General features: G+C 59.4%; 45 protein-coding genes, 3 pseudogenes and 1 riboswitch (1 of these 49 running past the window's edge). Of the genes and pseudogenes, 25 read left to right on the top strand and 23 right to left on the bottom strand.

Annotated elements, in window-relative coordinates:
* Positions 1 to 601, top strand: a 601-nt coding sequence (locus VIL80_RS14065; protein WP_332036725.1) for a M20/M25/M40 family metallo-hydrolase, incomplete at its 5' end; no start/stop codon positions are given.
* A 149-nt stretch (positions 602 to 750) separates the two neighbouring features.
* On the top strand, positions 751 to 2736 hold the full coding sequence (locus VIL80_RS14070; protein ID WP_332036726.1) for an alpha/beta hydrolase family protein: 1986 nt from the start codon (positions 751 to 753) through the stop codon (positions 2734 to 2736).
* Between the two features lie 127 nt (positions 2737 to 2863).
* Here the strand turns inward: VIL80_RS14070 and VIL80_RS14075 are convergent, their stop codons facing one another.
* The 3 genes from VIL80_RS14075 to VIL80_RS14085 form a co-directional block, all read right to left on the bottom strand.
* Entirely contained in the window at positions 2864 to 3241 is a 378-nt protein-coding gene (locus VIL80_RS14075) for a hypothetical protein (protein WP_332036727.1), read from the bottom strand.
* 7 nt (positions 3242 to 3248) lie between these two features.
* The gene (locus VIL80_RS14080) at positions 3249 to 3800 is read right to left on the bottom strand and encodes a flavodoxin (RefSeq protein WP_332036728.1); all 552 of its coding nucleotides are present in this window, start codon (positions 3798 to 3800) and stop codon (positions 3249 to 3251) included.
* 290 nt (positions 3801 to 4090) lie between these two features.
* On the bottom strand, positions 4091 to 4585 hold the full coding sequence (locus VIL80_RS14085) for a Spy/CpxP family protein refolding chaperone (RefSeq protein WP_332036729.1): 495 nt from the start codon (positions 4583 to 4585) through the stop codon (positions 4091 to 4093).
* Between the two features lie 246 nt (positions 4586 to 4831).
* Here VIL80_RS14085 and VIL80_RS14090 point away from each other — a divergent pair, with 246 nt between their 5' ends.
* The 3 genes from VIL80_RS14090 (at position 4832) to VIL80_RS14100 (ending at position 7814) form a co-directional block, all read left to right on the top strand.
* Positions 4832 to 5536, top strand: a complete 705-nt coding sequence (locus VIL80_RS14090) for a response regulator (RefSeq protein ID WP_332036730.1) — start codon at positions 4832 to 4834, stop codon at positions 5534 to 5536.
* 4 nt (positions 5537 to 5540) lie between these two features.
* Positions 5541 to 6914, top strand: a complete 1374-nt coding sequence (locus VIL80_RS14095) for an ATP-binding protein (RefSeq protein WP_332036731.1) — start codon at positions 5541 to 5543, stop codon at positions 6912 to 6914.
* A gap of 198 nt (positions 6915 to 7112) precedes the next feature.
* Positions 7113 to 7814, top strand: coding sequence for an SRPBCC family protein (locus tag VIL80_RS14100; protein ID WP_332036732.1), 702 nt, complete (start codon positions 7113 to 7115; stop codon positions 7812 to 7814).
* 295 nt (positions 7815 to 8109) lie between these two features.
* On the opposite strand, the pseudogene rluB reads toward VIL80_RS14100, so the two are convergent.
* The 5 genes and pseudogenes from rluB to VIL80_RS14125 all read right to left on the bottom strand — a co-directional run.
* A pseudogene (gene rluB / locus VIL80_RS14105) lies at positions 8110 to 8955 on the bottom strand (23S rRNA pseudouridine(2605) synthase RluB); the annotation flags it as partial.
* Positions 8952 to 9914, bottom strand: a complete 963-nt coding sequence (scpB, locus tag VIL80_RS14110) for an SMC-Scp complex subunit ScpB (protein WP_332036733.1) — start codon at positions 9912 to 9914, stop codon at positions 8952 to 8954. The pseudogene rluB and the gene scpB, both read right to left, overlap by 4 nt.
* A gap of 305 nt (positions 9915 to 10219) precedes the next feature.
* Positions 10220 to 11083 (bottom strand): annotated as a pseudogene (locus VIL80_RS14115) (segregation and condensation protein A); the annotation flags it as partial.
* A gap of 165 nt (positions 11084 to 11248) precedes the next feature.
* Positions 11249 to 11872, bottom strand: a complete 624-nt coding sequence (locus VIL80_RS14120; RefSeq protein WP_332036734.1) for an L-threonylcarbamoyladenylate synthase — start codon at positions 11870 to 11872, stop codon at positions 11249 to 11251.
* A gap of 23 nt (positions 11873 to 11895) precedes the next feature.
* Positions 11896 to 12807 (bottom strand): PHP domain-containing protein, encoded by a 912-nt coding sequence (locus VIL80_RS14125; protein ID WP_332036735.1) that lies wholly within the window; start codon positions 12805 to 12807, stop codon positions 11896 to 11898.
* Between the two features lie 310 nt (positions 12808 to 13117).
* Here VIL80_RS14125 and VIL80_RS14130 point away from each other — a divergent pair, with 310 nt between their 5' ends.
* The 8 genes from VIL80_RS14130 to VIL80_RS14165 all read left to right on the top strand — a co-directional run bounded on the left by VIL80_RS14130 (position 13118) and on the right by VIL80_RS14165 (position 19647).
* Positions 13118 to 13882, top strand: a complete 765-nt coding sequence (locus VIL80_RS14130) for a VC0807 family protein (RefSeq protein WP_332036736.1) — start codon at positions 13118 to 13120, stop codon at positions 13880 to 13882.
* Between the two features lie 56 nt (positions 13883 to 13938).
* Positions 13939 to 14238 (top strand): YciI family protein, encoded by a 300-nt coding sequence (locus VIL80_RS14135; RefSeq protein ID WP_332036737.1) that lies wholly within the window; start codon positions 13939 to 13941, stop codon positions 14236 to 14238.
* Positions 14239 to 14336: 98 nt separating this feature from the next.
* On the top strand, positions 14337 to 15020 hold the full coding sequence (locus tag VIL80_RS14140; RefSeq protein WP_332036738.1) for a TIGR04211 family SH3 domain-containing protein: 684 nt from the start codon (positions 14337 to 14339) through the stop codon (positions 15018 to 15020).
* 147 nt (positions 15021 to 15167) lie between these two features.
* Positions 15168 to 15803 (top strand): peptidylprolyl isomerase, encoded by a 636-nt coding sequence (locus VIL80_RS14145; RefSeq protein WP_414684567.1) that lies wholly within the window; start codon positions 15168 to 15170, stop codon positions 15801 to 15803.
* Positions 15800 to 16555, top strand: a complete 756-nt coding sequence (locus VIL80_RS14150) for a pyridoxine 5'-phosphate synthase (protein ID WP_332036739.1) — start codon at positions 15800 to 15802, stop codon at positions 16553 to 16555. Before VIL80_RS14145 ends, VIL80_RS14150 begins: the two co-directional genes overlap by 4 nt.
* On the top strand, positions 16556 to 17470 hold the full coding sequence (locus VIL80_RS14155; protein WP_332036740.1) for a Rossmann-like and DUF2520 domain-containing protein: 915 nt from the start codon (positions 16556 to 16558) through the stop codon (positions 17468 to 17470).
* Positions 17467 to 18237, top strand: coding sequence for a TrmH family RNA methyltransferase (locus VIL80_RS14160; RefSeq protein ID WP_332036741.1), 771 nt, complete (start codon positions 17467 to 17469; stop codon positions 18235 to 18237). Before VIL80_RS14155 ends, VIL80_RS14160 begins: the two co-directional genes overlap by 4 nt.
* A gap of 303 nt (positions 18238 to 18540) precedes the next feature.
* Complete coding sequence (locus VIL80_RS14165) at positions 18541 to 19647, top strand: OmpA family protein (protein WP_332036742.1); 1107 nt, start codon at positions 18541 to 18543, stop codon at positions 19645 to 19647.
* A 599-nt stretch (positions 19648 to 20246) separates the two neighbouring features.
* On the opposite strand, the gene VIL80_RS14170 is transcribed toward VIL80_RS14165, so the two are convergent.
* The 4 genes from VIL80_RS14170 to VIL80_RS14185 are packed head-to-tail and all read right to left on the bottom strand — an operon-like array spanning position 20247 to position 24719.
* On the bottom strand, positions 20247 to 21260 hold the full coding sequence (locus VIL80_RS14170; RefSeq protein WP_332036743.1) for an ABC transporter ATP-binding protein: 1014 nt from the start codon (positions 21258 to 21260) through the stop codon (positions 20247 to 20249).
* The gene (locus VIL80_RS14175) at positions 21260 to 22795 is read right to left on the bottom strand and encodes an ABC transporter permease (protein WP_332036744.1); all 1536 of its coding nucleotides are present in this window, start codon (positions 22793 to 22795) and stop codon (positions 21260 to 21262) included. The genes VIL80_RS14170 and VIL80_RS14175 overlap by 1 nt, the downstream gene beginning before the upstream one ends.
* Positions 22792 to 23841, bottom strand: coding sequence for a substrate-binding domain-containing protein (locus VIL80_RS14180; RefSeq protein WP_332036745.1), 1050 nt, complete (start codon positions 23839 to 23841; stop codon positions 22792 to 22794). Before VIL80_RS14180 ends, VIL80_RS14175 begins: the two co-directional genes overlap by 4 nt.
* 59 nt (positions 23842 to 23900) lie before the next feature.
* A complete protein-coding gene (locus VIL80_RS14185) occupies positions 23901 to 24719 on the bottom strand; it encodes a hypothetical protein (RefSeq protein ID WP_332036746.1) in 819 nt (272 codons plus the stop codon).
* A gap of 551 nt (positions 24720 to 25270) precedes the next feature.
* On the opposite strand from VIL80_RS14185, the gene VIL80_RS14190 reads away from it, so the two are divergent.
* Together VIL80_RS14190 and VIL80_RS14195 are read left to right on the top strand one after the other, a co-directional pair.
* On the top strand, positions 25271 to 26737 hold the full coding sequence (locus tag VIL80_RS14190) for an adenylate/guanylate cyclase domain-containing protein (protein WP_332036747.1): 1467 nt from the start codon (positions 25271 to 25273) through the stop codon (positions 26735 to 26737).
* Complete coding sequence (locus VIL80_RS14195) at positions 26730 to 27824, top strand: tetratricopeptide repeat protein (protein WP_332036748.1); 1095 nt, start codon at positions 26730 to 26732, stop codon at positions 27822 to 27824. Before VIL80_RS14190 ends, VIL80_RS14195 begins: the two co-directional genes overlap by 8 nt.
* A 19-nt stretch (positions 27825 to 27843) precedes the next feature.
* Here the strand turns inward: VIL80_RS14195 and VIL80_RS14200 are convergent, their stop codons facing one another.
* The 5 genes from VIL80_RS14200 to guaB all read right to left on the bottom strand — a co-directional run bounded on the left by VIL80_RS14200 (position 27844) and on the right by guaB (position 35269).
* Complete coding sequence (locus tag VIL80_RS14200) at positions 27844 to 30084, bottom strand: Orn/Lys/Arg family decarboxylase (RefSeq protein ID WP_332036749.1); 2241 nt, start codon at positions 30082 to 30084, stop codon at positions 27844 to 27846.
* Between the two features lie 206 nt (positions 30085 to 30290).
* A complete protein-coding gene (efp, locus tag VIL80_RS14205) occupies positions 30291 to 30866 on the bottom strand; it encodes an elongation factor P (protein WP_332036750.1) in 576 nt (191 codons plus the stop codon).
* A gap of 46 nt (positions 30867 to 30912) precedes the next feature.
* Positions 30913 to 32052 (bottom strand): elongation factor P maturation arginine rhamnosyltransferase EarP, encoded by a 1140-nt coding sequence (gene earP, locus VIL80_RS14210; RefSeq protein WP_332036751.1) that lies wholly within the window; start codon positions 32050 to 32052, stop codon positions 30913 to 30915.
* A gap of 34 nt (positions 32053 to 32086) precedes the next feature.
* Complete coding sequence (guaA, locus tag VIL80_RS14215; RefSeq protein WP_332036752.1) at positions 32087 to 33664, bottom strand: glutamine-hydrolyzing GMP synthase; 1578 nt, start codon at positions 33662 to 33664, stop codon at positions 32087 to 32089.
* A gap of 120 nt (positions 33665 to 33784) precedes the next feature.
* Positions 33785 to 35269 carry an IMP dehydrogenase gene (guaB, locus tag VIL80_RS14220; protein WP_332036753.1) on the bottom strand — a complete coding sequence of 495 codons (1485 nt, stop codon included), beginning with the start codon at positions 35267 to 35269 and terminating at the stop codon, positions 33785 to 33787.
* A 161-nt stretch (positions 35270 to 35430) separates the two neighbouring features.
* Here guaB and xseA point away from each other — a divergent pair, with 161 nt between their 5' ends.
* Together xseA and VIL80_RS14230 are read left to right on the top strand one after the other, a co-directional pair.
* The gene (gene xseA / locus VIL80_RS14225) at positions 35431 to 36807 is read left to right on the top strand and encodes an exodeoxyribonuclease VII large subunit (protein WP_332036754.1); all 1377 of its coding nucleotides are present in this window, start codon (positions 35431 to 35433) and stop codon (positions 36805 to 36807) included.
* Between the two features lie 397 nt (positions 36808 to 37204).
* Positions 37205 to 38875: pseudogene (locus tag VIL80_RS14230) on the top strand (transporter substrate-binding domain-containing protein); the annotation flags it as partial.
* A gap of 259 nt (positions 38876 to 39134) precedes the next feature.
* On the opposite strand, the gene VIL80_RS14235 reads toward VIL80_RS14230, so the two are convergent.
* Both VIL80_RS14235 and VIL80_RS14240 read right to left on the bottom strand, forming a co-directional pair.
* Entirely contained in the window at positions 39135 to 40112 is a 978-nt protein-coding gene (locus tag VIL80_RS14235) for an NAD(P)H-quinone oxidoreductase (RefSeq protein WP_332036755.1), read from the bottom strand.
* Between the two features lie 101 nt (positions 40113 to 40213).
* The gene (locus VIL80_RS14240) at positions 40214 to 42541 is read right to left on the bottom strand and encodes a TonB-dependent receptor (protein ID WP_332036756.1); all 2328 of its coding nucleotides are present in this window, start codon (positions 42539 to 42541) and stop codon (positions 40214 to 40216) included.
* A 664-nt stretch (positions 42542 to 43205) separates the two neighbouring features.
* On the opposite strand from VIL80_RS14240, the gene VIL80_RS14245 reads away from it, so the two are divergent.
* The gene (locus tag VIL80_RS14245) at positions 43206 to 44405 is read left to right on the top strand and encodes an acyl-CoA dehydrogenase family protein (protein WP_332036757.1); all 1200 of its coding nucleotides are present in this window, start codon (positions 43206 to 43208) and stop codon (positions 44403 to 44405) included.
* 15 nt (positions 44406 to 44420) lie between these two features.
* A complete protein-coding gene (locus VIL80_RS14250; RefSeq protein WP_332036758.1) occupies positions 44421 to 45530 on the top strand; it encodes an acyl-CoA dehydrogenase family protein in 1110 nt (369 codons plus the stop codon).
* 39 nt (positions 45531 to 45569) lie between these two features.
* On the opposite strand, the gene pdxH is transcribed toward VIL80_RS14250, so the two are convergent.
* On the bottom strand, positions 45570 to 46208 hold the full coding sequence (gene pdxH / locus VIL80_RS14255; protein WP_332036770.1) for a pyridoxamine 5'-phosphate oxidase: 639 nt from the start codon (positions 46206 to 46208) through the stop codon (positions 45570 to 45572).
* Between the two features lie 234 nt (positions 46209 to 46442).
* Between pdxH and VIL80_RS14260 the strand changes: the two genes are divergently transcribed.
* The 5 genes from VIL80_RS14260 to tdh all read left to right on the top strand — a co-directional run bounded on the left by VIL80_RS14260 (position 46443) and on the right by tdh (position 52384).
* On the top strand, positions 46443 to 48068 hold the full coding sequence (locus tag VIL80_RS14260; protein ID WP_332036759.1) for a 5-guanidino-2-oxopentanoate decarboxylase: 1626 nt from the start codon (positions 46443 to 46445) through the stop codon (positions 48066 to 48068).
* 50 nt (positions 48069 to 48118) lie between these two features.
* Positions 48119 to 49552: an aldehyde dehydrogenase family protein gene (locus VIL80_RS14265; RefSeq protein ID WP_332036760.1), complete on the top strand. Its 1434-nt coding sequence runs from the start codon at positions 48119 to 48121 to the stop codon at positions 49550 to 49552.
* A 65-nt stretch (positions 49553 to 49617) separates the two neighbouring features.
* Positions 49618 to 49752: riboswitch (SAM-I-IV-variant riboswitch) on the top strand.
* An 89-nt stretch (positions 49753 to 49841) separates the two neighbouring features.
* Positions 49842 to 50057, top strand: coding sequence for a hypothetical protein (locus VIL80_RS14270; RefSeq protein WP_332036761.1), 216 nt, complete (start codon positions 49842 to 49844; stop codon positions 50055 to 50057).
* A 92-nt stretch (positions 50058 to 50149) separates the two neighbouring features.
* On the top strand, positions 50150 to 51349 hold the full coding sequence (gene kbl / locus VIL80_RS14275) for a glycine C-acetyltransferase (RefSeq protein ID WP_332036762.1): 1200 nt from the start codon (positions 50150 to 50152) through the stop codon (positions 51347 to 51349).
* A 9-nt stretch (positions 51350 to 51358) separates the two neighbouring features.
* A complete protein-coding gene (tdh, locus tag VIL80_RS14280; protein WP_332036763.1) occupies positions 51359 to 52384 on the top strand; it encodes an L-threonine 3-dehydrogenase, zinc-binding type in 1026 nt (341 codons plus the stop codon).
* A gap of 530 nt (positions 52385 to 52914) precedes the next feature.
* On the opposite strand, the gene VIL80_RS14285 is transcribed toward tdh, so the two are convergent.
* Complete coding sequence (locus VIL80_RS14285; protein WP_332036764.1) at positions 52915 to 54156, bottom strand: cation:proton antiporter; 1242 nt, start codon at positions 54154 to 54156, stop codon at positions 52915 to 52917.
* A 16-nt stretch (positions 54157 to 54172) separates the two neighbouring features.
* Entirely contained in the window at positions 54173 to 55717 is a 1545-nt protein-coding gene (locus VIL80_RS14290) for an FMN-binding glutamate synthase family protein (protein WP_332036765.1), read from the bottom strand.
* A gap of 146 nt (positions 55718 to 55863) precedes the next feature.
* Here VIL80_RS14290 and VIL80_RS14295 point away from each other — a divergent pair, with 146 nt between their 5' ends.
* Positions 55864 to 56952: a PA0069 family radical SAM protein gene (locus tag VIL80_RS14295; RefSeq protein WP_332036766.1), complete on the top strand. Its 1089-nt coding sequence runs from the start codon at positions 55864 to 55866 to the stop codon at positions 56950 to 56952.
* Positions 56953 to 56955: 3 nt separating this feature from the next.
* Here VIL80_RS14295 and arsH read toward each other — a convergent pair whose 3' ends face one another.
* On the bottom strand, positions 56956 to 57671 hold the 3' portion of the coding sequence (gene arsH / locus VIL80_RS14300) for an arsenical resistance protein ArsH (protein ID WP_332036767.1). The gene runs 1 nt beyond the window's last position; only the last 716 of its 717 coding nucleotides appear in the window; the start codon is cut by the window's right edge — 2 of its three bases fall inside, at positions 57670 to 57671; the stop codon is at positions 56956 to 56958.

Consider the following 57671-nt stretch of genomic DNA (forward strand, 5'->3'; position numbering starts at 1 on the left):
CCGCGGTTCCCTCGGCCTGGAACTCACCGTGTTCGGAATTCAGGGCCATGTGGCCTACCCGCACCTGGCGGAAAACCCGGTACACAAACTTGCGCCGGCGCTCGCGGAACTGGCGGCGGAAGAATGGGATCAGGGCAACGACTTTTTCCCGGCCACCAGCTTCCAGGTTTCCAATATCAACGGCGGCACCGGTGCCACCAATGTGATTCCCGGGGACGTGAAAGTCGTGTGCAACTGGCGCTTCTCCACCGAGACCACCGCCGAAGATCTGGAGCGCCGCGCGCGCGCCATTTTTGACAAGCACGGACTCAAGTACGAAGCCGACTTCAATCTTTCCGGCCAGCCTTTCCTTACCGCAGAAGGCCCGCTGGTAGAGTCCGCCCAGGCCGCGATCCGCAAGATTACCGGCCGCGAAACCGAACTCTCCACCGCCGGCGGCACCTCCGACGGTCGCTTTATCGCACCCACCGGCGCCCAAGTCGTGGAGCTCGGCCCGGTAAACGCTACCATCCACAAGGTGGATGAGTGCGTGAAAGCCGAGGATTTGGATCTGGTGAAAGATATGTACCGGGAAATCCTTACCGCTCTGCTAGCAAAGTAAATTTCTCAGATATGTGATGCACATCACACCCTCGCCGATCTACCTCAACTTCAATAGATAAAGGGCCGGCGGGGGCTTCCCCTTACGCCTACGCGGACTCGCAGTACCTCGCCTCCAGAAAGGAATAAATCGCAGAACATGGAGTTTTTATGCGTTTGGCAACCCAATTTTTAGCCCGTTTAATCCTACTCATCCCGACAGCTCTGATTCTGCCGTCTTATGCCGCACCACTACCGTTAGATGACTTGATTCGCCCCCCAGAGGTGCATCAGGTGAAGCTTTCCCCCAATGGGTCGCACATCGCAGTTCTGCGTATGCATGAAGGAGAGCGCGTACTGGTATTCATGAGTATTTCCCCACTAAAAGTTACAGGCTCGCTGCGCCTCCGCGGGAAAGAAGAAGTCGGTGGATTTTTTTGGGCCAATGACGAACGAGTTATTGTAAGTACAATCAACAGCCAAGTGGCAGCCGACGCACCTGTTAATTATGGATCATGGTTCGCTGTCAACGCCGATGGCTCGAAGGGCGAGAATATCCTCGCTTTTTCCGGCGGAATGCAGCTAGGCACGCGAATCAAAAGGCGGGCTGGATATGTCCACGCCGAAATCATTGATCCACTAGTAGACAATGAAAAAGAAATTTTGATTTCCACTTATACGTGGGCACGGGATCGGGCATCCCGAGGCGATGTATATCGCGTGAACATATATACCGGAGTTCGCCAATCAATTTCGGATTTGCCAGTACCCGGCGGGCGCGCATATACCGATGAGCGCGGTGAACTGATATTTGCCAATGGCACTAATCGCAACAACGATTATGAACTCTATACCAAGACGGACAGAGGCTGGGAGCAAGTCACCCACCCGATTCTGCGCAATGCTACACCGGTGGGCTACGACCATGATCGCAAACTTTCCTATCTGGTTTTAAACACGCCAGACCAGACTCAAACTCTGATCAGCTGGGACTCGAAAAACCAGAAGCTAGAAAAAATAATACAGAACGACATCGTGGACATCAGCAGTGTCATTAAACATCCACGAACCAGCAAACCAATCGGGGTTCATTTAAATCCAGATTACCCCACGGTGGAATTTTTTGACGAAGGTGATGGATTTGCACCGCTGTATCGTGGCATGAAAAAAGCATTCGAGGGCTCCAACATCCACTTCACCAGTTTCAGTAGAGACGGAAAGAAAGGCTTACTAGAAGTTTCCGGTGACCGCATGCCTGGTGACTTTTTCCTGGTGGATTTGGAAACGAAGAAAGTCGATTTCCTGCTTTCGTCCGCAGATTGGTTGCAACCCGATGATCTAAATCCTATGCATGCAGGGCACTTCGTATCTTCAGATGGACTGCGCATCAGCACTTACCTCACCTTCCCCAAAGGCACCGAAAAAACCGGTAAGTTGCCGATGGTAGTCATACCTCACAGCGCCCCCCAAGCGCGGGATTTCTGGGGCTACTCCACCGAAGCGCAGATCCTTTCGCAGAACGGATACCTGGTTCTACAGGTAAATTTCCGCGGATCCACCGGTTACGGCGATCGCTTTTACGATGCCGGAAAAAACCAATGGGGCGACAATGTCCAGCGAGATATCGCTGAGGGGGTGCAATGGGCCATAGATCAGGGATATGCCGATGCTGACCGCGTGTGTATCTACGGCGCTAGCTTTGGCGGCTATTCGGCACTGATGAATCCCATCCGCAATCCGGATCTTTACAAGTGTGCAGCGGTCTATGGGGGCGTATATGATCTGGAACTCCTGTACCCAGGGGGCCATGTTCACCACGGGGGGCAAGGCACAAACTATTTGAGCCCCTCAATTGATCTGGACAAAGAAGAGATGCGGGCCAACTCCCCACTTCAACTTTACGATCAATTGGATTTACCTATGTTTATCATCCATGGGCGAGAGGACGAATCGGCACCCGTAGTACACGCCGAGACAATACTGGGAGAGCTGAAAAAAAATGGCAAACCCGCTCAATCACTGATTTTAGATCATGAAGGGCACGTTTTTCACAACATCGAAAATCGTCGTCTACTTTACGCCCAGCTCCTGGACTATCTCGATACTCACATTGGTGCAGGCGCGGCCAAGAGCGAGCCAACAACCCTTAATCATTAATCCTTAATCCTTTTAAGTGTTTGCTGGCATCACGAACGCCGAGGCTCGACCGAGGAAGGGATCAAACCAGCAATAAAAAACGCGGCTTCGAGCCGCGTTTTTTATTGCCATGTAACCCGGTGCAGAATCAGTGCAGCCTGCCGTGACGTGTTGTCGTGGAGGGTGGCTCGTGCACGTCGTAGCCGTGCGCCATCACAAAATAGTACAGCACCTGTTCTTCGCCATCCGCCTCAGCCATCAGGTCGAAGATCACTTCCTCTTTATCGCCCGGCGTAATTCGCACAGAGCTGACCAAATCGGGTTCGACGAACACTTCACCGACCAGACGCTTGCCCTTTACCAGCTGCACCAGCAGCGTGTTGGGATTTTCGTGGGTGAAGCGCCAGAAAAAATCGTCATCGTCATAGAGGATCGAATCCGGCGTGCCCGCGCGCAGGATGCAGTTGCAGTGCTCCGTTAGCCAGGTCCAGAAATCCTGTAATGAAAGCGTATTGGGACGGGTCATGGCGCCATCAATCCTCAATCACCGCAACACTGCTCGCGCCGCCTTCGAGTCCGAACTCTTCGGCAATCTGCTCGCACCAGTCGTTGAGGCGCGCACAGGTCAGTTCTTCCTGCTGGTCCTCGTCGATGGCGAGGCCGACAAAAATATTCTGCCCCGGCACCTGGGCCTTGGAAGCCTCAAATTCGTAACCCGAGGTGGGCCAGTGACCGACGATCGTGGCACCGCTGGCGACGATAACATCGTGCAGCATACCCATGGCATCGAGGAAGTAATCGCCGTAGCCGAACTGATCACCGAGACCGTACAGCGCCACGGTTTTACCAGTGAAGTCGATTTCCTTGATGTCTTCCCAGAAGTCTTCCCAGTCGGACTGGATCTGGCCGAAATCCCAGGTGGGAATACCGAAAATCAGCTGATCGTAGCCCTCAATTTCGAGCTGGGTTACATCGGCGATATCGTGCAGGTCTACCCGATCCTCGCCCAGGCGGGCAACGATGCGGTGGGCAATGCCTTCGGTGTTGCCTTCGTCACTTCCGTAAAACAGACCGATCTTGCTCACACTTTCTCCTCAACTGCCCGGGGGTTTCTGCTCCGGAGCTCTCTAAAACGGGTCCGGAGGTGGCCCGGGGGCGGGCATTTTCCCAACAATAGGCATGTACAGCAAGGCGCGGAATGCGCAAGTCGCAGATATCCCGGCACAGATAAAAAAGCCCCTGTAGATACAGGGGCATTAAGGGATGGTCAGCCGGTCGTTGGGGTAAGGCTCGGGTTAGCCACCGGCAGGCCAAGGAATGCGGACCAGAGAGGGGGACGAGCGGTCAGCACCGGGTACTGACCGGATAGACGCGATCACTCTGCGCTCTGCTTGTCCTTCCAGCGCTGCATGCGCTTCTCGTGACGCGCTTCGCGCTTGGCCTTGAGCTCTTCCAGCTTGGTTTTCTGTTCCGGTGTAAGGATCGATTCAAACTGCAGGCGCTGCTCGTGCATACGCTGCATTTTTTTCACTTCGAGCTGACCGAGCTTTGTGCCCAAGCTGTCCAGGGTCGCCTGATCGGCACCGGACTCAATGGCTTCACGCAGCTGCTGGTGCACTTCACGCATCGCCTGGCGATCCGCCTTGCGGGTCTCCTTCTCGGCCTCGCGATTGGCTTTCAGCTGGGCCAGCTGACCTTCGGTGAGATCCAGCTCATCCGCCAGGTGCTCATACATACGCTCTTTGTCAAAACCGCCCATGTGATGCCCGCGAGGACCGTGGTCGCCGTCGGCAAAGGCCATGACCATACCGGAGGTGGCGAGCGCGCTGCCGATGATCAGGCTGCCTGCAAGTGCTTTCCATTTGTTCATAACATTCATCCTCTAGTGATGCTTTGTGGGTTTAGCGCCAGGCGATCGCTGTGTCTGCCTGTAAGTTGCTATCTGTGTTTTCCGATTCGGTAGGTGCATAGTAGGCTCGTGCACTGTAAATAGGGGCTAAGTGCGGTAAACATTTGTTAAGAACGGTAAAACACGCAAAACCTTCCCCCTTTGCTCGCTCGCCATGCGCATATAATCCCATCACACCGAACGCTACGAATGGATGACGGAGGCCCCATGAGCCATATCCTGCTGGTCGACGACGATACCGAACTCACCGAACTGCTGGAGGAATTCCTGCGCGGTGAGGGTTTTGACGTAACCGTCGCCAACGACGGCGGCCGCGGCCTGGAGCTCGCTCGCAGCCAGCCGTTCGACGCTCTGGTCCTGGACGTGATGCTGCCAATCCACAACGGCTTTGATGTACTGCGCAAGCTGCGGGAGGACGCCGCCAACCCCGGGCACTCGCTGCCGGTAGTGATGCTGACAGCCAAGGGCGACACGGTTGACCGAATCGTCGGCCTGGAAATGGGCGCCGACGATTATCTTCCCAAGCCCTGTAACCCGCGGGAACTGGCGGCGCGGCTGCGGGCGATACTGCGTCGCGGTCGCACCGAGAAGGGCGCAACAGAAGACACCCTCAGCAGCGGCCAGCTGCGTCTGCTGCCCCGGGAATACCAGTGTTTCTGGGGAAACCAGGGCGTAAATTTGACCGGGGCGGAATTTTCCGTATTGAAGGTATTGGTAGAGCACGCCGGAGAGGTGGTCAGCAAGGAAGTACTGACGGAGCAGGCACTCGGGCGCAAACTCATGCCCTATGATCGCTCCATCGACGTGCACGTCAGCAACATTCGCAAGAAGCTGGCAGAACAGGGAGCCAGCCGCGAACTGATCATCAATATCCGCGGCGCCGGATATATGCTCACCAGCGCTCAGGGCTGACCCCATGAGCAGTCTTTTCGGGAGGGTTTTCCTGGGCGCCTGGCTCACTGCGGTGGTGATGGTGCTGGCCGCGGTGTACATCACTCATATCAGGGAATTTGGTGATCCCAGCAAAAAAGATCGCTGGGAAGGGCCGGAGTTGTTCGGCGAGATTAGCCACAACCTGCGTATCGCCCGTCGCAGCGGTTCCGATCACTTCACCCACTGGCTGGAGCGCCAGCCGGAAAAGGTGCAGCAGCGCATCTACGCCATAGACAGTTATGGCATGGAGATACTCGGGCGCCCTATCCCCCAGGCCATGGCGCCCATGTTCGCATCCCTCAACTTCCGCAACCGCGAAACGCCCGGGATGGTAGATAAAAAACCCAGCATCGGTTTTTTTGTACCACTGCGCGGTGGCGAGAACCTGCGGGTGGTGTTTATTGCCGGCAAGAGCAAGAGCGAACTGCTGCTGCGCTTTATCCTGCGCAGCTTCTGGCCCATTCTGGTACTCACCACTCTGGCTTCCGGCCTCGCCTGTTACCTGCTCGCCCGCTACCTGAGCAAGCCACTGGACAATCTGCGCACCGCAACCAGGCGGGTGGCCGCAGGTGACCTCAGCTACCGGATATCCCCTACTATCGGCGGCCACAGCCGTGAACTGGGCGAGCTGGCTGCGGACTTCGACTCAATGACCGCGCAGCTGCAGGAATCCATGGCGGAACAGCGCCGCCTGATCAAGGATGTGTCCCACGAACTGCGCTCACCGCTGGCGCGACTGCAGGTGGCACTCGGTATTGCTCGACAAAAGAATGTACAGGCGCTCGATCCCGAGCTGGACAAGATCGGCAAGGCCGCGGATTACCTCGAAGACATCATTGGCGACATATTGTCGCTTCCGGTAAGCGGTAGCGATGGGCGCGCGCTGGACGATGTAGTGGAGATCAATGGCCTACTTACCGCGCTGACCGACGACCTGAAGGACGAGGCCGCGCAAAAGCAGGTGCGCTTCAATGTACACAGCGACGACCATGAGCTGTTGGTAGCCACCCGCGGCAGTTCGCTCACCGCGGCACTGGAAAATATCCTGCGCAACGCGATCAAGTACAGTCCGGTGGCCGGACACATAGCGGTCGCCGTGAGCCGGCAGGGTGAGCGTTGCGAGGTACAGGTTACCGACAGCGGTAACGGTGTGCCGGAGACAGAGCTCGAAGCGATTTTCCGTCCCTTTTACCGCACCGACGAGGCGCGAAGTCGCGAAAGCGGCGGCTTCGGACTCGGCCTCGCCATCGCCCAGCGCACCATGGCACAGCACAACGGCAGCATCCGCGCGTTCAATGCCGCCAATGCCGGCCTTACGGTATGTGTCACCCTGCCATTGCTGGATACCAGTTTCTGAGCTTGTCGGACTTTTTTTTCCACTATGTACTCTGCTGGCGAACCAACATGCCAACAAGTACACTCGATAGCGATGTAAAACCCGGCGCCGGAGCTGCCCGCACAGTTCCGGCCCGCCTGCCCACATGCCAAGGTATCGACCTGGCCCCGTCGCAGGCAAACCGACACAAACGGGTCATTGCAAAGGGGAAAATGCGCCATGCGCTGGTTACTGTACATTCTGGTTTTTCTTGCGCTGCTGGTACTCGCCGGCTTTCTGTTTCCGCGGGTCGCCACCACTGAGCGCAGCGTATATATCGCCGAGCCACCGCAAGTGGTCTTCCCTCATCTGAACAACTTCCGCAACTTCAACCAGTGGTCCCCCTGGTACCAGTTAGACCCTCAGGCCGAGTACACGTACGAGGGCTTCCCCGAGGGCAATGGCGCGGTGATGAAGTGGCACAGCGATGACCCCAGTGTGGGCACTGGTTCCCAGACCATCACCGCCAGCGAACCCTACTCCCACATCGCCATGGATCTGGACTTCGGCGCCCAGGGCAAGGCGAAATCCGAGTTCAAGCTGCAATCCCAGGGCAGTGGCACCAACGTGACCTGGTCCTTTTCCTCTGAAATGGGCGGCAGTCCCGTCGCCCGCTGGATGGGGCTGCTGGTGGAAAAAATGGTGGGCAAGTCCTACGAAGAAGGGCTGCAGAAGTTAAAGACTGTGGTGGAATCGCAAGACGAGCCGGCAGACTCAACCTCCCCCACCAGCGAAGAGGCGGTACCAGCGGGCCCCAGCGCCATCGAGCCTGAGGAGATAGATCCGGGAATGGAAAACGAGATCCTCGAGGAGGATGAGATCGAGGAGCCGGATACGGACGGGGATGCACTGGAAGAGTTCGAGAAAGAAGAGCTGCCCTGAGCGCCGAAACAGACCCGCAATAAACACCCTAAACAGAAAAGGCAGCCGAAGCTGCCTTTTCTGTTTTCCGGAAGTGGCTTCACGCCGCTTACTTGCGCGATCCCGGTCCCTGGCGCGAGCGCCCGCTGGAGCTACGGGTACTGCCATTTTTCGCTGGTGTGCCACCTTTTGCGGGCCCTTTTTTAACCGGAGCGCCCTTGTGCGCAGCACCTTTTGCCGTTGCGCCTTTTGCCGGACTTTTCGCCGCTACACTTTTGCCCGCCGCCCCGGCAGCGGCTGCGGGCTTCAGCGGTGCACGGCTGGGCGCGGCAGTCGGCGCCTTGCGCAGTTTGCGCCGCTGGCGCTGCAGGTTCTCTTTTTCCGCCTGGGTCAGCGGACGCTGGCCCAGCTTCGGCAATCCGGCAGTGATGCACAGATCGTCGATTTCCTTCGGTTCCATTTCGATCCACTGGCCCACACGCACGTGGGAGGGAATGAACACGCTGCCATAGCGCACGCGTTTCAGGCGGCTTACGCGCACCCCCTGGGACTCCCACAGGCGGCGCACCTCGCGGTTGCGCCCCTCCATCACCACGCAGTAGAACCAGCGGTTGCTGCCTTCGCCACCACTCTCCACGATATCCGTGAAACGGGCCTCACCGTCGTCCAGCATCACTCCTTTCACCAAGCGTCTCTTCATCTCGTCGTCCACCTGGCCCTGGATACGTACCAGGTACTCGCGGTCGATCACCGAAGACGGGTGCATCAATTTGTTGGCCAGTTCACCGCTGTTAGTAAACAGCAGCAGGCCACTGGTGTTGAAGTCCAGTCGGCCGACAGAAATCCAGCGCCCACTGCCGAGCCGCGGCAGGCGGTCGTACACAGTGGGGCGACCTTCCGGGTCGTGACGGGAACAGATTTCACCAATGGGTTTGTTGTAAAGGATGACCCGCAGGCGGTTTTCGTCACCACCTGCAATACGTTTGCCGTCGAACTCTACGCGATCGTCGTCGGTTACCCGCTCGCCCAGCCCGGCCACTTCACCATTGACGGTGACTCGACCTGCTTCGATGGCCCGCTCCATTTCACGGCGCGAACCGAGGCCCGCCCGGGCCAGTACTTTTTGCAGTTTTTCGCCCGCTGGCGCTGCGTCTTGACTCATGAATTGAGATTTTCCGGGGATTTGTTGTCTTCTTCATCCAGCGCTTCAGGCTCTGGCAGCGCTTCTGGCTCTGGATGGTCGGGGGTTGCCGGCGCCGCAGCACCGGTCTCCGGGTCGATATCACCCCAATCGCTTTGCGGTTCAGCGTCTTCTGCGCTATCCACAGTTTCCGGGGCTTCAGTTTCTTCAGCGTAGCTTTCCGCCGCTGTATCGACCTCTGCTTCTATTTCAGTCTCTGCCAGTTCTGTATCTAGTGGTTCCTTTTCTGATCCCGTTTCCGGCTCACTTTCAGTTTCCAGCTCACTTTCGCTTGCGGCCAGCGCATCCACGTCTACCGGAGCGCCGTCCTCAGCAGACGCGGCTTCCGCCTCATCGTTGTGACTACCGGTCGGTTCGATACCAAGATCCAAGGCCGCGGTCAGGCTTTCGATATCGCGAATTTCCGCCAGGGTGGGCAGGTCATCCAGACTCTTCAGGTTGAAATAGTCCAGGAATTCGCGGGTGGTGGCGTAGAGCGACGGTTTGCCGGGCACGTCTCGCTGCCCCACCACCTTGATCCAGCCGCGATCGGCGAGGCTGCGTACGATCTGGGAGCTGACCGCAACGCCGCGGATTTCCTCGATATCCCCACGGGTAATCGGCTGGCGATAAGCGATGATGGCCAGGGTCTCCAGGGTCGCACGGGAATACCTCTGCGGCTTTTCCTCCCACAGTTTGTTGACCCAGGGCGCCAGATCTTCCGGCACCTGGAAACGCCAGCCACTGGCGACCTGACGCAGTTCGAAGCCGCGCCCTTCACAGTTCTGGCCAATCTGCTCCAGCACTTCGCGCAGCTGTGCGCGTTCTGGCTGTTCCTCTTCCTCGAACAGCGCGAGCAGACGATCTTCCGACAGCGGCTGGGCCGCCGCCAGCAGCGCGCCTTCCACGATCCGGCAGAGTAATTCCGGGGCAATGCTCATGGTCTGGTGTTCACTCGCTATCAGCTAAACAGCGACGGCGTTGGCGCCGCCTCTTCTTCAGTTTCGTATTCAGTGGTTTCTTGTGGTGTTGCCTCAGCACTGCCCTCCGGGGGCTCGAAGGCATCGGCGCCACTTATCACCGGCAATTCACCGCCTTCTTCGTCTTCGAGATCGCCTTCGACATCAACAGGGTCGCTGCTTTCAAAGGCACCCTCATCGACGAGGCTTGCATCGTCCGTAAAGTCACCGTCGTCGGCAAATTCACGGTCGTCGGTAATATCACCGTCGTCGGATGGCCGCTGGACCTCACCACGGGAGCGCACATGAATGGCCCCGAAGGCCTCGTTCTGCACCAGCTCCACCAGGGATTCTTTCACCAGCTCCATCACCGCCAGGAACGTCACCACCACGCCCAGACGGCCCTCTTCGGCGCGAAACAGGGCGACGAAAGGCACAAACTGACGGTGGCGGATCTTGTCCAGAACCTGAGTCATACGCTCCCGGGTGGAGAGTTTTTCCCGCTCCACCTGGTGGCTTTCGAACATGTCGGCGCGGCGCAGCACATCGGACAGGGCCAGCAGCACCTCTTTCAGGTCCACTTCCGGCTCCGGTCGGGTGAGCTTGCGATCCGGACCGGTGGCGCTGGCCTGATGGATATCGCGGCCCATACGCGGCAGCTCGTCCATGTCCTCCGCTGCGGTCTTGAAGCGCTCGTACTCCTGCAGGCGGCGAATCAGCGCGGCACGGGGGTCTTCCCCCTCCTCTTCCTCCGCTTCCGGCGGGCGCGGCAGCAACATGCGCGACTTGATCTCCGCCAGCATGGCGGCCATCACCAGATATTCCGCCGCGAGCTCAAAGCGCATGGAGGTCATCATCTCCACGTAGGACATGTACTGGCGGGTGATGTCCGCCACGTTGATCTCGAGGATGTCGAGATTCTGGCGGCGGATCAGGTACAACAGCAGGTCCAGTGGGCCCTCAAAGGCTTCTAGAATGACCTCGAGCGCGTCCGGCGGGATATACAGGTCACTGGGCAGGTCGGTAAACGCCTTGCCCGCGACCATGGCAAAGGGCATCTCACCCTGGCGGGGGCCGGCAGCCGCCTCGGCGCCAGCAACCGGCTCATCCGCATCTCCGGCAGCCGCGGGCTCCTCGTCGAGCAGTTCCACCGTGTAGGTAACGTTCACCGCAGGCGCTGCGTCCGAAACGGCCACAGCCGCTGCAGATTTCTCCGCATCGACTTCGCCGGTCGCGACAGCGATCGTTTCTTCTATGTCGTCACTGGACACACTGCAGTCCTAAGCCAAAACCAAACGGGCGATTATACATCAGCGTCAGCCGAGAATTTCATCAATTGCACCACAGCCCTGACGCACCAGTACCGGCTCGTCGCCGGTCAGGTCCACCACCGTGGTGGCCTCAAGGCCACAGAAGCCGCCGTCGATAACCAGCTCAACCTGATGCTCCAGGGTGTCGCGGATATCGTAGGGGTCGGTGAGCGGCTGGTCGTCGCCGGGCATGATCAGGCTACAGCTCATCAGTGGCTCGCCGATGGCACTGATCAGCGCCTGCACGATGGCGTTGTCCGGCACCCGCAGGCCGATGGTCTTGCGCTTGGCGTGCGCCAGGCGCCGCGGCACTTCCGAGGTGGCGGGCATGATAAAGGTGTAGGGGCCCGGGGTGTGGTTCTTCAACAGGCGGAACATCTGGTTGTCCACCTTGGCGTAATTGGCAAGCTCCGACAGGTCCCGGCACATCAGCGTAAAGTTGTGGTCTTTGTCCAGCTGACGCAGGGCGCGAATGCGCTCCACGGCCACTTTTTCCCCCAGGCGACAGCCGATGGCGTACGCGGAGTCCGTAGGAAAAACGATCACACCGCCCGAAGAAACGATTTCCGCAGCCTGATTGATCAGACGCGCCTGCGGATTATCCGGATGAATCTGGAAAAACTGCGCCATTCCTACCCCCTGAGACAGAAAATTCATTGATCTTGTGTGGCGCCAGTTTGCCACAGATTCCACACCGGCTCGACGCCCGCCGGCAGGCGCACGCAACCCAGTGCACGCCAGGGCTGGTCCGGCTGGTGAAAGTCGCTGCCGAGGGAGGCCAACAGTTGCCCACCGGGATCCCGGGCCTCGCCGACCCGCTCCAGCAGCGCGAGGATTTCCCGTGTCTGCACCGGGTTCTGCTGTCCGCACACTACTTCCACCGCATCGCCGCCCACATCCTGGAATTCGCTTAGTAGGGACTGCAAGCGGATACGGGTGAGACCGTACTTGAGGGGGTGAGCCAGCACCGCGGCACCGCCGGCGGCGTGGATACTGGCGACGGTGTCGGCCATATCTGGCCAGGCTACTGTCACATCGCCGATCTTGCCGGCACCGAGATAGCGCTTGAACGCCTTGGCTTCATCCGGCAAATGCCCGGCCTCCACCAGCCAGCGCGCAAAATGGGGGCGACCGATAACGCCGTCTCCCGCGTGCTGTCTGGCTCCTTCCAAGGCACCGGCAAAGCCGCGCTTTTCCATCCGCGCGGCGATCTCCATAGCGCGCGCATGGCGCAACCTGTCGCGCTCCTCAATGGCATCTTCGATGGCGGCGGACGCTGGATCTATATTGAGCCCGACGATGTGCACCACACGCCGCCCCCAGCAGGCGGTGAGTTCGATACCCGGCAGCAGGGTTACACCCTCTTTCTCTGCGGCGACCTGCGCTTCCGCGAAGCCCGCAACGGTGTCGTGATCGGTGAGCGCCAACAGCGTCACACCTGCAGATTTCGCCCTCGACACCAGCGCTTCAGGGCTTAAAATACCGTCAGACGCGGTGCTGTGGCAGTGCAGGTCTACCTGACCAGTTACTGTCTCATCGGTCAGCTGGAGTCGCGAGTGCGCCATTTCAGAGTCCATACTCAGAATTCATTGTTGGTTGCCCGAAGATTCGAAAACCGCGTTCTGGAAAGTGCGTATTAAGTGGAACATTTCCCCTGTTTCCGGCCCTGTTTTGCCAAGACAGCACCCGGCGATAATCTAGTGGGAACTGTCGTGAAAAACCGCTGTCGTAGGTTCGATATTACGATTTCGACAGGCTATTGTTGCGCACCGGACCGGCTCACCGGTTTCAGGGATAACGCCCCGCGAACGGGGAACCACTATCGCCACTGACAGCTGTACCGTCAGCCAGCGGGCATTATCACCGGAACAGACAATGACTGATACCAAGCAAAGCCATACCAGCCAGTCGGAGCAGACTCCGGTGGTCGCGGCAGGCACCGACAACACAGAGACCAGCCCGCAGAAAGAGAGCCTGCTGGCCAATCTGCTGCTCAACATCCTTATTCCCACGGTGATCCTGACCAAACTGTCCGGGGACAACTGGCTCGGCACCAAGTGGGCTATCGTGGTCGCACTGGCATTTCCGCTGCTCTACGGCCTGCGCGACCTGCAGCGCTCCGGCAAGGTGAACTTTTTCTCCGCCCTCGGCATCCTCAGCATCCTGCTGACCGGTGGCATGAGCCTGCTGGAACTCGAAGCCAAATACATCGCCATCAAGGAAGCGGCTATTCCGGGCATGCTCGGCATCGCCACTATCGCCAGTCTCTACACCCGCTGGCCGCTGGTGCGCACCCTGGTCTACAACGATCGCATTCTCGACACTCGCAAGATTGCCCACAGCCTCGCAGCCCGCGGCACCGAAACCGCGTTTGATCGCACCCTGCTGCAGGCATCATGGATGATTTCCGGGTCTTTTTTCCTGTCTTCGGCACTGAATTACATCCTCGCGGAAGTACTGCTGAAAAGCCCGCCGGGCACCGAGGCCTTCAATGAGGAACTGGGTAAAATGACCGCCCTCAGTTTTCCGGTAATCGCCCTGCCCGCCACCATCATTCTAATGCTGGTGCTGGTATTCCTGTTTCGTCGCATCGGCAAACTGACCGGGCTGACACTGGAAGAAATCCTGGTGCAGCAGTAACCGCGCCTTCCATCGTTGAATTCATAAAAACAGAACACAGGAAACAGAATCCGCCTATGTGGTATGCCATCATCAGCCAAGACGTTGACAACAGTCTGCCCCTGCGCCAGTCCGCCCGCCCGCAACATATCGCGCGCCTGAACGACCTCAAGGACCAGGGCCGCCTGCTGATCGCCGGTCCACACCCGGCCATCGACAGTGAAGACCCCGGCGAGGCGGGGTTTACCGGCAGTCTGGTAGTGGCGGATTTCGCGTCACTGGAGGACGCCAAAGCGTGGGCGGACGCCGACCCCTATGTGGCGGCAGGCGTTTACGCCGCGGTTACGGTCAAACCCTACAAACTGGTTTTGCCCTGAGCCAAAAGCGTTGAACCAAAGGTGATGCGGTACTACCGCCAATTGCCTACCGATTTACCGACACGATAACTATTATCCGTACCGATTTATCCCAGACCATGAACAAACTCTGCAACACCTTCGCCGCGGCCCTGATCGCGCTCGGCGCCAGTCACACCCAAGCCATCAGTTCCGACCGCTACATCACTGACGAACTGCACGTACCCATGCGCTCGGGTCAGGGCAATGAATTCCGCATTCTGCACAGCGGACTGCCGAGCGGCACCAAGCTGACCCTGCTGGAAGACTCTCCAGATACCGGTTGGGCCAGGGTGCGCACGCCCGGCGGAGAAGAAGGCTGGGTGCGTCGCCAGTATCTCGAGAGCGAACCGGTGGCGAAAATCAAATTGGCCCAGGCGGAAGCTCGTCTGCAACATGTCGAGAGCCTGCAGGGCGATCTAGGTGGCGAAGTGCGCCGCCTGGAAGATGCCAACAACAAATTGACCACCGATCTGCAAGCTACTCAGGAGCGTGCCGACACCCTGGCGCGGGAACTGAAAGAGCTGAAATCCCTGTCCGCAGACGCCGTGGCCCTCAACCAGCGGCACCAGAAGCTGCTCAATCAGCACGAACTGCTGAAGCAGCAGCAGACCATGGACAAGGCGGAAATCCAGCGCCTGGCCAGCAGCGAAACCCGCAAGTGGTATATGTACGGCGCGCTCTCGGTACTGATGGGCGCGTTCCTGGCTATGATTGCGCCGCACTTCCGCCCGCGCAAGCGGAACTCCGAGTGGGCCAACTGAATCCCACCCCTGTGTTTCCGTCCCCATGAGCAGCGGTTAGAATCCCAAAACCGGCTCACTAGGCCCGGTCAGCGACCGGGCCTTTTTGTTTTGGCGGCCACACGTTCAAAAAATCTGTAAAAAAATAGTTATACAGGGATTACCGATATGAAACGCCTGTCGATGCTCCAATCACTCGCCGCCTCACTGCTGCTCTGTCTGTCAGGATTCGCCTCAGCCCTCAGCGAAAATCCCCGGGTGGTACTGGAAACCGATCTCGGCAATGTGGAGCTGGTGCTGTACGCCGACAAGGCGCCGAAGACCGTGGAGAATTTCCTCGCCTACATCGACAGCGGCTTCTACAACGGCACCATCTTCCATCGCGTCATTCCAGGCTTTATGGCCCAGGGCGGCGGCTACACCTTCGACTTTCAGGAAAAGCCCACGCTCGAACCGGTGGTGAACGAGTCGACTAACGGCCTCTCCAACGCGCGCGGCACCATCTCCATGGCGCGCACCAATGACCCGGACAGCGCCACCTCCCAGTTTTTTATCAATCTGGTGGACAACAGCCGCCTCGACGGCAGCACCGAAAAACCTGGCTACACCGTATTTGGCAAGGTACTGCTGGGCATGAGTGTGGTGCAGCAGATCGCCGCCGAACCCCGCGGCCAATACGCGAGCTTCCCCGACGCCCCCAACACCCCAGTGCGTATACTGAAAGCCAGACGGGTTGACAGCGGCAGCGATGCCGCCGGCAGCGCCAACAGTGAAACCGACAGCACCGGAGGCAACGGCCAGTGATTGCTCTCAGCGTCAATCTCAACAAGATCGCCCTGATCCGCAATTCCCGCGAAGGCAACTACCCGGATGTAGTCGCCCACGGTCGCACCTGCCTCGACGCGGGCGCCCACGGTATCACCGTGCATCCACGCCCGGACCAGCGGCATATCCGTCCACAGGACGTGCGCGATCTCGCCGCCCTGTGCGCCAGCCGCAAGGTCGAATTCAATGTCGAGGGCAACCCCTTTGCAGGCGTCATGGGTAGCTATCCGGGATTGCTGCCACTGGTGCTGGAAACCCGCCCGCAACAGTGCACCCTGGTACCCGATAGCGACGACCAGCTCACCTCCGATCACGGCTTTGACCTGACCCGCGACGGTGCCCGTCTCGAACCCATCATTCGCCAGCTGCGCGACGCGGGTATTCGCGTCAGCCTGTTTATGGACCCGGATAAAACCCAGATTGGCCTCGCCAAAGAGGTGGGCGCGGATCGCATCGAGCTCTACACCGGGCCCTACGCCGAGGCGGTGAGCAGGCAGAGCCCGGAACTGGAAAGCATTTTCGCAACCCACTGCGCCGCCGCTGAGCACGCCCTGTACCTGGGGCTCGGTGTGAATGCCGGACATGACCTGAACCTGATCAACCTGCCCCGCTACCGCACCCTGCCCGGCCTGCAGGAAGTCTCCATCGGCCACGCACTGACCGTCGACGCCATCAGTATGGGTATGGCCAATGCGGTGGCGGCCTACGTCAACTGCCTGGCGGGCAAGTAATTGCAGGCGCCGGAAATTCCCACGCTGAATATCATTGGTGCCGGCCATCTCGGCCGCACCCTGGCGCACCTGTGGCACCAGCGCGGGGTGTTTGCCATCGGCGGCATCTGCAACCGCAGCGTCGAGAGCAGTGCTGCGGCACGAGAGTTTATCGGCGCCGGTACCGCAGTAGCGGAGCTCGATGGCATGCCACCGGCGGACCTCTGGCTGATCGCTGTGCCCGATGACCAGATTGCCAGTACTGCGCAAAAACTTGCACCGCATCTGCCAGCGGACAGAGAGGTACTGGTATTCCACTGTAGCGGCGCCCTGCCCGCCAGTGCGCTTGCCTGCTGCACTCACGCAACCGTTGCAAGCGCGCACCCGGTGCACAGCTTTGCCGACCCGCAGCGTTCACTGGAGGGATTGCCGGGTGCAACTGTGGCTCTTGAAGGGGACATTGGCGGAATCCAGCGGCTGGAAGATGCTTTCCGCGCCCTGGATTGCCGCTGTATTTCCCTGAGCCCGGAACAGAAGGTGCTGTATCACGCCGGCTCGGTGATGGCTTGTAACTACCTCACCGTATTGCTGGACCTCAGTTTGCAGACGTTCGCCGCCGCCGGCATCGACGGCGCAACCGCAAAACAACTGCTGACTCCCATCGTGTTGCAGACCGCCAACAACAATTTTGCCCTCGGTCCCGATCGCGCCCTCACCGGCCCGCTGGTACGCGGTGATGTCGATACCGTAACGCGCCAGCTTCGGGCCCTGGAAAAGCTGGCACAAACAAAGCCCGATACCGCGGCACTGGCCGAGACCTATCGCATCCTCGCAAAGGCGGCACTGCCGCTGGCAAAACGGGCCGGACTGAGCGACACTGCGCGCCGCCGGATGTCCGACCTCCTCACCGCTAATCCCGACGACAAAGTATCGTGACCGACTCCCCCGAATACCTGAAAAAACGCGCATTCTTCGACAGCCTGCTCACCATTTACGGGCGCAAACCGGTGCTTGAAGCGCTGGAAGACGGCAGCCTGCCGGTGCACAAGCTGCATCTCGCGGACAGCAATCGCAAGGATCAGCTGATCAGCCGTATCGAGCAGCTGGCCGCGGAACGGCAGATTGAAATCGCGCACTGCGACAGGAAGGCATTATCACGTATTTCCAAAAATGCCAAGCAGGATCAGGGTGTAGCGCTGGATCTGGCACTGCCCAAATACGGCGATGCGGAAACCTTCCTCAAGGAAAACCGCAAACAGCACTTTGAATTACTGGCCCTGGACGGCATCACCAACCCACAGAACCTGGGCATGATCATTCGCTCCGCCTGTGCCGGTGGTATCGACGGCCTGATCCTGCCGCGCAAGGGTTGCGCGCAGATCGACCCGCTGGTGATCAAGGCCAGTGTCGGCACCCTGTTTAAAACCAGGATTCTGCGCTGCGACCAGCTGGCGCCGGTGCTGAAAAAATTCTCGGAACAGGGCGCGCGCGTCTGCGCCCTCTCCTCACATGCCAGCGATACGCTCCGCACCATCGACGACCGGGAGCCAACCATTTTCGTGCTCGGCAATGAAACCCACGGCGTGAGCCCCGCGGTAGAAAACGCCTGCACCCATCGTCTGCGCATCCCGATGCAAAATGGTGTTGAAAGCCTCAACGTCGCTATTACCGCCGCACTGATCAGTTTTCGACACCAGTACTGACACCCTGCGCTGGCAGAAATCCCGCCGCCGAACCGCCTCTCTCGCGACAAACTCCGCAACAAAAAAATTCACGCGCCATTAATTGTATTTTTCGGCGCGTAACCGCTGGAAAAGTCGCCGAGATCAACTAATAAGTAACGGGTATAACAACGGATTTTCCAATCCGGTCATGAAAGTTGTGCGTAAGTACCAACTCGGTCAATTCGCTCGCACGAAATTCCAGTTTTTGACACGAGCTTCAGGCTCCAGGCTGCAAAAACAAAGCACCGAATGAATAAACCAAAACATGCAAGGATGCTATTTATGCCTTTGAATTCCATGCCAATCAAAATGACACTGGGCGTCGCGCTGACCGCCTCCCTGGTCGCCAGCGCCCAGGTGATGGCACAGGAAGACCGCTACGTCGACATCATGCCATTCCTCACTCGCGTCGACTCAGAACGCAATACCGAACGCCAGGCCGGCGGCCTGCGCGCCGTCTACGGCTTTCAGTCCACCGGCAACTGGTTTACAGAAGTGCAGCTTTTCGGCACCCAGCTGAACGATGACGACAACAACTTCCTGCCGCCCCCAACCGTGCCGGACCCCTACGTGTATACCGGCGAGCTGGTCCCCAGCAGTGATAACGACCTGACGGGCCTCGGCGTGGACGTCGTCTACAGCTTTGGTGGGCGCAACGGGTACACACCGTTCCTGCTGGGAGGCTGGGGCGCATCCAACAACAGCACCAAATTCGACTATGGCCTGCAGGAAACCAACGCCTTCATCAACGTCGGCGCAGGCTTCACCACCGGCGCCATCAGTGAAAACGGGCTGAAAATCCGCGCAGAAGTGCGCTACCTGCGCGACTTCTTTGCCGATGATTTTAACGACTGGCAATTTGGTTTTGGCCTCAGCATACCCCTGAACCAACCGCCCGCCCCCACTCCGGTGGTAGCGGCTCCGCCACCCGAACCCGAGCCGGAAATTGTAAATACGGACAGTGATGGTGACGGCGTGCTGGATCAGAACGATCGCTGCCCCAACACCCTGGCGGGTGCCAAGGTGGACGAGTATGGCTGTGTGATCAAGGACCAGACCATAACCCTGGAAAACATCCAGTTCGAGTTCAACTCCGCCAAACTTACCCCGCGCGCCGAGGATTCCCTGAATAAGGTTGTGCAGTCACTGCGCGATCAGCCCAACACCCTGGTGGAAGTGGCCGGCCACACCGATAGTCAGGGCAATGACGGCTACAACCTGCGCCTATCCGGCCTCCGCGCGGAATCCGTGCGCCGCTATCTGGTCGAGCATGGCATCGACGCGGCCCGCATCACGGCTCGCGGCTACGGGGAAACCCAACCCGTCGCATCCAATGCAACAGATGCCGGCCGGGCCCAGAACCGCCGAGTGGAACTCACCTTCCGCTGAGTCAGGCCAATTCTTCCGGAGGTGCCACCTGCAACGGGCGATAACCACTTCCGGGAGGAAAGAACCGAACGACCTGGGGGCAAAAATTCCCGGGTAGCACAAAAGCCGGCACACGCCGGCTTTTTTATTCACAATCCACAGAATCTGTGGATATGTCTGTGAGCAACTAACGGGAAAACGCCGCCAGCCCCCATCATCTGGTGAGATTCCAGGGTGAAGAAAATTTAACCAAAAACATTTTTTCCTTATAAATCAGAAACTTGCAATTAACTCCAAAACAACCTTGACAAATTTCGGATGTAACTGACACGTAAGATTCGTTCACTCTTCGCTGTGGAAAGCTTTTTCGTATAGCCCTTATGGGCTACTGAATTTAGTGCCAGAAGCAGGAGAAGTGGTGGCAAAGGGACGGTTGCACAGCAATAGGACGGGATTTGCACACAGCTCGTGCGTGCGCACTAGTATGGCACCCTGGCTGACCAATCGGTCGGGGAGCACACTGGGCACGCTGTCGTGAAATTGAACACTGCAGGGGTATCACTCGGGAGCAGGTAAATATGCCCACTCCTCAGAAGCCTGCCTGAAGGGGAGCAGCAGGCTCAGCGCTTGCGGGCAAACGCCGCCAGCGGATGTGTGGTGGTGATGGCCATCTGCACCCGGTCGCCGGGTTTGCCGTGGACTTCGTGACTGGTCCTTACCCGCAGCTGAGCGCCACCTTCCACTGTTACCGCGTAGAGGCGGGAACAGCCCTCGTAGCGAACCCAGTCGATCACACCATTGCCGATAGCGGATGGCACCAGTGAAAGGTCGTCCGGGCGCAACAGCAGATCCACCTGCCCTTCAGCAGTGTCGATCGGAATGGCGGGCGCCGGGCCGAGCGCGGTGGACACCTGGTGCCCTTGCAACTCACCAGGGAGAAAGCTCGCCTCGCCGAGAAAGCCGGCCACGAAACGGCTGGCGGGCTCGGAGAAACAAATTTCGGGGGTATCGAGCTGCTCAAGCACACCGCCGTTCAGGATACCCACACGATCACCGACCGAGAGCGCCTCCTCCTGATCATGGGTAACCCAGATAGCGGGGACACCGGCGGCCTTGAGGGCCTCGCGGATCTCCCAGCGCAGATTGTCTTTGAGAGCCGCGTCCAGATTTGACAGGGGCTCATCCAGTAGCACGAACGCCGGCTCGTGGGCCAGGGTCCGCGCCAGCGCCACCCGCTGCTTCTGCCCACCGGACAGGCGGGCGGGTTTCGCATGGCGGAACTTGTCCAGCCCCAACAGATTCAGCCAGTGGTCCGCCTGCGTGGTATTGGTCAGGCGGAAACAGACATTCTGCTCCACGGTCAGGTGCGGAAAAAGTGCGAAGTCCTGGAACACCATGCCCACGTTGCGCTTTTCTGGCGGCACCGGCTTTTTCGCGCTTGCACACCAGTTGCCCAGCGCGATTTCCCCTTCGGAAATGGGAATCAGCCCAGCCAGCGCCTGCAGAATCGTGGTTTTGCCACAGCCTGTGGGGCCCACCAGCATCAGGACCTCGTCCTCGGCCAGGGCCAGATTCAGATTTTTCACTACGGCAGTGGTGCCGTAATGTACCGACAGATTGCTAACCTTCAGCATCAGGAATGTGGGGTCTCAGTAACATCAAATTCGGCCCGGCGCTCGCCGGACAACATCAGCGCGAGTCCCAGTGCGGACATCAGCACCAGCAGTAAGCCGGGAATGGCGGCGCGACCAAAATACCCCGCTTCGTACATCCGCCACAAGTAGGTGGCCAGGGTTTCAAAACCGGTGGGGCCCAGCATCAAGGTCGCGGGCAGTTCGCGCATGGCCTCAAGAAACACCAGGGCGGCGCCGGCCACCATGCCGCGCACCGTGAGCGGCAAAGTGATGCGCTGGAATGCCTCGCGGGGGCTGGCCCCCAGCACCCGCGCGGCCTTCACCAGGCTCGGGTCCAGCCCCTCGGCCGTGGAACGCACCGAACTCACCGCCAGCGGCAGGAAGCGCAGCACGTAAGCGAGCACCAACAACCCCAGTGTCTGGTACAGGAACGGCAGTTGCAGGCCCACGTAAACCAGCGCCGTACCCATTACTATGCCGGGCACACCAAACCCGAAATAGGTCATACGCTCCATCAGGCGCCCTGCGCGACCGGCAATCGCCGCATGCGCCACCGGAACCGCCAGCACCACCGCGAAAACCGCCGCCAGGAACGAGGCGTGCACGGAATTCCAGGCGTAACTGAACTCGAACCCCTCGGTGCCTTCACGGGCCAGCCACACCCCGAACACGCCCAGCGGCAGCACAATGGCCAACACCAACACCGGCACCACCGACAGCGCGATCGCCAGCTGCTGCCCCCGCCCCGGCCAGATGGTGAGGTGGCGCCCGGGCCTTTCACGGCTGCCGCGTACCCGGGACTCCAGAAACAGCACCAGGCCGACAATTACCAACAATTGCAATGACAGCATCGCCGCCTGACTCAAGCCAAACGCGTTGTACTCAACGAAGATCACCCGGGTGAAGGTATCCAGACGCATGATCGCCGGTGTACCAAAATCCGACAGGGTGTACAGCGCTACCAGCAGGCCGCCAGCGGCGATACCGGTAACGACGCGGGGCAGCACCACCCGCCACAGACTCACGCCGAGGGTCATACCCAGGGTGCGGGCCGCATTTACCAGGCTGGCATCCAGACTGAGCAGCGAGGCCCGGGTAGTTAGCATCACGAAGGGATAGGAATAGAGGATCATCACCAGGGTGGCACCGGGAAGGCCATCGAGTGACGGAACCGGCAGGCCCAGCAAGCTCTCGATTTCCCCGCCGCGACCGAACGCAGCGTAGAGGGTAAAGGCGCCGATATAGCTGGGAATCGCCAGGGGGGCGGCCAGTAGAATCAGCCACAGCCTGCGCCAGGGCATCTGCACATAGGCGGTCAGCAGCGCCAGTGGAACCCCGATCACAATCGACCCGAGCACAGTGAACACCATCAACAGCAGCGTGTTGGTGAGAACCCTGAGGTTGTGGGCGTCAAACAGCTGCACCTCGTCAGAGGCGAGTCCGAACAGTACCCCCACCGGCACCAGCGCCATCAGCGCAATGACCAGGGCCAGCGGATAGGACGCCGGCCAGCGCAGTAGAGATTTCGACGTCATAGAACGCCGACGCTGCGCATCAGGTTTAGTGTCGGGCGCAGGTCGGCCAACTGGGTGAGATCCACCTTGGGCGGCGAAATACTGCTGAGGGGCGGCAGGCCCTGCGGCGGATTCACGCCGCTGACCAGCGGAATTTCAAAGGCTTCAGTGGCGAGGTAAGACTGCACTTCCCGAGACAGGAGATAGCGGATGAAATTGATCGGCAGCTCGCCTTCGCTCAGCGCAACGACACCACCCGCATTGACCAGGCAACCGGCATCGTTTTTGGTGAACGCGAGATCCACCTTGGCGTCGGGTTTGCCGCTTTTCAGGCGCAGGGTGTAATAGTGATTGGCGAGGCCCACATCGACTTCACCCCGCTCCACGCCCATTACCACACCGAGCTCGCCGGCATAGGTTTTGGCACGCTTGTTAACACCACGCAGCCAGTCGGCGGTGGCCTTGTCGCCTTCCAACAGACGCATGGCCGTCAGGAACGACTGGAAAGCAGCATAAGCTGGCGCCCAGCCCACGGACAGATTGCTGTCCGGCAGCGCCATGATGCTGTCCGGAATCTGATCGGCGGTGAAGCGGCCGGTGTAGTACGGCAGGGTTCGAACACGACCGGTGACCGGTGCCCATTGGGGATACTGGAAGCCGGGCATGAGCTGCCCGGTAAGAGTTGCCGGCAGCGGGCGCGCGAGGCCGGCGTCCGCCACCTGGCCGACGGCACCGGAGTCAACCGCCCAGAATAGGTCTGCACGGCGCACGCCAGCCTTGGCCTCGGCCACAATGGTGTTGGCCAGGGCAGAAGTGACGCCGCGGCGGATTTGCAGATTCAGCTTGGGATTGCGCTTCTTGATGGCCGCGAGGACATTTTCATAGAGACCGCCCTCCCCGGTTCCCAGATAGAGGGTCAGATCCCCTTCCAATTTGGGCAATTGATCTACGGAGACGGCGTTTTCCACGGAGTTGGCCATGGGACTCGCAGCCAGAGCGCGGGCTGCCGGCAGACAACCCAGCGCGCCAACCGCAGCCAGGCTATGCAAAAAAGCTCTGCGCTGCACGGTTATTCCTTACTGAATATATAGAGCGGAGCCGGCAACTTACCGATGCCGGCAATACCTTAAAAGACGTCTTTACGTTTCTTTTCTGCTTCCTGCAGCAGGTTTTTGGCCTTATCCAGTTTGGCCTGCATGGATTCCACCACCTTGCGCACGTCGTCCACGCTGGTTTTGCCATCCAGCGCCTGGGGCAGAGTCACGTTGAAATCTTTTTCCAGGTCTTCCACCAGCGCGGCGTCTTGCTCGATCAGCGCGCCTTCAACACCTTCAAACCGGTGCAGGTAGGTGTCATGTACGATGGAGGTCGCCGCTTCCGGCAGTTTTTCGGCATATTTGGCCACCACACGATCCAGGCGGTGTTTGATGTCGTCCAACATCTCCGGCATGGTGGTGGGTTCAGCCTCGGTGGTTTGCACCTTAGCCAGCAGTCCCTTTTCCTGATACTGAGAGGCGAGCTTCACCGCTCCCAGTCCCTGCCACAGGGCCTGGTTCAGCTTGGCTTGTTCCTCGCGTACCTTGGCAACCGGGGCACCCGCTTCAATGGCCTGCTTCACACCGAAGATACCCTGCCAGATGTTGGCGTAAACCGGCACATAGTTGGTTTCGATGGCGGAGTGAAAATCCACCCCCTCCCAGTACTCCAACATGACTTTGGTATCAGTAGCCTTCTGGCCTTTTTTCTCGTAGGTGTCGACCACTTCGCCAAATTTTGCGACCAGCCAATTCACTTCTTCGGAATAAGTGGTCAGATGGCCTTTCAGGTCATTCACGTGGTCGCCAATAGCGCCGTTGGCGGATACCTGACCGGCCACCAGCACTGCACAAAAGCCGATAGCGAGGCCCAGGACGCGATGTTTCCGTGCGCGGTTTAGAGATTGCATAGTCACTCCTGATATCTGACTCTCGCAAATGATACTTATTATCAAAAACTAGTAAAGCACCATTGTGTTAAGCGGTGTAAAGCGCCCCAGTATCGGCGCCCACAGGTGGCCCCTGGCGGTACGGAGACTGTGGACGTACAGCTGGCAGGATTTTCCGGAATACCGGTTCAGTGGGCTTTTGTTACTGCGAGTACTGGAGGAAACGATAATCTATTCACTATTTCCAATGCGGCAGGATGCTACCAGTCCGGGACAGGCATTTCACCTACTTCGTCCGCGAGCCTCGTGTAATTCGCCTTTAGCATCTACCCATGCGGAGGCATGTCGAACCCTGGCGCACAGCGCTGCGAACCCTTAACTGTCTAGTCAATGGGCGGGATTAGTCTTATACCTGCCCAAGAACTGGTATAGTCACCTCTATATAGTCCCCTTGATATAGTCCCCTGCATCTCGACCGAATACCGGTGACTACTGACCAATGAAGAGCACAGCCGTTGATCACTAAGACCAAAGCCAAATTGCGGCACATTGCGAACGGTCTACAAGCGTGCGTGCTCCGGTTGCTGCCCCGCCACATTCCCATTGCCTTCAAGCTGGCGGTGGTGATGACCCTGCTGCTGGTGCTGGGGATGGCGAGCCTTGGCCTGTTTATCAGCGACAACCAGAACCATCTTATCCGCACCCAGCTGCACGATTTTGGCAATACCATGGCGCAACAGCTGGCGAAGCTGGCCAGTGAGCCGATACTGTCGGAAAACAGCCTGAACCTGCGCATGCTAACCACCAACCTGGGGCAGGATGAAAAGATCCTCGGCGCAGGAATCTACGCACATAGCGGTGAATTGTTGTCCAGCACTGGTATCCAACCACGCCTGAGCAGCACCTTCTCTGAATCAGCGGAGGTCATCGCCAGCCCCTGGTTCCGACATACCGCAAACGGGTCCCCGGAGCGTTTGATCAGTTTTATCGCTCCCGCCAATTACCAGGGAGTGCGGGTCGGCTCGGTGGTAGTCACCCTGTCCGCATCACAGATGGACCAGGCCGCAGCCAGTGCCCGCAACGCCATTGTCTACGCCACCCTGGCAATGACCATCCTGGCATCCCTATTGGCCTACTGGCTGAGCCGCCGCCTGTCGCTTCCGATCCACCACCTGATGGAGGCAACCCGCGCCATCGACCGCGGCGACCTGGCGATCCGGATCGATCAGCGGCGCAATGACGAAATCGGCTTTCTGTTCGAAGGCTTCAACAATATGGCGGCCGGGTTGCTGAAAAAATCCCAGGTCGAGCAGGTCTTTTCCCGCTATGTGTCGAAAAACGTGGCCGACAAGGTGCTCGCCAACCTGGACGAAGTTCGCCTGGTAGACCGCCCAATCGAGGCCACCGTGCTGTTCGCCGATATCACCGGTTTTACCGCGATGTCGGAAAAGCTGCAGCCGAGCCAGGTTTCCGAACTGCTCAATGAATACTTCTCGTATATTTCTCGTGCCTGCTCGCTGTATAGCGGGGTCGTCGATAAGTTTATCGGCGACTGTGCGATGCTGGTGTTCGGTGTGCTGGACGACGATACCGACCACGCATTCAATGCAGTCAGCTGTGCGGTATTGATCCAGCAACTGGCCGCGCAGCTGAACGAGCAGCGTCGCGCCGACGGCCGCCCTGAGGTGCATTTCCGTATCGGCATCAATTGCGGCGCTATGCTGGCCGGTAACCTGGGCTCCGACGAGCGGATGGAATACACGGTGGTCGGCGACGCGGTCAATCTGGCCTCCCGTCTGTGCAGCGAAGCGGAACCGGATCAGATCATTATCCGGCAGCAGTTGTTTACCATGCTGCAACCGCGCATCGTCGCCCAGGCCGGGCAGACGCTTCCGATCCGCGGCAAATCCGCGCCGATCCAGATTTATTCGGTACAGGACATCCACCACAAAGATCGACCACTGCTGGAGACCAACCTGCGCAAGGTGCTGAACTCCGAGGGCGATCAACCGCTGCCGCAGGCTGTCGGCCATGCGTGATCGCCGGTTACCGTTGCTGTGGTTTCTGCTATTGCCGCTGCTACCGGCATGCAGCCTGATGCCGACACCCGAGCCGGTACTGGAAGGCTTTCCCACCGAAACACCGCAACAGGTCAGCGCGCAGGCGACCGAACTCGAGTGGCTGCGGTCTCTGAATACTGTGACTCCCGCACAGCAGCAAAGAATCCAACAATTGCAAAGCAACTTGTTACGGTTCGAACGCGACGTTATCAGCAGCGCGAGCAGTATGGCGCAGCAGGACAACTGGCACGGCGCCGCACAGGTGTTACATAACGCCTTACGCCTGCTGCCAGACAGTCAACTGCTCGTTAACGCGCAGCAACAACTGGCAGCGCAACGCCAGTCACGCGAAGAGCGGGTGCGAATGGAGCTGGAAATCAACCGCGGTGAACAGTTACTGAAAGATGCCGAGGGCTACCGCAAACTGCAGCAGCTCCAGGGCCCCGGCTTGATCAACTGGGTGGAAGTGAAAAATTACCACCGCAAACGCCGCGAATCGGCACAGGCGTTACAGCAGTATTCCCGACGTGCACTGGAGCGGGAAGACTATGCGCTCGCGCAACGCGGCCTGAAGATTGCGTTCGACCTGTACGGCGACGAACTTCAGTACGATACCGAGCGCCGCGAAAAAATCGAACGCGACCTGGCCACGGCCAATCGCCGGCTCAGCCAATCGAAAACCCAATCCACTACCGCCAACGCCCAAACGTCCCCCGACAAAGTGGCAGACGCTCCCGTTACGGAAGTACAGCGGGCTCTGGACGCCGGTGACTTGTCCAGCGCGCGGCAATTTCTGGACCTGTTACGGCAGCAGTCGCCACAGGAACCGCAGCTGCCGGAGCTGGAAGCGCAGTTCCAGACACAGCTGAATAGCCGCATCGTAACCGCGATCAGGCATGGGAATGATCTATACAGTCAGGGCAAGATCGAGCAGGCCCTGGCGGTCTGGCGCGAAGCCAATTCCCTGGCCCCGGAAAACGTCGAACTGCTGGCTAACATCGCCCGTGCGGAAAAAGTGCTGGAAAACCTGCGCGCGCTGTCGGTTCCCGCCAGCGCAACGCACTAAGTACTCACCTGGTCTTTGTTCAGTCCTTCACGCAATCCACGCAGTAGCGCGCCTTGCCGTCCTTCATTTCCTTCACCAGCCCGTGGCAATCGGTTTCAAAACCGGGGAACTGCTCATTGAAGGTGCGCGCAAAACGCAGGTAATTGACGATGGTGCGGTTGAAGCGCTCCCCCGGAATAAGCAGGGGGATACCGGGCGGGTAAGGGGTCACCAACATGGCGGTAATACGGCCTTCCAGCTCTTCGATGTCCACTCGCTCCACTTCCCGGTGTGCCATTTTCGCCCACGCCTCGCCCGGACGCATCGCCGGCACCATAGTGCTCAGATACATCTCTGTGGTGAGGCGGGCGACGTCGTGCTGTGCATATACATTGTGAATGGCATTGCACAGATCGCGCAGTCCCCAGCCCTCGTAGTGTTTGTTCTTGGCCAGGAACTCGGGCATGCAGCGCCATAGCGGGCTGTTGCTGTCGTAACAGTCCTTGAACTGCTGCAGTTCGGTGACCAGGGTATTCCAGCGGCCCTTGGTAATGCCGATGGTAAACATGATAAAGAACGAGTAGAGGCCGCACTTCTCGACAATGATGCCGTGTTCCGACAGGTACTTGGTAAGGATCGCTGCGGGAATACCCCAGTCATCGAAATTGCCGTCCAGATCCAGCCCGGGGGTGACGATGGTCGCCTTGATTGGATCCAGCATATTGAAGCCCTCGGCCAGATCGCCGAAGCCGTGCCAGTTGTCGCCAGCCCGCAGCATCCAGTCCTCGCGCTCGCCCATGCCCTCTTCGGCGATATGGTCCGGGCCCCAGACCTTGAACCACCAGTCGCTGCCCCACTCCTCGTCCACCTTGCGCATGGCGCGACGGAATTCCATCGCCTCGGTAATGGACTCCTCCACCAGCGCGGTGCCGCCGGGTGGCTCCATCATCGCCGCCGCCACATCGCAGGACGCAATGATGGCGTACTGGGGCGAGGTGGAGGTGTGCATCAGGTAGGCCTCGTTGAACAGGTCCTTGTCCAGCTGGCGACTCTCGGAATCCTGCACCAGGATCTGCGACGCCTGGGAGATACCCGCAAGCAGTTTGTGGGTACTCTGGGTGGAAAATACCAGGGACTCCTTGCAGCGAACGCGGCCCTCGCCAATGGCATGGTAGTCACCATAGAAATCGTGGAACGCAGCGTGCGGCAGCCAGGCCTCATCAAAGTGGAGGGTGTCGATCTTGCCGTCCAGCGCATCCTTGATCTCTTCCACGTTGTACAGGACACCATCATAGGTGCTCTGGGTAATGGTCAGCACCCGAGGTTTTGCACCTTTGTCAGCGATAAACGGGTTCTGCGCGATTTTCTTCTGGATGTTTTCCCAGTCGAATTCACTGCGGGGAATCGGGCCGATGATGCCGAAGTTATTGCGGGTCGGCATCAGGAAGATCGGGATGGCCCCGGTCATGATGATGGAGTGCAGGATCGACTTGTGGCAGTTGCGGTCGACCACCACGATATCACCGGGCGCCACCGTGGAGTTCCACACAATCTTGTTGGAGGTGGAGGTACCGTTGGTGACGAAAAACAGGTGATCCGCGTGGCTGATACGCGCGGCATTGCGCTCACTGGCGGCGATCGGTCCGGTGTGGTCCAGCAGCTGGCCCAGCTCGTCCACCGCATTACACACGTCGGCGCGCAGCATGTTCTCGCCAAAGAACTGGTGGAACATATGCCCGACCGGGCTCTTCAGGAACGCCACGCCGCCGGAGTGGCCCGGGCAGTGCCAGGAATAGGAGCCGTCGGAGGCGTAATGCACCAGCGCGCGGAAAAACGGCGGCGCCAGGTTATCCAGGTAGGCGCGGGCCTCACGCACCACATAGCGAGCGATGAACTCCGGGGTATCCTCGAACATGTGGATGAAGCCGTGCATCTCCCGCAGGATGTCGTTCGGCAGATGGTGAGAGGTGCGCGTCTCGCCGTAGAGAAAGATGGGGATGTCGGCGTTGCGGAAGCGCAGCTCTGCCACAAACGCGCGCAGCCGGGCGAGGGTTTCATCCTGGTTGGCTTCGCTGAACTCGTCGTCGTCAATGGAGAGGATGTAGCAGGAAGCCCTACTCTGCTGCTGCACAAAGGACGTCAGGTCGCCGTAACTGGTGACTCCCAGCACTTCCATTCCCTCTGCCTCGATCGCGGTCACCAGCGACCGGATACCGAACCCGGACGAATTTTCCGAGCGGAAATCCTCGTCGATCACGATGATGGGGAACTGGAAGCGCATGCTCTCTCTCCGGTTTGATTTTATAGGGGCCTGTGGCCGCAAATTATGCGGCGGCAATGTATTCCTGTGGACAGGTACTGTCCAGCTGCATTCGGCGATGCCGTCCACATTGTAGTGGGACTTGATCACCCGCACCTTGCCGGGTTTCGCAGCCGCAGGCAACAAAAAGCCCGGCGCATGGCCGGGCTTTTGCGAGGCGGAAGGCCTTAGGCCGACGGCGCCTGGGTGCGGTTCTTGTAGGAACCGTCGCGGGTGTCGATTTCGATCCAGTCGTCGATTTCGCAGAAGTCTGCCACCTTGACTTCGGTACCGTTGCGCAGCTTGGCCGGCTTCATGACCTTGCCGGAAGTGTCGCCACGGGCGGAGTTTTCGGTGTAGGTGATCTGGCGCACGATGGTGGTCGGCAGGTCCACAGAGATGACTTTGCCATCGAAGAACACGGCTTCGCAGATGTCAGTCATGCCCTCCTCGATGAACGGCAGGACGCTTTCCAGGTCTTCGGCGCGCAGCTCGTAGGAGTTGTACTCCGGATCCATGAAGACGTAGTCCTCACCATTGATATAAGAGAGGGTCACTTCCTTGCGGTCGAGGATGACCGGCTCCATCTTGTCGTCGGCCTTGTACACGGTCTCGGTCTTGGAGCCGTTGATCAGGTTTTTCAGCTTCATCTTGACGATGGCGCTGTTGCGGCCGGACTTGGTGAATTCGGCTTTCTGGACCAGCCAGGGCTGGCCGTCGATCAGGGCCACACTGTTGGCCTTCATTTCTTGTGCGGTTTTCATAGGAGTATCCGGAATAGGGATGGGGATACCTTTTTCAGGTGGCGCATCATATCCATTTTCCTGAAAAACGCACTAGTGACGTTGCAAGATCTGGCCGGGAAGCCTGTGCCTCGCACCAGCCATCGGCATAAGCGGAAAGCGCCGCCATATGGTCCCGGACCTCTCCCCAGGCGGCCATGTCACCTCGACCATTCCAGGCGTGCCACAATTGCCTCAGCGCATCGGCGGCCTGTGGCGACAACCCACTGCAGTACAGATTCAGGAAGGCATCCAGCTTGTCCCAGTGGGCACCCTCCTCCTGCTGGTAGATATGCCAGAGCAGCGGCCTCCCGGCCCACTGCGCCCGCACGAACGAGTCCTCGCCGCGCACCGCGTTGAAATCACAGCTCCACAGCAAGCGGTCGTAGTCCTGCTGACTGAGGAACGGCAGTAACTGCACCTGCAGGTTACCCCGCTGCCAGCGACTACCCGGTTCAATATCGGCGACCCCGAGCCAGCGGCGCAGATCGCCCTCGATACGCCCCTGCGGCACCAGCAACAGCGTCGGTCGCGGATCTAAAGCCAGCGCCTGCAGCCAATCCGCCAGCGCCGTATTCTCGTAGGCAAACAGGGATATCAACAGGGAGTCGTCGGTCGGGGTCACACCAAGCCGTGCGAGAAAATCCCGACGCGAGTGGGGCGCCGCCTGGAAGGCGCGCCGCTGCGTCAACAGATCGCGCTCCCGCAGCAGGCCGCCGGTGCCGTCGATAAAGCCGGGGAAAAAGAAGAATTTCTGCAGACCACCGGCTTGCGGCGACGGCAGGGTGTGGCAGCCGGCAACCCAGGCCTCGGCACTTAAGTACTCGAGGTTCAGCCACAGCGGCTTGTGCTGCCGTGCCGCCATGGCCTCTACATAAGCCGCCGGCAGCGTGCAGGCGAAGGCTTCAATGACCACATCGGCCACTTCCGCCACCGCGAGCGGCGGGAAGTCTTTGGGCCAATGGCAAACCTCCACCCCGTCGATGAGCTGACTGGGCAGGGATGCCCCAGCCTCAGGACACAGTCGCACAAAGGAAGCCAGCTCATCCACCCACAGGCGCACCGACAGGCCGTGCTCGGCCGCCAGCTGCCGAGCCAAGCGCCAGGTCACGCCGATATCGCCGTAGTTGTCCACGACGCAGCAGAAGATGTCCCAGCGCTTGCTCATCATCGGCAAATGCCGAAATACCAGCTAGTGCGAATCACTCCCACTCAATGGTGGCAGGCGGCTTGCTGGAGACGTCATAGGTCACCCGCGAGATGTTCTCGATCTCGTTGATGATGCGGTTGGAAACCTTTTCGATCAGCTCGTAGGGCAGGTGCGCCCAGCGTGCGGTCATGAAGTCCACGGTTTCCACTGCGCGCAGCGCTACCACGTACTCGTAGCGGCGGCCGTCGCCCACAACACCCACGGATTTGACCGGCAGGAACACCACAAACGCCTGGCTGGTTTTGTGGTACCAGTCCGCCTTGTGCAGCTCCTCGATAAAGATCGCATCCGCTTCGCGCAGGATATCCGCGTACTCTTTTTTCACTTCGCCGAGAATACGCACACCCAGGCCCGGGCCCGGGAAGGGGTGACGGTAGACCATGTCGTAGGGCAGACCCAGCTCGAGGCCGATCTTGCGCACTTCGTCCTTGAACAGTTCGCGCAGCGGTTCCACCAGTTCAAACGCCATGTCTTCCGGCAGGCCACCCACGTTGTGGTGGGACTTAATTACGTGCGCCTTGCCGGTTTTGGCGGCGGCGGACTCGATCACATCCGGGTAGATGGTGCCCTGGGCAAGGAACTTCACATCCTGCAACTGTGTGGCTTCCTTGTCGAAAATTTCGATAAAGGTGTTGCCGATGATCTTGCGCTTGGCTTCCGGCTCGTCGACGCCGGCGAGGCGGGACAGGAAGGCCTCTTCCGCGTCACTGCGGATCACGCGCACGCCCATATTGTCGGCGAACATCTGCATCACCTGGTCGCCTTCGTTTTTACGCAGCAGGCCGTTGTCCACGAATACACAGGTCAGCTGGTCGCCAATCGCCTTGTGCAGCAGTGCCGCCACCACGGAACTGTCGACACCGCCGGAAAGGCCCAGCAGCACTTTCGAGCTGCCTACTTGCGCGCGCACCTTGGCGATGGAGTCCTCGATGATGTTCTCCGGGGTCCACAGTTTTTCGCAGCCGCACAGCTCGATAACGAAGTGTTCGTAAATGCGGGTACCCTGCAGGGTGTGGGTTACCTCCGGATGGAACTGCACGCCGAAGAAATTCTTTTCCGCGTGGTACATGCCGGCGATCGGGCAGGACGGGGTAGAAGCCATCAGCTCGAAGCCCTGCGGCATTTTCACTACCTTGTCGCCGTGGCTCATCCACACGTCCAGCAGCGCCTTGCCGCTGTCGTCCAGGTGGTCCTTGATGTCGTGCAGCAGCGCGGATTTACCTTCCACGGTGACCTGCGCGTAGCCGAATTCGCGCACGTTGCTACCTTCTACCGCGCCGCCCAGCTGGTGCGCCATGGTCTGCATGCCGTAGCAGATACCCAGTACCGGCACACCCAACTCGAACACCGCCTGCGGCGCACGCGGGGAGCCCTCTTCCGGTACGGACTCCGGGCCGCCGGCCAGAATGATGCCCTTGGGCGCGTATTCGCGGATTTCCTCGTCGCTCATGTCGAAGGCGCGGATCTCGGAAAATACCCCCAGTTCACGCACGCGACGGGCGATCAGCTGGGTGTACTGGGAACCGAAGTCGAGGATCAGGATTCGGCTGGAATGGATATCTTGGCTCATGGCTTACTCGTAACGGTTTTATAAACGGCAAACGGACCATGAGAGGTCCGTTTGCGGTTCACTTTAAAGTGCACTTCTAATCTTTTGGCCGGGACCGGGTCCCGGCAGGGAGTCGGTCTATCAGCGGCCGCCCACGGGGTAATTCGGCGCTTCCTTGGTGATCTGCACGTCGTGTACATGGGACTCGCCCATACCCGCGGCGGTTACCCGCACAAACTGCGGTTTGGTACGCATGGTTTCCATGTCCACGCTGCCGGTGTAACCCATGGCGGAGCGCAGGCCACCCATCATCTGGTGCACGATGGCAGAAATCGGGCCTTTGTAAGGCACGCGACCTTCAATACCTTCCGGTACCAATTTTTCCGCGCCCTTGCTGGCGTCCTGGAAATAACGGTCGGAAGAGCCCTGGGTGCGGGACATGGCACCTAGGGAGCCCATACCGCGGTAGGACTTGTAGGTACGCCCCTGATACAGCTCAACTTCACCCGGCGCCTCTTCGGTACCGGCGAACATGGAGCCCATCATCACCGAGTAGGCACCGGCGGCGACAGCTTTGGAAATATCGCCGGAGAAGCGGATACCACCATCGGCAATCAGCGGCACGCCAGTGCCTTCCAGCGCCTTGGCGACTTCGGCAATGGCGGATACCTGGGGTACACCGATACCGGTCACGATACGGGTGGTACAGATGGAACCGGGGCCGATGCCCACCTTGACCGCATCCGCGCCAGCTTCCGCCAGCGCAATCGCCGCTTCAGCGGTGGCAATATTGCCGCCAATTACGTCCACCTGCGGGTGCATTTCCTTGATGCGACGCACGCGGTCGATCACATTCTTGCTGTGGCCGTGGGCGGTATCCACCACCAACACGTCCACACCTGCCTCCACCAGTGCCGCTACGCGATCGTCGGTATCCGGGCTGGTGCCGACAGAAGCGCCCACGCGCAGGCGGCCGTCTCCGTCTTTGCAGGAGTTCGGGTATTTCTCCGCCTTGTTGTAATCCTTGACGGTAATCAGGCCTTTGAGGTCGAACTTGTCGTTTACCACCAGCACTTTTTCGATGCGGTGCTTGTGCAGCAGTTCGCGCACTTCCGACGGGGCAGCGCCTTCATCGCAGGTCACCAGACGCTCTTTCGGCGTCATGATGCTGGCCACGGAAACGTCCAGATTGGTCTGGAAACGCACGTCGCGGCTGGTGACGATGCCCACCAGGCTGCCTTTGTCCATCACCGGCACACCGGAAATATTGTGATGGGTGGTGAGCGCGATCAGCTCACGCACAGTGGCGTCGGCTTCGATGGTAATGGGGTCTTTCACCACACCGGCTTCGAATTTTTTCACCGCGCGCACCGCCAGAGCCTGCTCCTCAATGGACATGCTCTTGTGGATAATGCCGATACCGCCTTCCTGCGCCAGCGCAATGGCCAGGCGCGACTCGGTCACGGTATCCATCGCGGCAGACACCAGCGGAATATTCAGGGTGATATTGCGAGACAGCTTTGTCTTCAGGGAAACATCCTTCGCAGTGACCTCGGAGTAACCGGGCACAAGCAGGACGTCATCAAAAGTGAGGGCTTCGCGCGCAATGCGCAGAGATTCAGACATGGACACTCAAACCTCAAACTGAGCGGGAATGGGTATCGGCGCGATTATAGCCGCATCGTTCGCGGAAACAAAAGACTATTTATCCCTGATTGGCAAATCTCTTTACCTCCGCCGGCTTCCCTGCAATATTGGCCGCCCAGATCGCACCGCATGAGAACGAAATGCCTGATTTCCCGCCCGGAGCATACTCCCCGCCCTCCTCCCCGCAGTCACCGCTGCCCACCGATGGCAGGCCCGTTCTCTCTGTCAGCGAACTCAACCGGGAGGTAAAGCACCTGCTGGAAGGCAGCGTGCCGCTATTGTGGGTGAGCGGGGAAATCTCCAACTTTGCCGCACCCAGCTCCGGGCACTGGTATTTCACCCTCAAGGATGCCCGCGCCCAGGTGCGCTGCGCCATGTTCCGCGGGCGCAACCAGATGGTCAGGTTCAGGCCAGCCAATGGTCGCGAGGTACTCGCGCGCGCCCGTGTCAGCCTTTATGAAGGCCGCGGCGAGTTCCAGCTGATCATCGAACACCTTGAGGAGGCCGGATTCGGCGCATTGATGCGCCAACTGGAGGAGTTGAAAGCCAAACTACAGGCAGAGGGCCTGTTCGATCTGGCGCGCAAGAAGCCCCTGCCTTACCTGCCTGCCACCATCGGCATCATCACCTCCCCAACCGGTGCCGCGGTGCGCGACATGATCCAGGTATTGGGGCGGCGCTATCCCGCCGCCAGGATCGAATTGATCCCGGTGGCGGTGCAGGGACAGGGTTCCGCACAACAGATCGCTCGCGCCATCGAACTGGCCGGCCGCCTGCAGCGCCACGACCTGCTGATTGTTGGTCGCGGTGGCGGCTCACTGGAGGACCTCTGGTCCTTCAATGAAGAGATTGTCGCGCGCGCACTGGCAGCCTGCCCCATCCCCACCATCTCCGCGGTGGGCCACGAGACCGATACCACCATCGCCGACCTGGTGGCGGACGTGCGCGCACCGACACCCTCGGCTGCGGCGGAAATCGCCAGTGCCAACGCCGCGGCGCTGAGCGAAGAAATAGACAGTATCCGCTCGCGCCTGACGCGCGCCGTGCACCTGCAGTTGCGCCACCTGCGACAGCAGGTCCAGCTGGTGGGCAACCGCATTCGCCACCCTCGCGAGCAACTGCAGAACCGCGCCCAGCGTCTCGACCACCTGGAAATGCGCCTGCACGCCGCAATACGCAATCGCACCATCGGCAATGCCCAGCGCCTCGCGCAACTGAACCGCGCACTTTCCCAGGTTCACCCACGTCACCGTATCGAGCGCGCACAGGTGCAACTCGCACAGCAGACCCAGCGTCTGCACAAGTCCACCCTGGCGCTGTTGCAGCACAAGCGGGAACAGGTGGCCCACGCCGGCCAACTGCTGCACAGTGTCAGCCCGCTGGCGGTACTGGAGCGCGGCTATGCCATTGTTCAGGACGACAGGAAGCAGGTGATACGGCGCGCTCAGGACACCCGTACCGGGCAAAGAATCCACGCGAGACTCGCGGAGGGGGAAATTACCGCGGTTATTGAATAAATACCGCATATTCCCCCCTGTACGACCAACCCGTCGGCCTGCACCCTAGGATTGCCCAATCGTCTTTCCGCAGAGAGCGGAGTAATCCATGGTCGCAAATCACTCCAAGCTGTTCCTGCTGTCCACCGCCGTCCTCGCCGCACTCGCGCTGCTGTTTAGCACCGGGTGCGACGAAAAACGCAGTGAAACGAAACCTGAAGGGCCGGACGTGGGCAGTGCCGAAGCAACGGCGCCCAAGGAATACAGAAAAGAACGCGACGCCCGCTTCGAGAATTACACCGAATCCGGGGATCTCAAGGCACTCAGAAAACGCGGCATCATTCGCTTTGTCACGCTCGCAGACAGTGAAGACGATCTGCTACCCCGTGCCACCATCGTCACCCAGCTGCACTATGAAATGGCACAGGACCTGGCCAAGATACTCAAGCTAGAACCGCACTGGGTAGCTGCAGCCTCGCCAGAACAAGCGTTGCAGTTGATCAAGGACGGGCGAGCGGATGTTTTCACCGGCAACCTAACCCGCACCGAAGAACGCGCGCAGAATTTTGATTTAACCGAGACGATTACCAAGTCCCGCCAGCAACTGGCAACCGGACTGAACGGGCCAGACATTGACCACCCGGACAAACTCAGCGACATCGTTATTGTCGTTATGGACGGAAGCACCTACGTCGCCACCGCCAAGGCGCTACAGAAAAAAATCCCCAATGCCACTTTGGAAATGCGCGCGCTGCGGCCGGACGATTCCATCGACCACCTGATCGACAACATCAACCAACGCAAGAACGTCATCACCATTTTCGACAGCTCCATTTTACGGGGGGTATTGAATTACCGCAGCGACATAAAAACCGGTGCCTTCGTCAGCGGTGAGGAAGACATCGTGTGGGCCATGCGCAAGGACTCACCGGAACTCAAACTGCGTATCAACAATTTCCTCACTGAAAAGATGGTTGCTGCCCCTGTCGACAGGAAGTCCGACTGGGCATCGATCAAAAAATCCAAAGTGATCCGCTTTCTCACCTACAACGGCCCCACCAGCTACTTCATGTGGAAAGGTACCCTGCTGGGGTTCGATTACGACCTGGCGAAAAAATTTGCCGACAAACATGATCTGGAGCTGGAGGTAATCGTGGTACCCCATGACCAGACACTGGCGGAGTGGCTAAAGGCCGGACGCGGTGATTTTGCCGGAGCTTCCATCACCATTACCGAGGAGCGCAAGGCAAAGGGCGTGGATTTCAGCACGCCGTATATCGAAGTGGCGGAACAGGTCCTTAGCAACAGTGGCAAGCCGCCGATCAAGAGCCTGCAGGATCTGAACGGGCGCACGCTGACACTGCGCGCTTTCTCAATTTTCGAAGATATCGCCAAGGGTCTGCAGCAGAGTGGCATCCAGGTAAAAATCGATCTCGCCGCTCCCGAAGTAAGCTACGAGCGTATCATCAACATGATCGCTGAGGGTGAGGCCGACGCCACCATAGTGGATGCCAGTGCGGCGGAGGTGGGCGCGGCACTGCGCGACGAACTGGTCCTGGGCCCGGTGGTCAGCGACCCGCTTCCCCAGGGGTGGATGGTGTTAAAGGGCAATGACTCGCTGCTGGAAGAAATCAACGATTTCCTAGCAGACTTCAAAAAATCTGACGGATACGCGAGGAAAGTCGACTTTTACTTCAAACCGAATAAAAAGATCAGCGACAAGTTGCTGGCGCGACTCAGACCCGGGGAGGACATCTCCCCCTATGACAAACTGGTCAAAGATTCTGCCAGAGAGCACGAATTTGACTGGCGCCTGATCGTAGCGCAAATGTGGCAGGAAAGCAGCTTTAACCCGAAGGCGGAATCTTCGGTGGGCGCCCAGGGACTGCTGCAGGTAATGCCGCGCACGGCGGAAGAAATTGGATACCCGCCGCCCCTGTTTGAACCACAACGCGGTATTGAAGCCGGCGTCAAATACCTGGGGTGGATTCGCGAGCGTTTTTCGCCGGATATCAGCCTGGAAAACCGGTTGTGGTTCTCACTAGCCGCTTACAATGCCGGCATCGGCCACCTGTACGACGCGCAAAGGGTGGCCAAAAAACTGGGGCTCAATCCCGATATCTGGTTTGACAATGTCGAGGTGGGCATGCTGCGGCTATCAGAGCCGGATTATTTCAAACACGCGCGCTATGGCTATGTGCGCGGCGCGGAACCGGTGCAGTATGTGCGCAATATCAGCAAACTCTATCGCGCCTATACCGATATCGCGCCCGGGGAAGTAGCGATGCTGCGCCTGCTTTACCATCCACTGAGAACAACTCCCGAACACAGCACAGCGACTCCCCCCTTCACACCTCCAGTACAATCTTGCCAATATGGCTACTGGACTCCATCAGACGGTGTGCCGCCGCTACCTCTGCCAGCGGGAAGGTTGCCGCAATTTGCGGGCGGATTTTGCCCGCAGCCACCAGCGGCCAGACTTGCGCCTCCAGATCTTGTGCAATAGCCGCCTTTACTTCCGCTGGTTGCGGACGCAGGGTGGAACCGGTGAGGATAAGACGCTTCAGCATCACCGGCAGCATATTGACCTCGACCTTGGCGCCGGCAAGAAACGCGATATTGACGATACGCCCATCGCGGGCGGCGCACTGGATGTTGCGGTCGACATAATCGCCGCCCACCATATCGAGGATCACATCCGCACCCTTGCCATCGGTGGCTGCCAGCACTTCCGCCACAAAATCCTGCTCGCGATAATTGATCGCGCGCTCCGCGCCGAGCTTTTCGCAGGCCGCACATTTTTCCGCACTGCCCGCGGTGGCAAATACCCGCACCCCCAGGTTGGCGGCAATCTGGATGGCCGTAGTACCAATGCCCGAGGAGCCGCCGTGCACCAGCAAAACCTCACCTTGTTTGAGGCCCGCGCGGTGCATCAGGTTACTCCACACGGTGAAAAACGTTTCCGGCAGCGCTGCGGCTTCCACCGCATTCAGCCCCTGCGGAATCGGCAGGCACTGACCTGCAGGAGCGAGCGCGTACTCCGCATAGCCGCCGCCATTGGTCAACGCACACACCCTATCCCCCACCTGCCAGCGACTTACACCCTCGCCCACAGCGACAATTTCACCGGCCACTTCGAGCCCGAGAACCGGTGATGCCCCGGGCGGTGGCGGATAATAGCCCTGGCGCTGCACCACATCCGGACGGTTCACACCCGCCGCTTCGACGCGGATCAGCACCTCACCGGCACCAACCTCTGGCGTATCGCCTTCAGCAAGCTGCATTTTTTCCGGGCCACCGTATTCCGGCAGGTCGATATAACGCATGGGGTTTTCACCTCTGTTCCCTTATTGGAGGGCTGAATCCTACAACAAAAAAGCCCGGCATAGCCGGGCGCAAATTAACACTAAAAGCGGAGAGGAAATGCTTAGATTTCGTAGTTGAGCTCAATGCCCACGATGCGACCGCGATTGAGCGGGGTAAAGCTGGCACCGGGACCCATCACAACTGGACCGAGTGCAGTCGGCAACTGGGTATCGTTACCCTCACTGACCTCGTCCAGCATGTTCTTGCCAAACAGCGCAACGCGATAGTTGCCGCCGTCCGGCTCGATACCAATGCTGAAGTCCACCATTTCCACTTCGCTCAACATACCGCGGTTGTTGTCGGTATAGGCAGAGGCGTCGCGATGGTTGTAGTTGATGCGCGAGGTCAGGGAACCCCAGCTGCCAAGCTGCAGGTCGTGCACCATGCCGACGCCGTAGGTCCAGGGCGCGAGGCGCGGGATCTCCAGCGCGTAATCCGCGCTGTCCACCACGCCATCGCCGCTGATATCCAGCCACACATCGTCGTATTCGCCATCCACATAGCCCACGTTCATGGTCAGCAGCAGGTTGTCGGTTGCCGCCGCCATCATCTCGAACTCGGCACCGCGAATGGTGGCATCGGCGGTGTTGCGGATCAGCTGGGCCACGCCGGCGGTTTCGCTCGGCAGGTTCACCTCACGCTGCATGTCGTCGATGGTGTTGTGGAACAGCGCCATGTTGGTTTTCACGCGCCCATCCAGCCACTGCATCTTGGCACCCAGCTCCAAGCTGTTCTGCTCTTCCTGGTCGGTCGGACCCGGCTCCTCTCCCGGAACGGTGTTACGCATGTTGTAACCGCCACTGCGGAAGCCCTTGGTCCACACCGCGTAGGTCTGGGCGGTATCACTCATCACCCACTGCAGCCCTACTTTCGGGGTGAATGCACTCCACTTTTCGCTGTCATTGAATTCGTAGGTTCCACAGCCGCTCATGTCGCAGCCATTGTTTTGCTGGATCGCGGCGATCTGTACGTCCTTTTCCTCCCAGGAGTAGCGCCCACCCAGGGTCAGCACCCAGGCTTCATTCAGATCGATATCCGCCTGGGTAAATACGCCCTTGGCCTCGTGATCCTGCAAGCCGCCGCCGATATGCATCTGCGGGAACAGCTGGTCGTAGGGAGGACCTAACGCAGCCAGCACGCCGAGAATCTGGCGCCCTTCCATGTACTTCAGATCCTGGCTGAACCAGTACAGACCGGAAGTGACCGACGTGGAGCCGAATCGACCTGAATAGCGCAGTTCATTACTGATCTGGCTCTGATCGATCACACTGCTGGAGTGGAACAGTGGCAGCGGGGTGGAGTCGATGTCACCATCACCGGCGGTCTCATAGTCGCGCCACGCCAGCACGTTGGTGATGGTGCCGTTGCCGAAGGCCACTTCCCGATTGTATTCGGCGATGGCCTGGCTCCAGTCGGTTTTTGCATAGCCCTCTTCGTCAATGGCGATCTCGAAGGAATCCTCGCTGTTGTCCCAGTCGGTAATACCGACCGATGCTGCCAACGCTTTGGCACCTTCGCCCCGGTTGATACCGGTAATGCCATCCGCATCCACATGGCCCTTTTCCAGGCGTACGATCAGGTCGGCGCTTTCGCCCAGATCGACAGTGAAGCTCGGGCGCACAAACCAGGTGGTGGAAGCACCGAAGTTGTCATTGCCAGTTGCCTTGTTCTCAAACCAGCCCTGGTCGTCGCTGTAGTAAGCAGTCAGGCGTCCGTTGACGCTGTCGCTGATCTTGCCGGAGACGGTGCCCGCCAGATTGGTTTCTTTCTGCGCTGTGGTGGAGAAACGCACCTTGCTGTTGAACTCCTCGGTGGGCTTGGCAGTTTTCACCACTACCGCGCCACCGGTCACGTTGCGGCCAAACAGCAGCCCCTGCGGACCGCGCAGTACCTCGATGCCCTCCAGATCAAACAGATCCAGAATCACACCGGCGTTGATGCCCATGTACATGCCGTCCACAAACACCCCCACGGTGGGGTCGATGGAGGGAATGGAGCTGTTGACGCCGAGACCGCGCACCGTGAAGTTGGCCGTGCTTTTGATGGTACCGGCATCATCCATTTGCACGTTGGGCATTTTGAACGCCAGGCTTTCCAGGTCGCGGGTCTGCAGGGCTTCCAGCTGGTCGCCGGAGTACGCCGTGGCGGCGACAGGAACATCCTGCAGGCGCTCCGCATCGCCCCGCTTACGGGCAACCACCTGCACTTCTTCCAGCAGGGTGTTGATGGAATTTTCCGATTTTTCGGCAGCTTGCGCCGAGCCCACGCCACAGGCCAGTGACAGGGCAGCCACAGAGCAGGCTGAGGCCAGTGCCAGATTCCGACGTTTGCCAGAGGCGTTAATCAGTCGAAACGATTTAGGGGTGAAAGCGTCAATTGGGCTTCCCATGTTTTCTCTCCATTGCACCGAGTTATTTTTATGTAATTTCCAGCAACAGAACTTTCGCTATCGGTACGGCTTTCTCGCAACGTCGAACCAACTTACTGTTCAGCGATGATCCGATCAGCAACCGCGCTGTCTTAAGTCGACTCCCGATGTCTGGTGTCGACGGTGGAAAGACTACTAGAGGTTTTTCCGTTACAAAAGTTTATTTTTTGAGTAATTCATTCTACTAATCTCCGAAGCGATAAACCGAAGCCACGGAAATATTACAGATTGAATGACTCTAACGTCACGCAAGCGCAGGCAGAAAATCTGTTTCCAAAATTCTCCGCTTTCCTGTTGCAGTAGCAGTCTCGGGAACTGGTGATTCCATTGGTAACAGCCCTCCCGAAGTTGCCACGTAGCGCCAAGCAACAACCACTATTGACTGCGCGAATGGGCCTCTAGCCGGTATCCAGTGTGTGACTCCTCTCAGCACCGCACCATAACCTCTTCGGTAATGTTGCCGCTATCTGTCAGATACCTTTCATATCCACCCCCTTCCCCGCCATTTGCCAATCATTACCTCGGCGGTAGTGGCGCGCCTCCACTACCGGACGCACCCTTTGCCGGATCGAGTATCACATAGACAGTCAGTATCGAAGTGAAGGTAAACGGGGGTAACGGGATTGTGAATAGCGAATACACGCAGGCAGAACAAGCCTTCAGGGAGGAGGTCCGGCAGTTTCTGCGGGAGAACTTGCCAGAAGACATCCGCAGGAAGGTTCTGCTGGGAATGCACCTGACGAAAGAAGACTGCATGCACTGGCAGAAAATTCTCTACCGCAGAGGCTGGGCCGCAGCGAACTGGCCAACGGAGCACGGCGGCACCGGCTGGAGCGCCACCCAGAAAAGTATATTTGAAACCGAGTGCGCGCTCGCCGGTGCTCCGGAAGTGGTGCCCTTTGGATTAAAGATGGTGGCGCCGGTCATCTTCACCTTTGGCAACGAGGAGCAGAAACAGCGCTTCCTGCCGGATATTCTCGCCAGCAACGTGTGGTGGTGCCAGGGCTATTCAGAGCCCAACGCGGGGTCTGATCTGGCCTCACTGAAGACGACCGCCTACCGCGACGGCGATCACTACGTAGTGAACGGCACCAAGACCTGGACCACCCTGGCCCACTACGCGGACTGGATTTTCTGCCTGGTACGCACCGGTGGCCCACAGGAAAAAAACCAGACCGCGATCAGCTTCCTGCTTATCGATATGCACACCCCGGGAATCACCCTGTCGCCGATCCTGACCCTGGACGGTTACCGCGAGGTGAACGAAGTGCATTTCAACAATGTGCGGGTACCGGTAGAAAACCGCATCGGCGAAGAGGGACAGGGCTGGACCTATGCCAAGGTGCTGCTCACCCACGAGCGCACCAATATAGCCCGCGTGGCCCACTCCCGCTGCCAGCTGCAGCGCGCCCGGGAGCTCGCCAGTGCAACACCGGATGGCGACGCCACCCTGATGGAGAACCCGGTCTTCGCGCACAAGTTCGCCGAGATCGAAATTGAACTCCTGGCCCTGGAGTACACAGAACTGCGCACCCTCGATGCCGTGCGCACCGGGCAGGCTCCGGGCCCGGAATCCTCCATCCTCAAGATCAAAGGCACGGAGCTCGCACAGAGCATTGACGAGTTGCACGCGGAGATCGCCGCCTGCGGCGGACTGCCGTACCTTCCCTGGCAACTGGAAGAAGACTTCGACGGTGAACGGGTGGGAACAGATACCGCGATCAACAGCTGGCTGCGCTACTTCAACAACCGCAAATCATCCATTTACGGTGGCAGTAACGAAATCCAGAAAAACATTATCTGCAAGGCCGTTCTGGGCCTGTAACCGGAGGACGCGGAGATGGACTTTTCATTCAGCGAAGAACAACAACTGCTGCGCGACAGCGTGACCCGGTTTATCCGACAGGACTACGGCTTTGAGACCCGCCAGAAAACCGTCACCAGCAGCGAACCGTTTAATTACCGCTACTGGCAGATGTTCGCCGAGCTCGGCTGGCTGCTGGTGCCATTCTGCGAGGAAGATGGCGGTCTCGGCGGCTCGGCCGTCGATCTCATGGTGGTGATGGAGGAGTTCGGGAAGGGCATGGTGGTGGAGCCATTGCTGGCGAGCGCCATTCTTGCCGGCGGCCTGATCGCCGAAGCCGGCAGTGACGCCCAGAAAAGCGACTGGCTGTTTCCGCTGATGGAAGGCAATTTGCAGCTGGCCTTTGCATTTGCCGAACCCCAGAGTCGCTATGATTTGAGCAACCTGGCCACCACAGCAGAAACTGATGGAGACGACTTCACCCTGCGCGGCCACAAGACCGTAGTACTAAATGGCGGCGCCGCCGACATACTGGTAGTTTCCGTGCGGACAACCAGTGGTGTGAGCCTGCTGATCGTCGACGCCAACACGCCCGGTATTACCCGCAACAGCTACAAAACCGTCGATGGCCATAACGCGGCGGAAATTTATTTCGACAGTGTACATGTGCCCCGCGCCAACTTGCTGGGTGGCGAAGGTGAAGCCCTGCCGGTGATCGAAAAAATCGTCGACCGCGCAACCTTTGCCATTTGCGCTGAGGCGGTGGGCGCCATGGAAAGCGCGCTGTATAAAACGGTGGAGTACACCAAGACCCGCAAGCAGTTCGGCGTAACCATTTCCAGTTTCCAGGCGCTGCAACACCGCATGGCGGATATGTTTATCGAATGCCAGCAGGCGCGCTCCATTTTAATGATGGCCGCGATGCAGCTGGATACCGGCAATGGTGTTGCCCCAAAAGCAGTGTCTGCGGCCAAGAGCCGCATCGGCAAGGCCGCCCGCAAGGTGGGACAGGAAGCGGTGCAGATTCACGGCGGTATCGGTGTCACCGACGAACTGGATGTGGCGCACCTGTTCAAGCGCCTGACCAGCATCCAGTATGTGTTCGGCAGTACCGACTACCACACCCAGCGATTTATCCGAGGCTGATCAAATCGCCCCATCTGTCAGGGCTGGGCCCGCAGCGTTTCAGGGACTCAGCCGCTCGATCTGCCATTCGCCGTCGTCCATGGCGCGGTAGATAAAGCGATCGTGCAGGCGTGAGGCCCTGCCCTGCCAGAATTCCACCGCATGCGGAACAATCCGGTAGCCACCCCAGAATTCCGGGCGCGGTACATCCTGGCCTTCAAAGTTTTTACTAAATGCCTCGAAGTTGTCTTCCAGCACCTGGCGGGAGGTGATCGCATCGCTCTGGTGAGACGCCCAGGCGGCGATCTGGCTATCGCGGGGGCGAGTGCTGAAATAGGCATCCGCCTCCGCATCCGCCACCTGCTCCGCCACTCCCCGCACAATCACCTGTCGCTCCAGAAAGTGCCACGGAAACAGCAGGGAAACCTTGGGGTTGGCCGTGATATCCCACGCCTTCTGGCTTTTCAGGTTGGTGTAAAAAACAAATCCGCGCTCGTCGAAACCTTTCAGCAGCACGATACGCTGTGACGGTTGGCCACTCGCATCCGCGGTACTGAGGCACATAGCGCTCGGATCAGAAACATCCGCTTTCACCAACTCTTCCAGCCAGGCGCGAAACTGGCGGATCGGGTCCGCCGCCAGGTCACTGCGCTGCAGGCCGCCCTGCAGGTATTCCCGCCGCCACTGGTCAATTTCCATCGCTGTCATACCCCTGTTTCCTTTCAAAACGTCATATTTCGATATTACGCGCAAGTTTACGCAGTTGCGTGCCAATTCCCAATTCGCGCAATTTTCTCTTTTTCGGCCCACAACTACACTCAATTTTCCGGCGTATTTACGCCTTGAGACGCAGAGTCTGCTGACGCTTGCAGCCGCGGAAAGCCGCCGCTAGGCTCCGTGCAAATTTCAATAACGCTCAAAGGTTTTGCCGCCATGCAAGTTACGGATCCGCAACACCCAAACCCAAGCTGCGCCCAGGTACTGATGCACCTGCTGCGCCAGTATGAAGTCGACACCGTATTCGGCATTCCCGGCGTACACACCATCGAACTTTACCGCGGCCTGCCGGGCAGTGGCCTGATCCATATCACGCCGCGTCACGAACAGGGCGCCGCATTTATGGCGGATGGCTACGCCCGTGCCAGCGGCAAACCGGGAGTGTGCTTCCTGATCACCGGCCCCGGTGTCACCAATGCCGCCACAGCCATGGGCCAGGCGTTTTCCGATTCCATCCCCATGCTGGTGATCAGCGCGGTAAACCGCCGCGAGGATCTCGGCACGGGACGCGGTCGTCTGCACGAACTGCCGCGCCAGCAGGATGTGACCCGCGGCTTCTGTGTATGGCAGCACTCACTGACCAGTGCCGAGCAATTACCGGAAGTGCTGGCGCGCGCGTTTCAGATGATGCACGCCCCGCGGCCGGGCCCGGTACATATCGAAATCCCCATCGACCTGTTCCCCGCCCCCATGCAGAAGCCGCTTGCAGATTACCGCGCGGTCAAGCCCACGGCCCTGCCTGCGGCGCCGGCAGACACCATTGCCACCGCAGCCAAGTGGCTGGCGGAAGCGAAGTCCCCGGTGATCCTGTTGGGTGGCGGTGCCCAGGCCGCGGGTAAAGAGGCGACTGCGCTGGCGGAAAAACTGGCGGCGCCGGTATTCCTGTCCCTCGCCGCCAAAGGTATCGTCGACGAGCGCCACCCACTGTGCGGCGGTGCCAACCTGAGTTTTTCCAATGTGCGCGCGCGGGTTGAAAACGCAGACGTGGTACTGGCAGTCGCTACCGAGCTGGCGGAAACCGACCGCAACCTGGTGCGCGAGAACTTCCAGTTCCACGGCAAACTGATTCGCGTGGATCTGGACCCGGCGCAACTGGTGTGCAATGCGAATCCCGACCTCGCGATCTGCGCCGATGCAAAAGCCACTCTCGGACAACTCGTGGATGCGCTGCCGGCGGCAAACAGTGAGCGCCAACAGCTCACTGTCGCGGAAGTGGAAGCGCTGTTGCGCGGCTGTCGCAGCGAGTGGTGGCCCGGCTCCGAAGGCCGCTTCCCCTGGGTGCAGGCACTGCGCGAAGCACTGCCTGAAAACGGCATTCTGGTCAGCGACTCCACCCAGCTGGTGTACAACACCAACCACGCCCTGGGCCTATACGAGCCACGCAGCCATATCACCTGCACCACGGGTTACGGCACCCTGGGTTTTGCCCTGCCCGCCGCCATCGGTGCCGCGCTGGCAAGCACACGCCCGGTAATAAGCCTGATTGGCGACGGCGGCATCATGTTTACCCTCGGTGAACTGGCGGCGGCGGTGGAACAGCAACTCGCGCTGCCGATCCTGGTGTGGAACAACAGTGGCTATGGTGAGATCCGGGATTTCATGGATCAGGCTGCCGTGGAGCAGGAAGGCGTCAATCTGCGCGCACCCGACTTTGTCGCACTCGCCCGCGCCTTCGGTGCCGACGGCTGCCGCATCGACAAGCCGGAGCAACTGGGCCAGGCGGTAGCCGAGGCCTTCGCGCGCAAGGGGCCGACCCTGATCGAAATCACCGCACCGGCATAAACTGACATTTCAATTAAATAAACGACAACGAATAATACGGCGAAGCAACCATGACAGATCTGAAATCCCTGCCCACCCACAAGCTCTATATCAACGGCGAGTGGCGCGACTCCAAAGGCGGCAACCTGCACGCGGTGATCAACCCCGCCACCGAAGAAGTCGTGTGCGAAGTGATACAGGGAACCCTGGACGACGTAGACGATGCGGTGGCTGCGGCGAAATCCGCGTTCAAGGAGTGGCGCCACAGTCGCGCCGCCAAACGCCAGGCGCTGCTGCACGCGATTGCCGACGGTATGGAAGCGCGCAAGCAGGACCTGATTGCGGCCGTATCCCAGGCGCTCGGCTGCCCGCCCCATATCACCGAGTGGCTGCATATCGACGGCCCCATCTACGCCATGCGTTACTACGCAGACCGCGCTGCGGTAATGGAAGAAACCGAGCAAGCCGGTCACTCACTGGTATTGAAAGAGCCGGTGGGCGTGTGTGGATTTATCACCCCGTGGAACTATCCCCTGCACCAGTTTGTGGGCAAGGTGGCGCCGGCACTGGCCGCGGGCTGCACCATGATCCAGAAGCCCTCGGAAATGACTCCGCTGCAGGACTATGTGATGGCGGAAATCATCGACGCCGCCGGCCTGCCGCCGGGGGTATTCAATCTGGTACCCGGGGCCGGCCCGATTGTCGGCGCCGCGCTGTCGAGCCACGTGGATATCGACATGGTGTCCTTCACCGGTTCCACCCGCGCCGGCATCGAGGTGGCACGAGCCGCGGCACCAACGGTAAAACGCGTAACCCAGGAGCTGGGCGGCAAGTCACCGTTTATCATCACCGCCGACGCGGATCTGGAGGCCGCGGTGCGCTGGGGCTGCGAGGACGTGTTCATCAACAGCGGGCAGACCTGCACCGCATTGACCCGCATGCTGGTGCCCGCGGAGCGCTACGAGGAAGCGGTTGCCATTGCCAAAAAAGTCGCGGAAGACGTGGCCATGGGTACCGGTGAGAATGCCTTTATGGGCCCGCTCTCCTCCGCCCGCCAGCGCGACATCGTGCGCGGTTACATCGCGAAAGGGATCGACGAAGGTGCTCGCCTGGTCACCGGCGGCACGGAAACACCGGACGGCTTCACCACGGGCTTTTACGTGAAACCCACCGTATTTGCCGACGTCAGCAACGATATGGCCATCGCCCGCGAGGAAATCTTCGGCCCGGTCACCTGCCTGATTCCCTATCGCGATCTGGACGAGGCCATCACCATCGCCAACGACACCCAGTACGGTCTCTCCAGTGGCGTGTGGGCGAAGGACGCCGAAGCGGCGATGCCCGTGGTGCGCAGGCTGGAGGCAGGGCTCTGTTTCGTCAACGGCGGCGAGTTCAATTACGAGGCCCCCTTTGGTGGCGTGAAGCGTTCCGGCAATGGACGCGAATTTGGCAATGCCGGCCTGGACGAGTTTATTGAACTGAAATCCGTGCAGCTCCCCGCATAAAAAACTGACGCGCCGCCTTTATCGGCGGCGCAGTTGACTGCCCGTTCCCCCCTCGCTATCTTTGCCCCCGACATCAAGAGAGTGGCTGACGCCAACGCCAACCTGCCTACCGGGGCAAGGTGGTTTCTCTTCACGGAACGTACATTTTATGTACTGCCGTTTAGGGGATGGGGCTCTTGCTGGCAACCGATGACATCGGCCCAGCTTTGCAATCCAACCGGGATGCGATTTGTTTGTAGACAAATCGCCTCTTCCGCCGTCAGCCCTCCACTATTTTTTTGGAGGGAACATGTCCGAATTCAAGCTTTCCAGCACCGACGTTATCGAAATCCAGATTGCCCCCCAGCGCAGCCGTACGGCGGTCCGGGCAGTCAAACGCAGCGATCGACAACTGCTGTGGCAACTCTTGTTCGACTCGACGGAAGACGCGCTGGCCTTCGCCACCCATTGCCGAGCCAGCGACGCACCAGTCACTGCCCACAAGGCCTGTGAACTGGCCGTGTGACCACTAGACTTGTGCCTCGAAAGCACCGGTCGATGAAATGCACCCCATACGCATCTCACCCCATACGCATTTAGGGAGCCAATAACAACGCCATGTCCAAGCCCGAGCAATTCTTCCAGCACCTGCGCGACGAACTGAAACAGATCGAGGCCGACGGTCTCTACAAGCGCGAGCGCATCATCACCTCGCAGCAGAGCGCCGAGATCCAGGTCAACAACGACACCCAGGTGCTGAACTTCTGCGCCAACAACTACCTCGGGCTCGCCAATCATCCCGACCTGATCCAGGCTGCCAAAGAAGGCCTCGATCAGTACGGCTTCGGCATGGCTTCCGTACGCTTTATCTGCGGCACCCAGGACATCCACAAGGCGCTGGAATTCCAGCTGTCAGAATTCCTGCGCACCGAAGACACCATCCTCTACACCTCCTGTTTCGATGCCAACGGCGGCCTGTTCGAAACCTTGCTCGGCCCGGAAGACGCGATCATTTCCGATGCACTGAACCACGCCTCCATTATTGACGGCGTGCGCCTGTGCAAGGCCAAGCGCTTCCGCTACGCCAACAACGACCTGGCGGACCTGGAAGAACAATTGAAAGCGGCCGACGCCGCTGGCGCCAGAACCAAGCTGATCGCCACCGACGGCGTCTTCTCCATGGACGGCGTGATCGCCAACCTGAAAGGCATTTGCGATCTGGCGGACAAATACAACGCGCTGGTGATGGTGGATGACTCCCACGCGGTGGGTTTCCTCGGCGAACACGGCCGCGGCACTCACGAATACTGCGACGTGATCGAGCGCGTCGACATCATTACCGGCACCCTGGGCAAGGCCCTGGGTGGCGCTTCCGGCGGCTTCACCTCCGGCCGCAAGGAAATCATCGACCTGCTGCGCCAGCGCTCACGCCCCTACCTGTTCTCCAACTCAGTGGCGCCGGCGATCGTGACCGCGTCGCTGAAAGTACTGGACATGCTGATCGAAGGTGGCGAGCTGCGTAAACAGCTGCAGGAGAACTCCGCCTATTTCCGCAAGCGTATGACCGAGGCGGGTTTCACTCTCGCCGGTGCCGACCACGCGATTATTCCGGTGATGATCGGCGAGGCCGCGCTGGCGCAGAAGATGGCAGACAAGATGCTGGAAAAAGGTATTTACGTAGTGGGCTTCTTCTACCCTGTGGTACCGAAAGGCCAGGCCCGCATCCGCACCCAGATGTCCGCCGCGCACACCCGCGAGCATCTGGACCGCTGTATTGATGCATTTATTGAAGTCGGCAAAGAGCTGGAAATTATTTAAGTAGTAAACATGAAAGCACTATCCAAACTGAAGTCCGAACCCGGCATCTGGATGACCGATGTCGAGATCCCGGAGCCAGGTCACAACGACCTGCTGATCAAGATCCGCAAGACCGCTATCTGCGGTACCGACATGCACATCTACCACTGGGACGAGTGGTCGCAGAAGACCATTCCGGTACCCATGGTAGTGGGCCACGAATATGTGGGCGAAGTGGTGGGTATGGGCCAGGAAGTGGCCGGCTTTAAAGTGGGCGATAGGGTTAGTGGTGAAGGCCACATTACCTGCGGCCACTGCCGCAACTGCCGCGCCGGCCGCCGCCACCTGTGCCGCAACACCTACGGTGTGGGCGTAAACCGCCAGGGTTCGTTTGCGGAATATCTGGTAATTCCGGCGCTGAACGCGTTCAAGATTCCGGACAATATTTCCGACGAGCTGGCTTCCATTTTCGACCCGTTCGGCAACGCGGTGCATACAGCGCTCTCGTTTGACCTGGTCGGCGAAGATGTGCTGATCACCGGTGCCGGCCCCATCGGCATCATGGCGGCGGCCGTAGCCCGCCATGTGGGCGCGCGCCACGTGGTAATCACCGACATCAACGATTACCGCCTGGATCTGGCCAAGAAAATGGGCGCGACCCGCACCGTGAACGTGAGCCGTGAAAAGCTGCCGGACGTGATGAAGGAAATAGGCATGACCGAAGGCTTCGATGTGGGCCTGGAGATGTCCGGTGTGGCTGTAGCCTTCCGCGATATGCTGTCTGCCATGAACCACGGCGGCAAGATTGCGATGCTGGGCATTCCCCCGGGTGAGATGGCGATCGACTGGAGCCAGGTGATTTTCAAGGGCCTGATCCTGAAAGGCATCTACGGCCGCGAGATGTTCGAGACCTGGTACAAGATGGCGAGCCTGATCCAATCTGGCCTCGACCTCTCTCCGATCATTACCCACCAATTCCCGGTGGATGATTATCAGAAAGGGTTTGAGACTATGGGTTCTGGTGAATCCGGCAAAGTCATCCTGAACTGGCAATAATTTTTCCTTGTAGCCAGCTTGTTGTGTTTTTAAGCTGGCCCAGTGGCGGAAGAGCACTGGGTATTCGTTTTCAAAACCGCTGTGAATACGTCCATGTACGCTGCGTCGGCAACATCCCTGTTGCCGACGCTTTTGAAAACGAATCCCCAGCACTCTCCCTTCACCTCCAAGCACGGCACTCCGATGTGGCGACTATGCCAATGCTTACGAAGTAAATGTACTTGAATTAAAGGCCAAGGGCCGGGTGGAGCATTTCGAAAGCGTCGCAAACAGGGATGTTTGCGACGCAGCGTACATGGACGTATTCACAGCGGTTTCGAAATGCTCCACCCGGTCCTTGGCCGCCAAAGCCTCAGAACAGAGCACCTCAAATTCCACAGGAGCTAAACGAGTGATCAGAGTAATCAGCGTACTCCTCTTCGCCCTGCTGCTGTTGGCAATCGCAGCTCACCTGTTTTACTCCCGCAAAGCGAGAGAAGAAGAAACCGGATGTTTGCCAACATTTCCCACTCACCACGTCGCAAGAACCTTTACGACTCCATCTTCCGGATCAAGCGCGTACTCGTAGTCCCCTGTACCAGCAGCGAAAACAACACCACGCCGAACACCATCGCCTGCACCGTCGACCAGTAAGGCAACTCCGTCGGCAGCGACAGCACCAGCGCCGCTGAAATGACCCCGCGCAATCCACCCCAGCTCAAGATCAACCGCCAGCTGTGGGTAATCGGCGGTCCCACATAGCGCGCCAATGGTGCAACCAGAAACACCGCCAGACCACGTGCACCGATCGCCGCAACAATCGCGACAATCATCGCCAGCCAATGCTGCGCGAACATATCAAATGAAATGACCAGCCCCATGATCACGAAGATCAGTGCGTGAAATAGCAGCCCCAGCCACTCCCAGGTGGGCGCGGCATGGGCGAGATAGGTTTCCTGCTGCTCTCGCAGACAGGCGCGCGCGACGATCGCGCAGATCATGACCGAAAGAATGCCGGATACACCCACCACGTGTTCCGCTAGGTAAAAACTGCCAAACGCCGCCAACACCAGTACCATCAGCGCCGCGCCCGCTGAGCGGAGAAACAGAATCACGATTGCCGTCAACAAACCGCAAATAGTCCCCACCGCCAGACCGCCGAAGAACACCGCGGCGAAATACAGCGTAAAACCACTCGCACCACTGATCGACTCACCGGTGGCAACCGCACCTTCCATAGCGCTGTGGGTGGCGATGCCGAGTACGAAGGAGAACAGCAGGATCGCCACCGCATCGTTGAACAGGCTCTCCCCTTCCACCAGCGTGAGCAATTCATTATTGGCTCCGGTCTGGCGCAGGCGGGAAACAATCGCTACCGGATCGGTGGCGGCGAGTATTGAACCGGTGAGCAGTGCAGCGAGCCAGGGGAAGCCCTCGGGCTGATGTACTCCGGAATAGACCAACGCTGCGGTGATCAGTATGCAAATGGGCACACCCACCATTGCCAACAGCAGTGCGGGCCCGAGCCAGCGGAACAGGGTATCCGGATCAATCTTCCACGCAGACTGGAAAATCAGCACCGGCAGAATGATAAAAAACACTAGCTGGTGAATATTCTCGGCGCGCAGGCCGGTGTCGTAATTGAATACCGGCAGCAGTATTCCGGCGAGCACGCCGGCAATCAGACAGCCGAGGGTATCGTCCCGTTTCAGCAGTCGCGCAATACCGAGTCCCGCGACGGCGGCGAGGGCCATATACAGCCCCTGCCCTACCAGGGTGGTGACGCCATCCATGGTGCTCTCCCGCCCGTTAGTTAACACCGCGATCGGAAGCGATCACGGATTTGGGTTTGACTTCCGGCACCAGTTCATTGAGCGGCATTGGCACGCCGCGCTCGCTGATCACCTCCACGTGGGCACGACGCAGCAGGCGTGGTTCCGGCACGCCACAGGAGTGGGCGATGGTGCCCACCTCGTATTCCATATTGCGCGCGTAGTGATACACCCGCTCCGCCTTGTCCATCGGGTCCAGCCCCTGCTGCAGGTCGGGATTGTGGGTGGTGACGCCGGTGGGACAGGTGTTTTTGTTGCACTGCATCGCCTGGATACAGCCGAGGGCAAACATGAAGCCGCGCCCGCAGTTGACGAAATCCGCACCCATGGCCAGCGCCCAGGCCACCATGGAGGGGGTCAGCAGTTTGCCAGCGCAGATAATCTTGATGCGCTCGCGCAGGCCGTACTGGGTAATCAGGTCCACCACCAGTGGCAGGCTGCGGTTCAGCGGCAGCCCCATATAGTCCATCAGGCTCTGGGGCGCCGCGCCGCTGCCGCCATCGGCGCTGTCAATGTTGATGAAATCCGGTGCGGAATCGATACCGCGGCGCTGGATTGCCTCGCAAAGGTCGTGCAGCCAATCGCTGACACCGATCACACACTTGAAGCCCACCGGCTTGCCGGTGACTTCGCGGATATGGTTCAGCATATCCAGCAGGCCATCCACATCGCGGATCTCCGGGTGTCCATTGGGGCTAATGGAATCCATCCCCGCAGGTATACCGCGCACATGGGCGATTTCCGGGGTGACCTTGATACCCGGCAGTATCCCGCCCTTGCCGGGCTTGGCGCCCTGGGAGAGCTTCAGCTCGAACATTTTCACCTGCTCGAGGGCCGCCACTTCTCTCAACTTTTCGTCCGACAGATTGCCCTCGGCATCCCGCACTCCGTATTTGGCAGTACCGATCTGGAACACGATATCGCAACCGCCGGAAAGGTGGTGGGACGAGAGACCGCCCTCACCGGTATTCATCCAGATGCCCGCCTTGGCCGCACCCTTTGACAGCGCCGTGACCGCCGGCACCGACAGCGCACCGAAACTCATGCCGGAAATGTTGAAAATGGAACGGGTGGTATAGGGCTTGCGTGCCACGCCCTCGCCCAGGGTCACTTCCCGCGGCGGCACCGCATCCTTGCTGAGGGTGGGAAACGGGTGATTGAGGAAGACGATGTCGCCGGGCTGGTTGAGCGGCCTGGTGGAGCCAAACGCGACGGTGGAATCCACGTTTTTCGCTGCGCGGTAGACCCAGTTGCGCTGGGCGCGGTTGAACGGCATCTCCTCCCGATCAAGGGAGTAGAAGTACTGGCGGAAAAACTCCCCCAGATGCTCGAACTGGTAACGGAAACGCCCCAGCACCGGGAAGTTGCGCCGGATCGCCTGCTTGGTCTGGCTCACGTCCGACAGGTACATGTAGACCACGTAAAGCACCAGCACCACCAGCCCGAAGGCAAACAGCATTGCAAATACCTGCAACACCTTGACCGCAAACGCCTGAATCGCGGCAACTGCCTGAAGATCCATTCCCTAGCCCCTGTTTTGATGGTTGAAATTGCGAAAACCAAAACCAAGCGGTCATTGTATGTGCTGGCAGGTGCTATTGCACAGTCCGGCCCTCGGCAATAAACTGTACAAACATACAGTTAACCGGTATCCACCAGAGCGCTTCCTTGGCCAACGACGCCCCCTCCAATCCCACCCGCCTGCACAAGGGCCGCGGCGCCATCAGCAATCTGGCCGGGCGCTTCGTGGATCAGGTTAGCAGCCGCGAGAGCGACGGCTGGGAGCAGGAACTGGAACCGCTTGTGCGGATAGAAACCCTGGCCATCGAGGAGAAGGCGAAATCCATTATCGCCACCAACAACTCCCCGGACATCCCGTTCAGCCAGTCCATCAATGCCTACCGCGGCTGTGAGCACGGCTGCATCTACTGCTATGCGCGCCCCGCCCACGCCTATATGGATCTGTCACCGGGGCTCGATTTCGAAACCAGGCTGTTTTACAAACCCAACGCTTCAGAACTGCTGGAACAGGCACTGCGCAAAAAGGGCTACCAGTGCAGCCCCATCGCCATGGGCACCAATACCGATCCCTACCAGCCGCTGGAAAAAGACAAGCAGATCACCCGCCAGATACTGGAAACCCTGCAGCGCCACCGCCACCCGCTGACCATCGTCACCAAGAGCCAGCTGATTCTGCGCGACCTGCCGATCCTGTCAGAGATGGCCCAGGACAACCTGGTGCACGTGGCCATCAGTGTGACCACACTGGACAACGAACTGAAACGTAAACTGGAACCGCGCACCGCAGGCCCGGCCGCGCGCCTGCGTACCATCGAGACATTGAGCAGCGCGGGGATTCCCACGGCGGTGATGGCGGCGCCGATGATTCCCGCGATCAACGATTCGGAACTGGAGAGAATTCTCACCAGCGCCAGTGAGGCCGGCGCCATCCAGGCCGCGTATATTCTGTTGCGGTTACCGTTTGAGGTGGCGCCGCTGTTCCGCCAGTGGCTGGCCGAGCACTACCCGGAGCGGGCGGCTCACGTGATGAGTTTGGTGCAGCAGAGCCGCGGGGGAAAGGACAACCAGAGCGAGTTCGGCGAGCGCCAGCGCGGTACCGGTGTGTTTGCGCAGCTGTTGCGGCAGAGATTCAAGATCCACTGCCGCAAGCTGGGGCTGAATGAGAGAAAACTGGCGCTTGACTGCAGCCACTTCACCCTGCCGCCCCGGGCGGGGGACCAGCAGAGTCTTTTTTAGCAATTACATAGAGCGCTGGTCGATCCGCTTGCGGAATTCCTCGGCACTTTCCTTGCGCTCGGAGTAGCGGTCCACCAGGTAGTCCGAACGATCGCGCAGCAGCAGGGTGAACTTCACCAGCTCTTCCATCACATCCACCACCCGGTCGTACAGGGATGATGGCTTCATGCGATCGTTGTCGTCGAACTCCAGCCACGCCTTGGGAATCGAGGACTGGTTGGGGATGGTAAACATCCGCATCCAGCGCCCCAGCACGCGCATCTGGTTGACCGCATTGAACGACTGCGAACCGCCACTGACCTGCATCACCGCCAGTGTCTTGCCCTGGGTGGGGCGGATGCCCTGCATCGCCAGCGGGATCCAGTCGATCTGCGCCTTCATGATGCCGGTCATGGCACCGTGGCGCTCCGGACTGCACCACACCATGCCATCGCACCACTGGGCCAGCGCGCGAAGCTCCTGCACCTTGGGATGATCTTCTGCCGCATCGTCCGGCAGCGGTAATCCGGAGGGATTGAAGGTGCGGGTTTCCGCACCGAAGAATTCCAGGATACGCGCAGCCTCTTCCGTCGCCAGGCGGCTGAACGAGCGCTGTCGCAGGGAGCCGTACAACAGCAGAATTTTGGGCGGTGCCGGTGTGCGCTCGGCGGAGAACAGTTTCTCCTCGTCAATCGGTTGCAGGCATTCGGCATCGATGTTCGGCAATTCGTTCAAGGACA

The organism is Microbulbifer sp. (genome assembly GCF_036563125.1).
In the GTDB taxonomy this organism is placed as follows: domain Bacteria; phylum Pseudomonadota; class Gammaproteobacteria; order Pseudomonadales; family Cellvibrionaceae; genus Microbulbifer.

Coding starts and splice junctions, on each gene's coding strand:
- VIL80_RS14070 (WP_332036726.1), top strand. CDS start 751: ATGCGTTTGGCAACCCAATTTTTAGCCCGTTTAATCCTACTCATCCCG.
- VIL80_RS14075 (WP_332036727.1), bottom strand. CDS start 3,241: ATGACCCGTCCCAATACGCTTTCATTACAGGATTTCTGGACCTGGCTA.
- VIL80_RS14085 (WP_332036729.1), bottom strand. CDS start 4,585: ATGAACAAATGGAAAGCACTTGCAGGCAGCCTGATCATCGGCAGCGCG.
- VIL80_RS14090 (WP_332036730.1), top strand. CDS start 4,832: ATGAGCCATATCCTGCTGGTCGACGACGATACCGAACTCACCGAACTG.
- VIL80_RS14095 (WP_332036731.1), top strand. CDS start 5,541: ATGAGCAGTCTTTTCGGGAGGGTTTTCCTGGGCGCCTGGCTCACTGCG.
- VIL80_RS14100 (WP_332036732.1), top strand. CDS start 7,113: ATGCGCTGGTTACTGTACATTCTGGTTTTTCTTGCGCTGCTGGTACTC.
- scpB (WP_332036733.1), bottom strand. CDS start 9,914: ATGAGCATTGCCCCGGAATTACTCTGCCGGATCGTGGAAGGCGCGCTG.
- VIL80_RS14120 (WP_332036734.1), bottom strand. CDS start 11,872: ATGGCGCAGTTTTTCCAGATTCATCCGGATAATCCGCAGGCGCGTCTG.
- VIL80_RS14125 (WP_332036735.1), bottom strand. CDS start 12,807: ATGGCGCACTCGCGACTCCAGCTGACCGATGAGACAGTAACTGGTCAG.
- VIL80_RS14130 (WP_332036736.1), top strand. CDS start 13,118: ATGACTGATACCAAGCAAAGCCATACCAGCCAGTCGGAGCAGACTCCG.
- VIL80_RS14135 (WP_332036737.1), top strand. CDS start 13,939: ATGTGGTATGCCATCATCAGCCAAGACGTTGACAACAGTCTGCCCCTG.
- VIL80_RS14140 (WP_332036738.1), top strand. CDS start 14,337: ATGAACAAACTCTGCAACACCTTCGCCGCGGCCCTGATCGCGCTCGGC.
- VIL80_RS14145 (WP_414684567.1), top strand. CDS start 15,168: ATGAAACGCCTGTCGATGCTCCAATCACTCGCCGCCTCACTGCTGCTC.
- VIL80_RS14165 (WP_332036742.1), top strand. CDS start 18,541: ATGCCTTTGAATTCCATGCCAATCAAAATGACACTGGGCGTCGCGCTG.
- VIL80_RS14170 (WP_332036743.1), bottom strand. CDS start 21,260: ATGCTGAAGGTTAGCAATCTGTCGGTACATTACGGCACCACTGCCGTA.
- VIL80_RS14175 (WP_332036744.1), bottom strand. CDS start 22,795: ATGACGTCGAAATCTCTACTGCGCTGGCCGGCGTCCTATCCGCTGGCC.
- VIL80_RS14185 (WP_332036746.1), bottom strand. CDS start 24,719: ATGCAATCTCTAAACCGCGCACGGAAACATCGCGTCCTGGGCCTCGCT.
- VIL80_RS14195 (WP_332036748.1), top strand. CDS start 26,730: ATGCGTGATCGCCGGTTACCGTTGCTGTGGTTTCTGCTATTGCCGCTG.
- VIL80_RS14200 (WP_332036749.1), bottom strand. CDS start 30,084: ATGCGCTTCCAGTTCCCCATCATCGTGATCGACGAGGATTTCCGCTCG.
- efp (WP_332036750.1), bottom strand. CDS start 30,866: ATGAAAACCGCACAAGAAATGAAGGCCAACAGTGTGGCCCTGATCGAC.
- earP (WP_332036751.1), bottom strand. CDS start 32,052: ATGAGCAAGCGCTGGGACATCTTCTGCTGCGTCGTGGACAACTACGGC.
- guaA (WP_332036752.1), bottom strand. CDS start 33,664: ATGAGCCAAGATATCCATTCCAGCCGAATCCTGATCCTCGACTTCGGT.
- guaB (WP_332036753.1), bottom strand. CDS start 35,269: ATGTCTGAATCTCTGCGCATTGCGCGCGAAGCCCTCACTTTTGATGAC.
- xseA (WP_332036754.1), top strand. CDS start 35,431: ATGCCTGATTTCCCGCCCGGAGCATACTCCCCGCCCTCCTCCCCGCAG.
- VIL80_RS14235 (WP_332036755.1), bottom strand. CDS start 40,112: ATGCGTTATATCGACCTGCCGGAATACGGTGGCCCGGAAAAAATGCAG.
- VIL80_RS14240 (WP_332036756.1), bottom strand. CDS start 42,541: ATGGGAAGCCCAATTGACGCTTTCACCCCTAAATCGTTTCGACTGATT.
- VIL80_RS14250 (WP_332036758.1), top strand. CDS start 44,421: ATGGACTTTTCATTCAGCGAAGAACAACAACTGCTGCGCGACAGCGTG.
- pdxH (WP_332036770.1), bottom strand. CDS start 46,208: ATGGAAATTGACCAGTGGCGGCGGGAATACCTGCAGGGCGGCCTGCAG.
- VIL80_RS14260 (WP_332036759.1), top strand. CDS start 46,443: ATGCAAGTTACGGATCCGCAACACCCAAACCCAAGCTGCGCCCAGGTA.
- VIL80_RS14265 (WP_332036760.1), top strand. CDS start 48,119: ATGACAGATCTGAAATCCCTGCCCACCCACAAGCTCTATATCAACGGC.
- VIL80_RS14270 (WP_332036761.1), top strand. CDS start 49,842: ATGTCCGAATTCAAGCTTTCCAGCACCGACGTTATCGAAATCCAGATT.
- kbl (WP_332036762.1), top strand. CDS start 50,150: ATGTCCAAGCCCGAGCAATTCTTCCAGCACCTGCGCGACGAACTGAAA.
- tdh (WP_332036763.1), top strand. CDS start 51,359: ATGAAAGCACTATCCAAACTGAAGTCCGAACCCGGCATCTGGATGACC.
- VIL80_RS14285 (WP_332036764.1), bottom strand. CDS start 54,156: ATGGATGGCGTCACCACCCTGGTAGGGCAGGGGCTGTATATGGCCCTC.
- VIL80_RS14290 (WP_332036765.1), bottom strand. CDS start 55,717: ATGGATCTTCAGGCAGTTGCCGCGATTCAGGCGTTTGCGGTCAAGGTG.